54 protein-coding genes and 1 pseudogene (2 of these 55 running past the window's edge) are annotated in these 56,464 nt (G+C 60.6%); 31 read left to right on the top strand and 24 right to left on the bottom strand.

The window, feature by feature from the left end:
• On the top strand, window positions 1-138 hold the end of the coding sequence (locus tag AC5STB_RS15535) for a winged helix-turn-helix transcriptional regulator (protein ID WP_495443707.1). It extends 591 nt beyond the left edge of the window; 138 of the gene's 729 nt are visible here — the last part of the coding sequence; its start codon lies beyond the left edge, outside the window; its stop codon occupies window positions 136-138.
• Between the two features lie 667 nt (window positions 139-805).
• On the opposite strand, the pseudogene AC5STB_RS15530 reads toward AC5STB_RS15535, so the two are convergent.
• Window positions 806-1,090, bottom strand: a pseudogene (locus AC5STB_RS15530) (helix-turn-helix domain-containing protein); the annotation flags it as partial.
• A 201-nt stretch (window positions 1,091-1,291) separates the two neighbouring features.
• Window positions 1,292-1,546: a hypothetical protein gene (locus AC5STB_RS15525; RefSeq protein WP_495443706.1), complete on the bottom strand. Its 255-nt coding sequence runs from the start codon at window positions 1,544-1,546 to the stop codon at window positions 1,292-1,294.
• A 174-nt stretch (window positions 1,547-1,720) separates the two neighbouring features.
• Between AC5STB_RS15525 and AC5STB_RS15520 the strand changes: the two genes are divergently transcribed.
• Entirely contained in the window at window positions 1,721-2,776 is a 1,056-nt protein-coding gene (locus tag AC5STB_RS15520; RefSeq protein WP_495443705.1) for a GSU2403 family nucleotidyltransferase fold protein, read from the top strand.
• Window positions 2,777-2,939: 163 nt separating this feature from the next.
• On the top strand, window positions 2,940-3,296 hold the full coding sequence (locus AC5STB_RS15515) for a TA system antitoxin ParD family protein (RefSeq protein WP_495443704.1): 357 nt from the start codon (window positions 2,940-2,942) through the stop codon (window positions 3,294-3,296).
• A gap of 277 nt (window positions 3,297-3,573) precedes the next feature.
• Here AC5STB_RS15515 and AC5STB_RS15510 read toward each other — a convergent pair whose 3' ends face one another.
• The 3 genes from AC5STB_RS15510 to AC5STB_RS15500 form a co-directional block, all read right to left on the bottom strand.
• Window positions 3,574-3,915 (bottom strand): hypothetical protein, encoded by a 342-nt coding sequence (locus AC5STB_RS15510; protein ID WP_495443703.1) that lies wholly within the window; start codon window positions 3,913-3,915, stop codon window positions 3,574-3,576.
• Window positions 3,916-4,320: 405 nt separating this feature from the next.
• Entirely contained in the window at window positions 4,321-4,545 is a 225-nt protein-coding gene (locus AC5STB_RS15505) for a hypothetical protein (protein WP_495443702.1), read from the bottom strand.
• 180 nt (window positions 4,546-4,725) lie between these two features.
• Window positions 4,726-5,031, bottom strand: coding sequence for a hypothetical protein (locus AC5STB_RS15500; RefSeq protein ID WP_495443701.1), 306 nt, complete (start codon window positions 5,029-5,031; stop codon window positions 4,726-4,728).
• Window positions 5,032-5,146: 115 nt separating this feature from the next.
• On the opposite strand from AC5STB_RS15500, the gene AC5STB_RS15495 reads away from it, so the two are divergent.
• Window positions 5,147-5,401, top strand: a complete 255-nt coding sequence (locus AC5STB_RS15495; RefSeq protein ID WP_495443700.1) for a helix-turn-helix domain-containing protein — start codon at window positions 5,147-5,149, stop codon at window positions 5,399-5,401.
• Between the two features lie 267 nt (window positions 5,402-5,668).
• A complete protein-coding gene (locus tag AC5STB_RS15490) occupies window positions 5,669-6,751 on the top strand; it encodes an IS481 family transposase (protein WP_495443699.1) in 1,083 nt (360 codons plus the stop codon).
• 231 nt (window positions 6,752-6,982) lie between these two features.
• On the opposite strand, the gene AC5STB_RS15485 is transcribed toward AC5STB_RS15490, so the two are convergent.
• The 4 genes from AC5STB_RS15485 to AC5STB_RS15470 form a co-directional block, all read right to left on the bottom strand.
• Entirely contained in the window at window positions 6,983-7,393 is a 411-nt protein-coding gene (locus AC5STB_RS15485; protein ID WP_495443698.1) for a hypothetical protein, read from the bottom strand.
• A 37-nt stretch (window positions 7,394-7,430) separates the two neighbouring features.
• Entirely contained in the window at window positions 7,431-9,476 is a 2,046-nt protein-coding gene (locus tag AC5STB_RS15480; RefSeq protein ID WP_495443697.1) for a tyrosine-type recombinase/integrase, read from the bottom strand.
• On the bottom strand, window positions 9,477-11,540 hold the full coding sequence (locus tag AC5STB_RS15475; protein ID WP_495443696.1) for a hypothetical protein: 2,064 nt from the start codon (window positions 11,538-11,540) through the stop codon (window positions 9,477-9,479).
• A 2,295-nt stretch (window positions 11,541-13,835) separates the two neighbouring features.
• Complete coding sequence (locus tag AC5STB_RS15470; RefSeq protein ID WP_475051459.1) at window positions 13,836-14,102, bottom strand: DUF2312 domain-containing protein; 267 nt, start codon at window positions 14,100-14,102, stop codon at window positions 13,836-13,838.
• Between the two features lie 207 nt (window positions 14,103-14,309).
• Here AC5STB_RS15470 and AC5STB_RS15465 point away from each other — a divergent pair, with 207 nt between their 5' ends.
• On the top strand, window positions 14,310-14,528 hold the full coding sequence (locus AC5STB_RS15465) for a hypothetical protein (RefSeq protein WP_495443695.1): 219 nt from the start codon (window positions 14,310-14,312) through the stop codon (window positions 14,526-14,528).
• Between the two features lie 36 nt (window positions 14,529-14,564).
• Here the strand turns inward: AC5STB_RS15465 and AC5STB_RS15460 are convergent, their stop codons facing one another.
• A complete protein-coding gene (locus AC5STB_RS15460) occupies window positions 14,565-14,780 on the bottom strand; it encodes a hypothetical protein (RefSeq protein ID WP_495443694.1) in 216 nt (71 codons plus the stop codon).
• Between the two features lie 286 nt (window positions 14,781-15,066).
• Between AC5STB_RS15460 and AC5STB_RS15455 the strand changes: the two genes are divergently transcribed.
• The 4 genes from AC5STB_RS15455 to AC5STB_RS15440 are packed head-to-tail and all read left to right on the top strand — an operon-like array spanning window position 15,067 to window position 17,252.
• Complete coding sequence (locus tag AC5STB_RS15455) at window positions 15,067-15,930, top strand: MBL fold metallo-hydrolase (protein ID WP_495443693.1); 864 nt, start codon at window positions 15,067-15,069, stop codon at window positions 15,928-15,930.
• Between the two features lie 22 nt (window positions 15,931-15,952).
• Window positions 15,953-16,381, top strand: coding sequence for a YeeE/YedE family protein (locus AC5STB_RS15450; RefSeq protein ID WP_495443692.1), 429 nt, complete (start codon window positions 15,953-15,955; stop codon window positions 16,379-16,381).
• Window positions 16,381-16,815, top strand: coding sequence for a DUF6691 family protein (locus AC5STB_RS15445; RefSeq protein ID WP_495443691.1), 435 nt, complete (start codon window positions 16,381-16,383; stop codon window positions 16,813-16,815). The genes AC5STB_RS15450 and AC5STB_RS15445 overlap by 1 nt, the downstream gene beginning before the upstream one ends.
• A gap of 11 nt (window positions 16,816-16,826) precedes the next feature.
• Complete coding sequence (locus AC5STB_RS15440) at window positions 16,827-17,252, top strand: protein tyrosine phosphatase family protein (RefSeq protein WP_495443690.1); 426 nt, start codon at window positions 16,827-16,829, stop codon at window positions 17,250-17,252.
• Between the two features lie 81 nt (window positions 17,253-17,333).
• Here the strand turns inward: AC5STB_RS15440 and AC5STB_RS15435 are convergent, their stop codons facing one another.
• The 5 genes from AC5STB_RS15435 to AC5STB_RS15415 form a co-directional block, all read right to left on the bottom strand.
• Window positions 17,334-18,659 (bottom strand): FliM/FliN family flagellar motor C-terminal domain-containing protein, encoded by a 1,326-nt coding sequence (locus AC5STB_RS15435; protein WP_495443689.1) that lies wholly within the window; start codon window positions 18,657-18,659, stop codon window positions 17,334-17,336.
• Window positions 18,660-18,742: 83 nt separating this feature from the next.
• Window positions 18,743-21,421, bottom strand: coding sequence for an ATP-binding protein (locus AC5STB_RS15430; RefSeq protein ID WP_495443688.1), 2,679 nt, complete (start codon window positions 21,419-21,421; stop codon window positions 18,743-18,745).
• Window positions 21,421-21,753, bottom strand: a complete 333-nt coding sequence (locus tag AC5STB_RS15425) for a hypothetical protein (protein ID WP_495443687.1) — start codon at window positions 21,751-21,753, stop codon at window positions 21,421-21,423. Before AC5STB_RS15425 ends, AC5STB_RS15430 begins: the two co-directional genes overlap by 1 nt.
• Window positions 21,750-22,130: a response regulator transcription factor gene (locus AC5STB_RS15420; RefSeq protein WP_495443686.1), complete on the bottom strand. Its 381-nt coding sequence runs from the start codon at window positions 22,128-22,130 to the stop codon at window positions 21,750-21,752. The genes AC5STB_RS15425 and AC5STB_RS15420 overlap by 4 nt, the downstream gene beginning before the upstream one ends.
• A gap of 89 nt (window positions 22,131-22,219) precedes the next feature.
• A complete protein-coding gene (locus AC5STB_RS15415) occupies window positions 22,220-23,518 on the bottom strand; it encodes a helix-turn-helix domain-containing protein (protein WP_495443685.1) in 1,299 nt (432 codons plus the stop codon).
• 231 nt (window positions 23,519-23,749) lie between these two features.
• Between AC5STB_RS15415 and AC5STB_RS15410 the strand changes: the two genes are divergently transcribed.
• From AC5STB_RS15410 to AC5STB_RS15390, 5 genes are all read left to right on the top strand, one after another.
• The gene (locus AC5STB_RS15410) at window positions 23,750-25,096 is read left to right on the top strand and encodes a substrate-binding protein (protein WP_495443684.1); all 1,347 of its coding nucleotides are present in this window, start codon (window positions 23,750-23,752) and stop codon (window positions 25,094-25,096) included.
• Window positions 25,097-25,225: 129 nt separating this feature from the next.
• Window positions 25,226-26,248: a branched-chain amino acid ABC transporter permease gene (locus AC5STB_RS15405; RefSeq protein WP_495443683.1), complete on the top strand. Its 1,023-nt coding sequence runs from the start codon at window positions 25,226-25,228 to the stop codon at window positions 26,246-26,248.
• A gap of 3 nt (window positions 26,249-26,251) precedes the next feature.
• Window positions 26,252-27,457, top strand: a complete 1,206-nt coding sequence (locus AC5STB_RS15400; RefSeq protein WP_495443682.1) for a branched-chain amino acid ABC transporter permease — start codon at window positions 26,252-26,254, stop codon at window positions 27,455-27,457.
• A 12-nt stretch (window positions 27,458-27,469) separates the two neighbouring features.
• Complete coding sequence (locus tag AC5STB_RS15395; protein WP_495443681.1) at window positions 27,470-28,225, top strand: ABC transporter ATP-binding protein; 756 nt, start codon at window positions 27,470-27,472, stop codon at window positions 28,223-28,225.
• Window positions 28,226-28,295: 70 nt separating this feature from the next.
• On the top strand, window positions 28,296-29,051 hold the full coding sequence (locus AC5STB_RS15390; RefSeq protein ID WP_495443680.1) for an ABC transporter ATP-binding protein: 756 nt from the start codon (window positions 28,296-28,298) through the stop codon (window positions 29,049-29,051).
• A gap of 116 nt (window positions 29,052-29,167) precedes the next feature.
• Here AC5STB_RS15390 and AC5STB_RS15385 read toward each other — a convergent pair whose 3' ends face one another.
• The gene (locus tag AC5STB_RS15385; RefSeq protein ID WP_495443679.1) at window positions 29,168-30,670 is read right to left on the bottom strand and encodes a class I adenylate-forming enzyme family protein; all 1,503 of its coding nucleotides are present in this window, start codon (window positions 30,668-30,670) and stop codon (window positions 29,168-29,170) included.
• Window positions 30,671-30,765: 95 nt separating this feature from the next.
• On the opposite strand from AC5STB_RS15385, the gene AC5STB_RS15380 reads away from it, so the two are divergent.
• The 4 genes from AC5STB_RS15380 (at window position 30,766) to aat (ending at window position 34,027) form a co-directional block, all read left to right on the top strand.
• Complete coding sequence (locus AC5STB_RS15380; RefSeq protein WP_495443678.1) at window positions 30,766-31,302, top strand: PAS domain-containing protein; 537 nt, start codon at window positions 30,766-30,768, stop codon at window positions 31,300-31,302.
• Window positions 31,303-31,459: 157 nt separating this feature from the next.
• Entirely contained in the window at window positions 31,460-31,960 is a 501-nt protein-coding gene (gene accB / locus AC5STB_RS15375) for an acetyl-CoA carboxylase biotin carboxyl carrier protein (RefSeq protein ID WP_495443677.1), read from the top strand.
• Window positions 31,961-31,969: 9 nt separating this feature from the next.
• Window positions 31,970-33,319, top strand: a complete 1,350-nt coding sequence (accC, locus tag AC5STB_RS15370; RefSeq protein ID WP_495443676.1) for an acetyl-CoA carboxylase biotin carboxylase subunit — start codon at window positions 31,970-31,972, stop codon at window positions 33,317-33,319.
• Between the two features lie 75 nt (window positions 33,320-33,394).
• Complete coding sequence (gene aat, locus AC5STB_RS15365; RefSeq protein WP_495443675.1) at window positions 33,395-34,027, top strand: leucyl/phenylalanyl-tRNA--protein transferase; 633 nt, start codon at window positions 33,395-33,397, stop codon at window positions 34,025-34,027.
• On the opposite strand, the gene AC5STB_RS15360 is transcribed toward aat, so the two are convergent.
• The 6 genes from AC5STB_RS15360 to AC5STB_RS15335 form a co-directional block, all read right to left on the bottom strand.
• A complete protein-coding gene (locus AC5STB_RS15360) occupies window positions 33,991-34,353 on the bottom strand; it encodes a DUF2155 domain-containing protein (protein ID WP_495443674.1) in 363 nt (120 codons plus the stop codon). The two genes, aat and AC5STB_RS15360, sit on opposite strands and share 37 nt — an antisense overlap.
• Window positions 34,350-34,802: an outer membrane lipid asymmetry maintenance protein MlaD gene (gene mlaD / locus AC5STB_RS15355; RefSeq protein WP_495443673.1), complete on the bottom strand. Its 453-nt coding sequence runs from the start codon at window positions 34,800-34,802 to the stop codon at window positions 34,350-34,352. Before mlaD ends, AC5STB_RS15360 begins: the two co-directional genes overlap by 4 nt.
• A gap of 25 nt (window positions 34,803-34,827) precedes the next feature.
• Window positions 34,828-35,214, bottom strand: a complete 387-nt coding sequence (locus AC5STB_RS15350) for an NADH:ubiquinone oxidoreductase subunit NDUFA12 (RefSeq protein ID WP_027237966.1) — start codon at window positions 35,212-35,214, stop codon at window positions 34,828-34,830.
• A 133-nt stretch (window positions 35,215-35,347) separates the two neighbouring features.
• The gene (locus tag AC5STB_RS15345; protein WP_495443672.1) at window positions 35,348-35,713 is read right to left on the bottom strand and encodes a RidA family protein; all 366 of its coding nucleotides are present in this window, start codon (window positions 35,711-35,713) and stop codon (window positions 35,348-35,350) included.
• Between the two features lie 132 nt (window positions 35,714-35,845).
• Window positions 35,846-37,114, bottom strand: coding sequence for an ATP-dependent Clp protease ATP-binding subunit ClpX (clpX, locus tag AC5STB_RS15340; protein WP_495443671.1), 1,269 nt, complete (start codon window positions 37,112-37,114; stop codon window positions 35,846-35,848).
• 150 nt (window positions 37,115-37,264) lie between these two features.
• The gene (locus AC5STB_RS15335) at window positions 37,265-37,897 is read right to left on the bottom strand and encodes an ATP-dependent Clp protease proteolytic subunit (protein WP_495443670.1); all 633 of its coding nucleotides are present in this window, start codon (window positions 37,895-37,897) and stop codon (window positions 37,265-37,267) included.
• A gap of 253 nt (window positions 37,898-38,150) precedes the next feature.
• Here AC5STB_RS15335 and AC5STB_RS15330 point away from each other — a divergent pair, with 253 nt between their 5' ends.
• The 11 genes from AC5STB_RS15330 (at window position 38,151) to mdoH (ending at window position 52,003) form a co-directional block, all read left to right on the top strand.
• Window positions 38,151-39,158 (top strand): GlxA family transcriptional regulator, encoded by a 1,008-nt coding sequence (locus AC5STB_RS15330; RefSeq protein WP_495443669.1) that lies wholly within the window; start codon window positions 38,151-38,153, stop codon window positions 39,156-39,158.
• Window positions 39,149-39,457: a hypothetical protein gene (locus AC5STB_RS15325; RefSeq protein ID WP_495443668.1), complete on the top strand. Its 309-nt coding sequence runs from the start codon at window positions 39,149-39,151 to the stop codon at window positions 39,455-39,457. The genes AC5STB_RS15330 and AC5STB_RS15325 overlap by 10 nt, the downstream gene beginning before the upstream one ends.
• Window positions 39,458-39,774: 317 nt before the next feature.
• Window positions 39,775-40,113, top strand: a complete 339-nt coding sequence (locus AC5STB_RS15320; RefSeq protein WP_495443667.1) for an ArsR/SmtB family transcription factor — start codon at window positions 39,775-39,777, stop codon at window positions 40,111-40,113.
• 83 nt (window positions 40,114-40,196) lie between these two features.
• Entirely contained in the window at window positions 40,197-42,221 is a 2,025-nt protein-coding gene (locus AC5STB_RS15315; RefSeq protein WP_495443666.1) for a PhoX family protein, read from the top strand.
• 84 nt (window positions 42,222-42,305) lie between these two features.
• A complete protein-coding gene (locus AC5STB_RS15310) occupies window positions 42,306-42,776 on the top strand; it encodes a DUF302 domain-containing protein (protein WP_495443665.1) in 471 nt (156 codons plus the stop codon).
• 139 nt (window positions 42,777-42,915) lie between these two features.
• The gene (locus tag AC5STB_RS15305) at window positions 42,916-44,529 is read left to right on the top strand and encodes a thiamine pyrophosphate-binding protein (RefSeq protein WP_495443664.1); all 1,614 of its coding nucleotides are present in this window, start codon (window positions 42,916-42,918) and stop codon (window positions 44,527-44,529) included.
• Entirely contained in the window at window positions 44,516-45,715 is a 1,200-nt protein-coding gene (locus AC5STB_RS15300; protein WP_495443663.1) for a CaiB/BaiF CoA transferase family protein, read from the top strand. The genes AC5STB_RS15305 and AC5STB_RS15300 overlap by 14 nt, the downstream gene beginning before the upstream one ends.
• A gap of 261 nt (window positions 45,716-45,976) precedes the next feature.
• On the top strand, window positions 45,977-47,338 hold the full coding sequence (locus AC5STB_RS15295) for a tetratricopeptide repeat protein (protein WP_495443662.1): 1,362 nt from the start codon (window positions 45,977-45,979) through the stop codon (window positions 47,336-47,338).
• 23 nt (window positions 47,339-47,361) lie between these two features.
• A complete protein-coding gene (locus AC5STB_RS15290; RefSeq protein WP_495443661.1) occupies window positions 47,362-48,624 on the top strand; it encodes an OpgC family protein in 1,263 nt (420 codons plus the stop codon).
• Window positions 48,621-50,129 carry an OpgD/OpgG family glucan biosynthesis protein gene (locus AC5STB_RS15285; RefSeq protein WP_495443660.1) on the top strand — a complete coding sequence of 503 codons (1,509 nt, stop codon included), beginning with the start codon at window positions 48,621-48,623 and terminating at the stop codon, window positions 50,127-50,129. The genes AC5STB_RS15290 and AC5STB_RS15285 overlap by 4 nt, the downstream gene beginning before the upstream one ends.
• Window positions 50,126-52,003, top strand: a complete 1,878-nt coding sequence (gene mdoH / locus AC5STB_RS15280; RefSeq protein WP_495443659.1) for a glucans biosynthesis glucosyltransferase MdoH — start codon at window positions 50,126-50,128, stop codon at window positions 52,001-52,003. Before AC5STB_RS15285 ends, mdoH begins: the two co-directional genes overlap by 4 nt.
• 228 nt (window positions 52,004-52,231) lie before the next feature.
• Here the strand turns inward: mdoH and AC5STB_RS15275 are convergent, their stop codons facing one another.
• Both AC5STB_RS15275 and AC5STB_RS15270 read right to left on the bottom strand, forming a co-directional pair.
• Window positions 52,232-53,077, bottom strand: coding sequence for a CE1 family esterase (locus tag AC5STB_RS15275; protein ID WP_495443658.1), 846 nt, complete (start codon window positions 53,075-53,077; stop codon window positions 52,232-52,234).
• A 13-nt stretch (window positions 53,078-53,090) separates the two neighbouring features.
• Window positions 53,091-53,564, bottom strand: coding sequence for a rhodanese-like domain-containing protein (locus AC5STB_RS15270; RefSeq protein WP_495443657.1), 474 nt, complete (start codon window positions 53,562-53,564; stop codon window positions 53,091-53,093).
• A gap of 281 nt (window positions 53,565-53,845) precedes the next feature.
• On the opposite strand from AC5STB_RS15270, the gene AC5STB_RS15265 reads away from it, so the two are divergent.
• A protein-coding gene (locus tag AC5STB_RS15265) for a monovalent cation/H+ antiporter subunit A (protein ID WP_495443656.1) crosses the window boundary here: on the top strand, window positions 53,846-56,464 show its 5' portion. 243 nt of this gene lie beyond the right edge of the window; 2,619 of the gene's 2,862 nt are visible here — the first part of the coding sequence; the start codon lies at window positions 53,846-53,848; its stop codon lies beyond the right edge, outside the window.

The raw sequence follows: 56,464 nt of genomic DNA, 5'->3' as shown, positions 1-56,464 counted from the left end.
CGGCTGACAGTCGATGGCAAACCGAAACTCTCACGGCGACTTGGGCGCTGGTTCAATTTCGACACTATGGCGAAGACACCTTTGGCAGCGGGCGGCCCGGCCCGGCGCTTGATATCTATGTCTTCTGAACCCCAATGAGCCGAGAATGCAGGATCGTGAAATCCTCGGAAAGACCGGCGCCAAGTTTTTTTGGTTTCCCTGGTGCCGCGTGCCATACCGACCAGACATTGGATCCGTGGACACGAGCGGCAGCAAAGTACGGCACTATGTGAACTCACCGGTTCCAAAACCTCGCAGTCGCAGCGAATGGCCGGAACGGCGGGCTGCGCCGTAGCAGAAACCCTCGGCTGGTTGCGTCAAACGGCCGAGTTTGCAAAGGGCAGCTCCCTGCGCGAAGCTGACGCTGACCAATACCCAGGTTGCGGCTGCAGCGGACGGTAGCAGCGTCTCGCTCAACAGCCTTTAGGCAGCCGGGCCTCGAACGCTTGCATTGCATCGATGCTCCCCTGCTGCACCTGCGAGGGATGCTTGGCAACGGAGTACCGTTAGCGCCTCTTAGAAGGCAGCAATCAACCATGCGGAACCGCGAGGCAAATGATTTCAAATGGGTGGAACGAATGGCGCGAAATGCGCCGCCATCACGCCCAAATGAGGCCATTGGAGGATCTTTCTGGTGGTGTTGGAACTGCTCAGTACAGTCGGCTTCCCTCTCATGCCGACGGCAATCTTAGCACAATTGTCACGCTATCGGTCAAACCGAACATCCGTGCAAAGTGCAGCATCAGGTAGAGAGGGCTCGCAGTTAGCCGCCCTCGAAGCCATGCTCGTCGCGAAGCCGCTCGAAAATCCGCTTGGCCGTATGCCTCTGCTTGCGTGGTCTCTCCCGGTCTTCTGAAAGCCATTGATCGATGATTCCGGTGAACCCATCCAGTTTGGGCCGCCAGATCGGCGCTGAGCGCCGATAGCCAGGCGAAACCGAATACGCCAAAATCTTCCGAACGCCGTCACGAGATATCCCGAAATGCTGCGCCGCTTCACGCTGGCTCATGCCCTCTGCGCACGCCAGACGAACCTTGCGAAATAATTCCACGGTGAAGATCCTCCGGCCGTTAAAAGAAGGGCAAAGGTGGACAACTTTTGCGCCGCCCGCAGCAGGATCATCCCGCCGCTACCGTGGTCGACTTTCTCACCGCCGTTCTTACATTTCACCAATCAAGCAAGGGAAAGTGCTTCTAAGGCCTTCTTACACGATCAATCAAACCGCGCCCGTCAGATCGTCCCCAGCACACAGTCAATCATCACAACTGACATTCGTCATTGCACGCATCAATCTATCAACAGCATCGTCTGCGCCTTGATAACCAACTTTTAACCCATCCAGGCCAACGGAGACGTGAAGGATTGCTGGCGCAGGAACTGTCTTCTCCTCCAGCGCAAACCAACTCTCAAAATCTTTGACGGCGCGATCAGATCCGTGTGCAATCAGCGCTGCCAGGATGCAATCATGCAGTTTTTGCCAAGACTGCAGAACCGTTTCGTCACTCATATCACTTCCCCGGTTCAAACGCCGTAGCACTTCAACTGGGGTAATGAGGATTCGTCGGTGCCGCAAGATGGTTGCGCTCCGTTTGGTGCTTACATTCGAAACTCGTAGAAATATGTGTTACAGACACTTTCTAATTTTTGTCTGGAACCTTTTGTCGCTTAAGGGAGCAAGACCTTGGTCGAATGGCTGCCCGTGTCACTTCAGACGCTCTATGCTGAAATGGTCGACCGAAGTTGGGGCGGCTCGTACGCAGAGTTGCTCGAAGCTGGCGGCACGCCTTACAAGCGGTCCCTGAAAGGTCGCGATTACTGGTATTTCAAGACTTCTCCCGTTGGAACTGGTTCACGTAAGGACCTCTATCTTGGCCCCGACACCGGCGCTGTGCGTCAGCGAGTGGATGAGTTGCGCGACCTCAAGCGCATCCGCAAGGACCGCATCTCGATGATCCGCGCGCTGAGAGCGGCAGGGCTGCCGGCGCCAGATGCCATGAGCAGCAAAGTTCTTTCGGTTCTCTGTGAAGCGGGCGTATCCCGTCTGCAGGCCGTCGTCGCTGGCACCCTCGCGTTCCAGGCCTACGGTCCGATGCTGGGCGTTCGTTTCAACAAGAGGATTGCCCAAACTTTCGATTCAGCCGAACCCCGATCAATCTCTATCTACGTCGATGATCCGATTGAGGATGATCTGCTGCCCCACCTGCACATTGTTGACGATAGGTTTCGAGTTGCGCCTTCAGCGTGCGACAGCACGAGGTCCCTGAAGTATGTGCTCGGCTCTGAAACTCAGGAAGAGTTCTCTGTCTGTATCCTGCGCCCTCTTGCGGGCTCTGAGCGCAGCGGCCGTGTAGCAGAGCGAAAATCGATCCAGGATAATGGCGAGATCAACCTTTGTCATGGTTTCCTCATCAAAGGGGCAATCAACGCAGTTGCCCTTCACGGCATCGGTGTTCCGATCAATGTGCCTGCGCCAGAGCGCTACGCCGTGCATAAGCTTATCGTGTCTCGCCTGCACAAGGGCTTAGCCCAGAGCCAGGCCAAGACCCGCAAAGACTTGGCTCAAGCCCAAGTGCTCATCGAAGTGCTGCTCGAAGATCGGCCATATGAACTTCAGCGTGTTTGGAACGAGGCTTTTCAACAGGGACCGATGTGGTCAGAGGCGTTACACCAAGCTACCAACATGATTGAAGGTGGCATCAAAGAGCGCCTGCTGGCCCTCACCGAGGTGGAAATCTGACCAGGGTCTCCCGATTAGGTGCAAGCAGATCAAGTCGGGTGTTCTACATCTACACTCCTGCTTCCCGCCCGCCGCCCCAGCCGAGTTTAACCAAAGTGACGACGACCAAATTTTGGGGCTAAGATGACCTGTCGCTGCCCATTAATCAGTTCAGGTGTCGAATATGGCTCAATCCGTAAAACTTGCCGATGACATCATGGAATTGGTCCGCCGTGAAGCACAACTGAGTGGCCGCTCATTGGCTGGTCAGATTACCCACTGGCTGAAAATTGGCCGGGCCATCGAGCGCTCCGGCAGTTTCGACTACGCCCGCATCTCCACCGTGCTCGAAGGCAATCATGCCTCCACACGACCGCATGATGAAGAGGAGGATGCGTGGCTGCATACATTCACCGAAAAGATGGGGCGTCCGACGGAAGCTGAAGAAGATTTCTTTGGCCGACGCCAATCACTCGGCCGCGGAGTTGGCCTTGATGCTAGGGGCAATCTCGTCTACGCCAAGCACGACACCGCCGGTTGAGCCCGTGCCTTACCTTGCATGGGGGCGCTTGTCGGCCTGGACTGATTGCCTCTTGGGACTCGAACCCATCCTAGCCCATAGCAGCGGTACAGTTCACATCTTCCAAGCTTCGTGTTTCAAGTCTCGAATGTAACGAGCTACGCGAAACACCTCACCACAGTTACAGAAGTCAATTGGCCGTCTACCGTTGAATGCGTCGTGCTTCTTTATCAGCCAGCTTCGGGCGTACTTGGGGCTTTCGGACCATGCCACGAGCATCTTGATGATTACACGCTCCTCAGCCGTCATCACGCCCACTCCCAGAAGCACTACGCTTTGGAGGAGACATTGATTTTTCGATGTAATTCACGCGGTCACGCAGCAAGGAGGTCGCGTCATCGACGCCAAATGGGCGATCTGCATTTAACGAGCGATGAAGCAGGGCCAGCTCAGCTTCGAACCAATCTGTCGCTGCTTCCACCAGCTTGCGGTGCTCCTGGTTGGACGGCTCATACTGAATGTCCGGGAACAATCTTGACCAGATGAAGCCGGCAGGATCTGAGTGTGTTTCCCTCAAACGGGAACTGATCTCCTGCAAGAGCTCTCGAGCGGTCGCGCTTCTCAATTCGTCTCGTGACATACCTCTTTCCTCCAATGAATCTTGGTGGAAACGCCGGGATTTGCACCCGGGGGTACACTCTGATCTGGAGCTACTGGGGGTATAAGACCCGTCCCGCACTACGCCGCTTCCGCTTTCCGATCTCAGATCAGGCGGATATTCGTTGCAGCGTATAGAAGGCGTAAGTCATGCTTCGCATCGTACGCAAAGTCGGGTGGTTCGGTCAATCGATACAGTTGTTCACGCAAGCCAATCTGAAAGCCACCGTGCTGATGACTTGCTAGTCGGGGCACCGCTCACCAGTTCCGTTGGAGCGATGCTTCCGGAACATTGTTCCACACCATTTGGACAGCAGCCCTCAATAGCCTTGCAGGCTCTTTGTGATGCCATTTTGGCTGAAGCACAGTTCCGCATCGAGGATGAATCTTACTCTTTCCGCTCTAGCTGCTCTATCTCGGCACGCAAACGCATAATTTTCTGAGTTTTCTGATATTCGTCAATCAGATCTAGAAACATTTTCGTTTTACCGCCATGCTTCAATCCGTACTGATTGAGCACCAGCTGGTTGAATTCCTCAGCCCGCGACGCCGCCACACGGAATTGAATGTGCACCATCTCATCTTCAGCAGGATGATCTTGTTTGTTTCTCATCATTCCTATCCTTTGCCCAAGGATAGCTGCGGTTATCAAGCAATCAAGAGGCCGAACCCGCGTGCTACTGAGCCTGAGACAGAGTCTGCTTCGACCAGCCCGGCCGCAGCGTTGCCACGTCCGGGCGAACAACCGCATGGACTAGTTCCCAAGTCGCAAACCTTCTTTTAATAGACGTCGTCAAGACTGCTCGTGCTTTTCATGAAGAGCACGAAGGTGGGAAAACAGTTTTCCATTCTGCACTTCATAGGCCTGGGCGGTTTCCATGAACCATTTTTTGTCTTCTTCCAGAACTTGCAGGTGAAGCTGAACCTGATACTTGGATCTAGGTCTGCCCCTCTTGTTTTCCCTTTCAGCAATGGTTGGCCTCTCCGTCAAGGGAGGCAGAAGGCTGTGCCTGTGCGCAAGCCTATCAAGAACCCGAGCTTCAATCTTCTCAGCAAGTTGATCCAACTGGCTATCTAGCGACCTTTGGTCCTCTCCCATGTGATCTCTCTCGTCCTCCTAAGTCCCGGATATACCTCCGCAGGGTACAAAAAAAATTCGGAGATTCATAGAGTACTTCGTGGACGAACACCTAGGTTGAGTGAATGTTCGCCGCATGGCAAAACTAAATAAAGAACGCCTTCTGTGGGCCTTTGCCAAGGCGTTGCTAAACGAAAGAACTGCCCAGGAACTGTCTCAGGAAGAGCTGGCTCGCCGAAGCAAGGTGAGTGCCAGGTACATTTCGTATTTGGAGACAAGTCGCTACCAGCCAAAGCTGGAGACAATTGGCCTGATCTGTGACGGCTTAGGGCTGAGCCTTGCAGAGTTTGCGCTAAAGATCGAACAGGCTTATCGGTCTAGGTCGAAGTGAGGCTTTCGACACCCGTCGCATGCTGAGTTCTTTGAGACCAGGGACATGGGGGCTTCTTGACCTATAACCTGCGCTAAGCGCTCCTTGAGTTTAGAGTAAAGACCGATCAGGAGCAGCTGCCCTCACCAATAACCCTTCTGTCAGGCTTCACTTTATGTATTTTCACAGACAAGAGACCGAGCCGGACACCTTCTGCTTCAGGTGTAGAACACGGGACTTGAACTGACATTTCTGCTCTTCTGGAGCGCAAGCATGCAGTGTCGATCAATGACGAGCATTCAGGACAAGATCATCAAACCGAAGCTGGGGCTGCTGGAGCTTGCCAAGCAGCTCGGCAGCGTTTCGCAGGCCTGCAAGGTAATGGGATACAGCCGGGACAGATTCTACCGCTTCAAGGAGCTCTACGAACAGGGCGGCGAGCAGGCGCTGATGGATCTCAGCCGCCGCAAGCCGATCCTGAAGAACCGGGTGCCGGAGCATGTCGAACGGGCGGTGATCGAACTGGCGATTGAAAACCCGGCGCTAGGGCAGAAGCGCGCCTCCTGGGAACTTCAGAAGCAGGGCATCATAGTGTCGTCTTCCGGCGTCCGCTCGATCTGGCTCCGGAACGATCTGGAGACCATGAAGAAGCGGTTGAAGGCCTTGGAGGCCCGTGCCGTCCAGGACGGCATCCTGCTCACCGAGGCGCAGATGGCCGCGCTGGAAAATGCCCAGCAGAAAAAGGAGGCGCACGGCGAGATCGAGAGCCACCATCCGGGCTACCTCGGCAGCCAAGACACCTATTACGTGGGCACGATGAAGGGCGTGGGCCGCATCTACCAGCAGACCTTCATCGACACCTATGCGCGGGTGGCGGCCTGCAAGCTCTATACCGAGAAGGCGGCGATCACTGCCGCCGACCTGCTGAATGACAGGGTTATTCCTTTCTTTGCCGAACACGACATCAGCCTGCTGCGCATCCTGACGGACCGCGGCATCGAATATTGCGGCAAGGTCGAGAACCATGCCTATCAGCTTTACCTGGCCGTCGAGGACGTGGATCACACCAGGACCAAGGCGAACAGCCCGCAGACCAACGGCATCTACGAACGCTTCCACCGGACCATCAAGGACGAGTTCTACGACATCGCCTTTCGCAAGAAGCTCTACCGCTCGGTGGAGGAGTTGCAGGTGGACCTGGACGCCTGGCTGGCCAAATACAACGAGCAGCGGCCGCATTCGGGAAGATACTGCTATGGCAAGACGCCTATGCAGACCTTCCGCGAAACGCTACATATTGCCAGGGACAAGACAATCAGAGCTTCCGAGACATCGGACAGCCAGCAAGCCATTCTCAGCACAGAAAGCTGAGGTGTCCGTCAGATCAAGTCTGAAGTTTTACACTTCTGCACCACAGCGATCAGTTCAACTGTGTAGCAGACCAATGCCCCAGGCCAATACGAAGGATCGCCTTGAAGAACTGCCCCCTAAGACTACGGAAATAGAGTCAGCGCAATTAACAACGAATGCTCCCCCGTCGCAGCAGGCAAGTTGCCAGCGTGGAGAACGTATCAACAGCTGGACAACGGCAAAGATCATCCGTCACCTTTCTGCAAAGCGTGACAAATTCTCTCGTCTCATTCTTTCACATTCTGCCAATAAGGCTTCCTTCTCGGCAAGAATTTTCAGCACCTCCACACTCATCATTTCCACCTTATTCTCAAGGTCCTTAACCCTCTGCGTCGCCACTTTCTTGGGATCCTCCACTTTCTCGGAAGAAGCCTTACGGACTTTTGAAAGCCAGTCCTTTAGTGCGTCGCGCGTATCTTTATGATGCTGGTTGCGAAGGGTCGTATCCCCGACCCCCGCCCTGCGACACACCTCTCGTATTGTAAGCCTCCCTCTGTTTTCTGGATAGACTCCATGAGCCTTCAGCTCAGATTCAATTACTTTAACTGCGGCTTTGATGCGGTTTCTCGTTTCAATCTTCCGGGCAACCTTGGCCTCAACCATTTTCTTGAAGTTTTCATTCAAAAGACGCCCCTCCCCCCTACAGTTCTCTTATGAAAGTAGCGACCTTAGTTCCCAAATCCTCCCACAAAGCGGCATCTGCGCCTTTCAAAACATCAATCGCCCAAGCATCTCTTTTCACCAACCCTAACAAATCTGCACTAGCCGCCATATTAACAATGAACTGCCGAATATAGAAACGCCTCTCCAAATCGTTCAGCTGCCCTCCCTTCAGAATATCGGAGAAGTATTTGTGCTTTTCTTTTCTTCTCTTCCTTGCTGCAGCTAATTCAAGCCTGTGAATACACTTGGGCGAACAGCTTCCAACATCTCGCAGACCAAGTTGGGTCGAACACGCTCCTCGCTCAAAATCTTGAGCAGTGCATACTACGCCCGGATCCACCATTTCAAAATCGCCTAAAAGAGGTACAAGTTCACTAAGATCATCGCTTCCCAAGTCATTTCTGCCCAGCCTAGTCTTCATCTCAGACTTTCGCAGACGCAACATTGCACCGCTCTTCCCTCCCAACTCATCAATTTGGGTTACTATTTCCCCTTCTCTGACCGCCCTCACCTCTCTCTTAATACGCTCTATATCCTCAAAAAACTCGCTATCACGGTGAGCATACCCAAGAGTTGTTTCCTGATCTTCATGCCCAAGTAAATCGAAGAGAACCTGACTATAATTCATAATGGAAAGTGCTATCAATCGCGCAACTGTATAGCGAAACCTGTGCGGCGTTATTCTGCCGTTAATTTCTTCCAGTTTGCGACCGTTGATCGATCCGACCCTCGCACCGAACAAAGTCAGCTGCACATCCAACTTCGGAAGCTCTTCCCCAGTTTCTCTACTCTTCAAAGAAACCCACAAACTATCGCCGGATCCGAAGGCACGAGCAAAGGCCTGCTGGCGCTCAACTGCTCGACTTGCCAGATTAGAAAGGGGCCAATTTCTCCACTGACCAAGAACCGAATCCGAAGACTTGAACTCCCTTCCCTCGAGAAAACACCCTCCCTCCGAGTTTTTTAAGCACTCCAGCTTTAGAGAAATTAGCTCCTGATATCGCATTCCCGTCATCAGAAGGACTACTGCATTTGCTGTCTGGCAAAGACTTAGCAAAGCGAAAATTCCATGAAGCGTATCTAAAGGCCAGCGCGTGAATTTTTTCACTCTCTTACCCGCGCCACTAATGTATATACTAGCTGGAAACGGGTCACCCACAACTAATCGATCAGACTCCCAAGTTCCAACCAAGCGACTTATAAATTTATTGAGAAAATTCTTGCCATACCGCCCCTTCTCATCACACTTGACCTGACTGATTGACCGGTAAGCCTTCATAACATCAGGTTGAATACTCGACAACCAAAGAGAGGCACGAACAATTTCTGTGACCGCCTCATCGGAGAACGGGTCTCCCGATTTTTTTCCTTTCTTTTTCTTGAACTCAGGCTTTGCAACATCGGAGGCAGGCCAGTCATCAAACAGGTTGTTGTCAAAAAAGGCATTCAGGTAGAAGACACTGTTCCACATCCATGATGTGTGTTTCTCCCGAAGAGTTTGTATTTGGGAAGGAGACAAGCTTGCAAAAACTGTCGGACCATCAGGACAGGCGGACTTTCTTTGACCGGGTGAAAAATTTTCCAGAGAAAATCGAGCCGCTAACAACAAAAGCTTGGTTTGATGAACCCACGTTGAAACAGCACCTGGTTGTCGAACTCTGCCATTCAACCTAACAGTTTGAGTTTTATTTAAAATCGCCAACCGCTTAAGCCGCCGTTTCAATCCTTCTGCTTGTTTGGACGAGAATCCTTTAGGAACAGCATTCTGGAAATCAATTACCTGAAGGTTCCTCTGTCGTTTTCCAGGGGGCAACAAGTGCTTCGGAACAGCCCAAACGTCGTCTTCTGCAATCGTTGAAAACTCATCACTGATTTGCCCATCTGCATCAACGGATACTGGTGATATCTCGTACTTCTTCAGTTCTTTCCACGGCAGAGACCACGCATTACACAGCTCGGGTGCCCCTCGCCTATTTTGAAGGATTGCTCGGTTTCTGCTAAATGGACTGGACGATTTTCTCACTCAGAACCCTCCTAGGGAAGGATCATCAAACAGAACGGCCTTTCCAGACGTCAAGTTTGAAAGGTGTTCCAAAGATCTCTCTTCAAAGGCCTCGGCTACGTCTTGAAAATACCTCGATTTGAGCAAATCGATAGCCTCTAGCTCCCAATTGAACGAAGAGATTAACCATCTGTTGGGAGCAGTATTGCTTCGGATATGAAGCAGTTCGGCGTGACGGATTGCCAAGCCTTCCCAGGCTCCCTTGAACACAATTCCATGTTTACAAAGCACGCATCTCTGCACCAAACAGAGCTGGTCTTCCGGATGATCCGGCCAAAGTCTCTCGTCTGGCTTTCGGGGGTTCCGGCACCCCATGCCCAGGCGGGATCGAAATTCAAATAAGCGCTTTCGGTCTTCTTCTCCAAAGTCTTCATAGTTAGCAGACAAAAACAAAACGGTGGGATCAACAGAGTTGCCACTCTCAACCTCTTCTAATGCAAAAGAAATAACTTTGCGCGCTATTTCGTAATGCTCTCGAATTACGTTGTTTTGATTAAGATACCCTCTAGTTGTCTGAACAGAGCTATGGCCCAACCCCTTCTTCACAACGTACAAATTCCTATCACTTTTTTTGAACAGGTGCTCTGCAAAGGCATTGCGGCAATCCTTCCATCGAACTGACAGAATTTTTTCTTCTAGTTGATCGGCATCCTTGTGGGCATGCATAGTCCTGATTGCCCTTTTTTTGATCAAGTGCAAATTGTCGTTCATTATTTGCGGAATAGGTTGCCAACCGACACTATTCACGCCCACTCCTTGGTTGTGAACGAAATATATCCAAGGTGAAGACAATCGAGCCTCAATCTTCGCAAGTTCCTCTTGAACCAATCTTGTTGCAGGTACTCCTTCCAGCAATGACTGACGCTCCCGCAACATCTGCCTCATGGGCTCCGATCTAGAAACCAGTTCACTAATCGTTCGAAAGCTTCGAAACTTCGGTCCAGCCTTCCCTGTTGCATACACGCGCTTTGACGTTTTAGGGCGGGTAGAAAAGAGAAAAACGGTGCTCAACTTATCTCCGGACGAATTTTCACTTCCGTTTTTGAACTCATACCACTTTTCCTGAAGGTTAATACCAGAAACCGCATCAATCCATCCCGTTTCCATGCTCACAATCAGAATTGCCGCACAGACCTCAATTGATGATGGAGAATATAGGCAAAGGCGATCAGAAAATGTCGCCCCAACAAACCCATTGGGCCGAGTACAGTTCACCTTGGCGAAATAACGGAGAAGCCTTCTCTTTTCGTCATCACTATAGCTCCCCCCACCCACTATTTTGCTACGCATATATTCCACATACGATCTCGCGTAATAAGGCCTCAATTCAAAATCTTGTTGATTAATCGCAACACACCCAAACTCTTCAAACTTCCCTTTCGCCTTCTCAAGATCTTCCGCCTGTGTCCTATGTGACCGATCTGCTTCGTCCAGTATTCTTTTGCAGGCTTCATATATCTTTTTGAATGCCAGTGAGTTGAGCTCGGGCCTAGCACCTTTTCCCTTTACCCGAGCCACGGTTGGCCAATGCAAGGACGTAGACTCCGCATTTCGAGCTTGTGAAATCAATTTGTGCGCGCAGTTAAGTATGTTCACGGCCTCTGATATCTCATTGCGAAGGAGGTACTCCTTGAACAACTGCCCATCTTCGCTCGAAAATTCCTCTACAGACGAGGAAACATGTTTACCGCTAGCTCTTTCTTCAGAAAGCCACTTGAACAGATAATCAAAGTGTCTGATACGCCAGGTCTTAATGGCTTCTTTTGTGCGCTGATCGCTCCTGAGATATTCGAGGAAGTATGGAAGAAGCTCCAATATTAATTCAGGAAACCCTACCAAACCGGTATCCAAGCAACCATTTCCGTATTTTGTTAGGTCCACCAAATAGTTGTCACCGCGCTGAACGCTATAGTAGAACCTGAGAGGGTTCCTGTTCCGGTCAAACGGGATGACCCTGGCTCCAGCCTTTAAATCCAACTTCTCATCATCACTACGAGATAATGATTTAGAAAACTTCCTAACCATTTAAATATCCCACCCAATCATTGATAGCCGGATGAACTTCCACTGCACCTACAATCCAGTTTAAGTATGACTCGGTGGTCGCCTCACTCATGTGGCCAAGTTGAGGCTGGATATACATCTGAATCAACGTTCCATGCATTTCGCGCGCAACGTTTCCCAGAGGCCCAGTCAGCCCAACTGAAAGCTCAAGATGTTCCCTGAGTTTTTCCTGCAAAGTAAAGCAGGCCCAAATATGACGAGCAAGATGAGGACTAAACCCCCTGTACGGCAATGGTCGGGAACGGACCAAATTCGATAGAACCAGTCATAACTAAAGGCTCGCCCCCTTGTTTCCGTCAAGAAGAGCTGCTTTGGCAAGTTTTCCAAAGGGCTTTGCATGCGAAAACGCCTTAAAGCCAAACGGCGCCGTAATCTTGAGTACGAGTGCAAATCGCAAAGAAGATCGACTGGAACACGCACTATCCTGTGCTTTCCTTCTAGGTTGGAATCTCCGCGTCTTCGGTGGCCCTTGGTTCCATATTTAAGTCTAAGTCTGGCTGTTAACCTCCCTGGCTCCCTTGGGATCGCTGGTAGTTGGCTCATTTGTAGAGAGACTACTTCTGAAGGTCTCAGGCCAACACTTATTGCAGTTCTCACCATTAGCGCAGCGGTTTGCCCGTATTTCTCGTAAACTCCACGGCTCCAAGCCTGAAGCTCTTCAACGGTAGGGAGTCTCAACTCTTCAGGATGGGCACGTAGCGTTCCAATCCTCGCTCTATACCTTCGTCCTTCGCGATCGCGGGCATTCGACTTAGTAGTCGGAGTTTCAAATTTTTTTCTCAGCCCCAAGGCGGAAGCGAAGCACAAAAAATCACAAACCGTATTCATGCGGGAGTTGATCGTGCTTGCAGCTAGAGGAACACCCTTTATCTTCATATTCCACTTTCCGTCTTGCATCTGCCCCTGATAACTATCGAGAAGATGCTGATAGCATAGTACCCTCCAATCCACATGCCGGCTTTCACACCAATCCAAGAAGTTAATGAGCGCGCTTCCTATCGAACGAATTGTGTTTTTTGACAGCGGGTGTCCTGCAGCAAAAGGAGAGCGCGCTCCTTTGGACCAACGCCCATTCGCCTTCCATCTCAAGTAATTGGTTGCTTCTTCTTCGAGTTTCCAATCACGTGACCAAACCACACCAACGCTTGATCCGACGAACTCATACAATCCAGCTTCGGTAAGATCTTCGTCTTTCGGTCGTACAAGGTGTGCCATTTGAACTTGCCCGGTATCACTTTCCTTCAGCATTACGTATGCCCAAAGAAGTCAGGAGCCTGTGCTCTTGGGCGATACCTGCTACTGCAAGGTTGGAGAATGGTTCGGTCAAGTACGCTGATCTTTCGAGTAGCCATGGCCGCGTAGTTGACGGAACCTTCTCACAAATTCTCTGCGCCAGTTGCAGATCAGCAACACGATCTACACGCCGACCGCGAAGCCATGATCCAGCTCTGCATACCAGTCGAATCTCCTACCTAAACATGGCAGGATTATTCAACCTGCCACAGCGGCCAACCTACGAGCGGCTTTCGGACCCCGAAATCTGCAACGGGAATTCGGCTTGAGCCTTAGTACCCCCCCCAGCACTTGCGACTTGCAAGCCACTGTCTTGGCCCAATTTCTGGGACGGACATGGGAAGTTAGCAGAAAGGCACCAAATCAGCCTAAGTTCAGGTTGGATCAGCCAAGGGACTGAGTGTCAGGGTGTGAAGGAAACCCAGGAAGCTCTCTAGAGCCCTACCGCAGCGGTGTACGGCGTTCTTTTGTCTATTTTTCGATCATACTTCTAAATCTGCAGTGTTAGCGCTCCATGCTGACACGCATTTAACAACACCTTCGAATAGGCATAACAGACAGACTCCTATTTCAGTCGTAGGAATGCTGCCCGCGCCATCCAGTCCCAACTCTTTACTAAAGAAGCCGTACCAACCAGCAAAGACCACATCACAACCAAAATTGACGCAATGATCTATCTAGAGCAGACCTTACTTCTTCCGGCGTTGAAGGCGCCAAAACAAAAGTGCTGGCCTTAAGGAGAGGATCTGCCTTTTTGCTTCTACAAGCTCGTCAGACATTCCTCGGTGGTACTCGCTTAGTCGCGAGTTGCAGGCAGGGTGAATCCTTCAATACATAACTTGAGTGTTCGTTGCCCGCTGGCCCGGAAAAGCTGCGCTATTTGAGGGCTACGCTATTCCGGGCCAGCTGTCGACATGAGCCCTCTTACCGAGAACTTGTCCTTAAAAGCACGTGTAAGCGCTTTTATTTCATGTCCAAGGCTTCCTTGTACATTTCCAGCACCGCCTCTTCTTCGGCGATGTCGTTCTCGTCGCGCTTGCGCAGGGCGATGATCTTGCGCATCACCTTGGTGTCGTAGCCGCGTCCCTTGGCTTCGGCCATCACTTCCTTTTGCTGCTCGGCGATGGTTTTCTTCTCTTCGTCCAGACGCTCGAACCGCTCGATGAACTGGCGCAGCTCGCCAGCGGTCACGCGGTAGTTTTCGCTTTTTTCGTCTTCGGTGATATCCATCTGCGGCTCCGTCGGCACATGCTGTCAATTGCTGTCGGAGCAAGGGGATAGCGCCCTGCCCGCCGCGCCGCAAGACGGGAAAGCGGCGAAGCGGCGCTGAGCGGCAAAAACCGGCACCATGAACACCATGATCAGGGGCGCAAAGCTTGCACGTGCGGAACGGATCGGTTAGGCGCGGCGCAGCACGAACCCCGCAGGAGCACGCATATGTTCGATCTCATCGTCTGGGCCGGAGCCGCCGTGTCCGTAGCCGGCCTTCTGGGGCTGGTCTGGTGCATTGTCCGGGTCGCGCGCGCCCGCCGCCGGAACCTCGATGACGAAGCCCTGCGTGCAGTGGTGCAATCGGTGCTGCCCTACAACCTGGGCGCCCTGCTGCTGTCGGTGCTGGGGCTGATGCTGGTAATGGCGGGCATCTTTCTGGGCTGACGCCAGGCCGCTTCTGTCTTGTCTGGCCGTTTGGACTTAGACCGGCACGTTGTCGAACATCTCCTCGACCGCTTCCTCGCACAGCGCTGCTTCCAGCCGGCGCAGGCGGCCGGGAACCTCTGCCCCGTTCCGGCGCATGTAGTCCAATAGCCGGATAAACTCAGGCCGCATGGCCAGGCGGGCTGAGCCTGTTTCCGTGCGGATCCGTGTTTCCAGGTTCTCGACAGTGTGCAGCAGATCTTCCCTTGTCATAAGCAGTCCTCCCTAAGCCCGGCGATTATGCCAGCATTTTGCAACAGGAATACGAAAGCCCGCAAAAGGCGAGCGCTCCGGCGGTTTTTTGCGCATCTTTTCCGCTCTCCTTCCGGTATTGCCAAGAAAATACGCGGCCACAGCATAGTCCGGAGCCCCGGCGGCCCGCCTTGACACAAATCAGACGGCTGCGATGATTTCACCGGGCAGCAGTTTCCGGGCCGTCCTGCTTGAAACATATTCTTAAATCTATATATGATTTCTCAGATCCAAGGGAGAGCAAGAAATGACCCCCGCCGTCAAAGCCTTCTTCGACGAAGCGACCAACACAGTGTCCTATGTGGTGCGCGAACCCGAAGGCTCAGCCTGCGCCATTATCGACTCGGTTCTGGACTACGACCAGGCAGCCGGGCGCACCTGTACTGCATCGGCAGATGCGATCACTGCGTGGATACAGGAAGCAGGCCTCCGGGTTGAGTGGATCCTGGAAAGCCATGTCCACGCCGACCACCTGTCCGCGGCGCCCTACCTGCAGAACCAGATGGGCGGCAAAATCGGCATCGGCGCGCAGATTACCGTGGTTCAGGACACGTTCGGCAAGGTGTTCAATGAAGGCACAGAGTTCCAGCGCGACGGCAGCCAGTTCGACCGGCTGTTCCGCGAAGGCGACAGTTTCATGATCGGCCAGATGCGCGGCGAGGTGCTGCACACGCCGGGCCATACACCTGCCTGCCTCACCTATGTGATCGGCGATGCGGCCTTTGTCGGCGATACGCTGTTCATGCCCGACTTTGGCACCGCGCGCTGCGATTTTCCGGGCGGCTCCTCTGCGGATCTGTTCAACTCGATCCATAAAATCCTGTCGCTGCCGGATGAAACCCGCGTGTTTGTCGGCCACGACTACAAGGCGCCGGGGCGCGACGAGTTTGCATGGGAAACCACCGTTGGCGAACAGAAGGCGCTGAACGTGCATGTCGGCGCCGGCCGCAGCATCGAGGATTTTGTTGAAATGCGCGACGCCCGGGACGCGACGCTGGGGATGCCGCGGCTGATCCTGCCGTCGCTGCAAGTCAACATGCGCGCCGGCCAAATGCCGGAGCCGGACGAACAGGGCGACGTGTTTCTGAAAATTCCGGTCAACAAGCTCTGACCGGGCAAGGAGACAGGCAGACATGGAAGCGGATTGGATCTGGGGATTGGGCGGCGGGCTTCTGATCGGCCTCGGCGGCGCGGTCTATCTATTGGGCAACGGCCGCATCATGGGGGCCAGCGGCATCCTCGGCGGTCTGCTGGATGGCAGCGGCAGGTCCACCGCGGCGGAGCGGATTGCCTTCATCGCCGGGGTGGTTCTGGTGCCGCTGCTGATCACCCTGCTTTCCGGGCACGCACCCGACACACATGTCACCGGTAATGCCGCAGTGCTGATAAGCGCAGGCCTGCTGGTGGGGATCGGCACGCGGGTGGCCAACGGCTGCACCTCCGGCCACGGGGTTTGCGGCATCTCCCGGCTGTCCCTGCGCGGCCTTACGGCCACTGCCGTCTTCATGCTGGCCGGGATACTGACACTGGCGGTTCTGCGCCAGCTTCTGGGGGTGATCTGATGCTGCGTATCGTTCTGGCGTTGTTTGCAGGCGGGCTGTTTGGCACCGGACTGATGCTGTCGGGAATGACTGACACGGCGAAGGTGCAGGGCTGGCTGGATATCTTTGGCAACTGGGATCCGGCGCTGGCCTTTGTGATGGGCGGCGCGCTGCTGCCGATGGCGCTGGCCTGGCGGCTGGCGGAGGGGCGCAGGCCCGTGGCCGGCGGCGGCTTTCCTGCGGCGCCGAAAGCGGATGTGAACCGGCGATTGATCTTGGGTTCTATCCTGTTTGGCGCCGGATGGGCGCTGGCGGGCCTGTGTCCCGGCCCTGCCATCGCCTCGCTCAGCTACAACGGCTGGCCGGGGGTCTTGTTCTTTGCCGCGATGGCCTGCGGCATGTTGGCCGCCCCAAGGCTCAGCCGGCATCTGGACCGGACCACGGCAAACGCGTAAAGACTTAGCCCATGGATGCACGCGTAATTACCCCCCGCTATTCGGTCTCGCCGCAGATCTCTGCCGAGGACCTGCCCGCCATTGCCGATGCCGGCTACAAGACGGTGATCTGCAACCGCCCGGACGAGGAAGTTCCCCCCAGCCACCAGGCCGAAGCCATCCGCGCCGCCGCAGAGGCCGCGGGACTTCGGTTCGAGCTTCTGCCGCTCACGCATCAGACGATGACACCGGACAATGTGGCGCGGCAGCGAGAGCTGTACGAGGGCTGTGAGGGGCCGGTTCTAGCCTACTGCGCCTCTGGCACGCGCTGCTCTGTAGTTTGGGCGCTGAGCCAGGCCGGTGATTTGGCGGCCGATGATATTTTGAAAAAAACCGGGGCGGCGGGATACCAGCTGGATGGATTGCGCCCGGCGCTGGAGTCTCTGGCGGGCGGCTGAACGGCTGAAGGAGCCGGGGCGTCTGCAGTTCCGGCCGCATCTGCCAGGCCTGGCGCGGTGTCTTTCAAAGAGCTGAAGGACTCAGCTTTCGGGCAGCCCGCCGTCCAGCCCCGCCAGCTGCGAAATATCAAGCGCATCCCCGGCCGGGAGATCACCCAGGTCATCCGCTGGCAGATCGGCGAGTTCAGGCAGGTCGGACAGATCGGGCAGCCCGCCTCCGAGACTGTCCATGCTCATTGCATCCCCGTCTTCGAGCGCGGGCATGCCCATGGGGTCCATTTCGCCACCAAGCCCGTCACCGCCGAGCGCGGGCAGGCCGCTGTCAGCGCCCAGGTCCAGGGCAGCCGCATCCAGCCCCGCCTGCCCATCCAGCGCGGGCAGGCCCATGTCATCCATCGGGTCCTGCAGCCCCTGTGCCGCAATCCCCATATCAAGCGGCGGCGGGCTGCCTGGCAGCGCCTCCATTCCGCCGCTTTCAGAAAAGGCCATAGCGTCTGTCTCATTGCTGCTGCGATGGCCGGGATTGGAGACATTCAGGCGCACGGCGCGGGAGCCGTTCATCTGGCCAAGGCGCCCCTTGGCAACCGATTTTCCGCCAATTGTCAGAAGGTCCGTTTCATACAAAAAAGCCGAATCCAGCGCCAGCGTATCACCGACCTTGAGGCCTGCGAATTTGCGCAGCGGCACCGGCATCTTGCATAAGACCGCAGACAGCTCTGCCCGGATTGAATCGAGGTTTGCGCCCAGCGAAGGCCCCGGGGCACCGCTTTGCCCGCCGGTCATCTCCTCTACTGTGGGTTCCGGCAGAATCAGCTTCATCACCCCCTGCATGGCGCCGCATGCCAGGTCGATGTTCAGTTCGATGACACGGTAATCATCAGCCTCCATCCCCAGCACCAGGCTGCGCACGGTCTCGACCTGCGCACCGAAACGGTAGCCGGAAAACAGTGCCTGGTCCGCCTGGCCGTCCAGCATCGCAACAACCTTGGCAAAGGTGCGTTCCAGGAATTCCGCGGTCATCGCGGCGTCAGTGGGGGTGTAATGGCGCTCACCCGGCGCCTTGCCGATCACCGCGCCGATAGTTTGCTTTTGAATGAGAGCGGTGACAGTGGCCGCATCCATACAGGCAGCACCCATGCGGCCATGCGGGCAATCCAGCACCACCATTAGATCCTTGTCGGACAGCTGCGCAGCCAGATCATCCGACAAACGGTTGGACTGGCGCGCGGCCAGTACCGCCATCGGCAGATCGCACAGATCCGCGGCCGCGCGTGCGACCGAACGGCGCAATGCCTTCAGGGTCAGGGAACTGGTCAGCCCCCCGGCGCCTTCCTTGGTCGCCGCCAGCTTGCGTGCAAGCACACTCTGCCCGCTGCTGCCTGCCTCTGCTGCTTCTGTTTCAGACATAGGCTGTTTAACCTGCCCCTTGCGCGTCCCGTTTGCCCTGTTTTACCCGGAAGGGGGTTAACAACTCCTGTATAGGGCCGGGTTTACGCCGCCTTTTCGCCCGCTGCCGGCAGGGAAACCCGGAACGCGCCGCCGCTGCGTCCCGGCAGATAAAACACATCACCGCCAAGCCGTTGCATGACCTCGCGGCAGATTGCCAAGCCCAGTCCCGCGCCGCCAGCCCGTTCAGGGCTGACGCGCGCGAATTTCTCAAAAATCATCTGCTGGGAATCCGCCGGAACACCGCCGCCGTTGTCGGTAAAATCAATTTGCAGCCGCCCGGCCACCGCGCTGGCTGATATCGTCAGCTCCGGATCTTCTGCGTCGCAGTATTTCTGGGCATTGGCAATCAGGTTGATAAACACCTGCGCCAACCGGTCGAGGTCGGAAGAAATACGGAAGCCCTCGCTCTCGGGGTCGCGCCGGACCCTGAGCGGCCGCTCTGAGCCCGCGAGTGCCGCGGCTATCGCGTGATCCAGCACTTCGGTCAGGGTGCCTGCTGACATGTTAAGGCTGACCTGCCCGCTTTCCAGCACGCTAAGATCCAGCAGGTCATTCAGCAGCCGGGTCAGCCGCAGCGTTTCATCGTGAATGATACCGGCATAGTGGCGCTGTTCCTGCGGACCAAGCTGCCCGTCGTCGCGCAGGATCTCCGAAAATGCCCGGATTGAGGTCATCGGCGTCCGCAGCTCATGGCTGACCTGGCTGAGGAAGGCATCTTTCTGCGCCGAAATCTGGGTGAGCTTTTCGTTTGTTTCCCTCAGCTTGCGCGCAGTTGCCGACAGCTCCGCCGATTGCGCTTCCAGGCGGCTGGAATACTCCAGCATCTGCGCCGTCTCATCCGCAACCGCCAGCAGATCCGCCACAGACACCGACGATCCGCCGGCGATCTGGCCGATCATCGCATGCGCCGCCGCGGCCCCGATCGACGCGCTCAATTCGCGTTCCAGCCGTTCCAGAAAGGCGGGTGTCGGCTCCGGCAGCGGCCCGCGGCCGCCCTGGCGCAGCCGCTCGCGCTCAAAGAATGCCTGCGCCTCCGCAGCACCCAGGATCCGCTGCGACATGATCATCAGATCCTCGCACTGCGCCACCGATCCGGTCCAGCCGCGCGGGCCTGCGGAATGGTCAAACACGTTGACGAATTGGGCGCCCTGCAGCCGTTCCAGCGGGCTGGGAAACGTCATCAGCGACACCAGGCAGAACGCCAGCGCATTGAGGCTCATCGACCACATCACCGCATGCACCGTCGGGTCCATCCCTTCAATCCCGAACAGCGCCTCAGGGCGCAGCCAGCTGAGACCAAAGAGGCCATGGCGCAGGATATGCTCCGGCAGCAGCCCGCCGCCCAGGGCGGGCAGCAGCATGGTATAAAGCCAGATGCCGAACCCCACGGTCAGCCCGGCCAGGGCGCCGCTGCGGGTGGCGCCGCGCCAGAACAGCCCGCCGACCAGCGCCGGCAGGATCTGCGCCACCCCGGCAAAGGAGATCAGGCCGATCACGGCCAGCGCCGCCGCGCCGCCAGAGAGGTGGTAGTAGAAATATCCCAGCGCCATGATCACCGCGATCGACACCCGGCGCGACAGCAGCACCACGTCGCGCACATCGCCGGAGACCGACGCCTGACGGCTTTGCAGCCGCAGCCAGACCGGCATCACAATGTGGTTCGACACCATCGTCGACAACGCCATGGCTGCCACGATCACCATCGAGGTGGCGGAGGAGAACCCGCCCAGGAAGGACAGCATCGCAAGCCCCTGCTGCCCCTGCTGCAGGGGCACCGTCAGCACGAACATGTCGGGGTTTGCCCCCGCAGGCATCAGATCCAGGCCCACCGCGGCAATCGGCACCACGAACATCGAGATCAGCAGCAGGTACAGCGGAAACGCCCAGGACGCGATCCTCAGGTGGCGTTCGTCTTCATTTTCCACCACCATCACCTGAAACATCCGCGGCAGGCAGACAAACGCCGCTGCTGCCAGAAAGGTGACCGCAGCCCAGCGGCTGCCATCAACATTCCATTGGCCGATCTGCGAGGCATCTATGCGGGCCAGTGTCTCACCGACCCCGCCAGCCACGCCCCAAACCACAAACACCCCGACGGCCAGCAGTGCTGCCAGCTTGACAACCGCCTCCAGGGCCACAGCGGTGACAACGCCATGGTGGCGCTCATTGGCGTTCAGGTTGCGGGTTCCGAACAGAATGGCGAACACCGCCAGCCCGGAAGCGACCCAGAACACCGTCGAGGTTTCGTTATAGCCGCGCAGCGGATCGGCCTCGGCAAAGATCGCAAAGGACAGCGTAACAGATTGCAGTTGCAGGGAAATATACGGAGTAACGCCAATCACCGCGAGAATGGTGACGCCGGCCGCAAGCAGGTTCGATTTGCCATAGCGCGACGACAACAGGTCGGCAATGGAGGTGATCCGCTGGCTGCGCCCGATCCGCACCAGCTTGCGCAGGCCCCACCACCAGCCGATCATCACCAGCGACGGACCCAGGTAGATCGTCACGAACTCCAGCCCTGAGCGTGCCGCATATCCAACGGCGCCATAGAACGTCCAGGCAGTGCAATAGACCGACAGTGACAAGGTGTAGATCAGCGGCGACCGCATCCAGGCGGCACTGCGTCCGCGGGTGGCCAGCCGGTCGGCCCAGAAGGCAATAAAAAACAGAAAGGCCACATAGGCCAGGCAGACAAAGGCGAGCAGGTTCAGCGAGGCCATCAATCGCCCGCTCCGCTGTCCGGCGGCGGCCCCTCGTCCGGCCCGCCGCCGGTCCAATGGTCCGCCCATCGCTGCACGGCAAGACTGAACACGAAACAGGCCGCGATCAAGCCGGCCCAAACCGCAAAGACATAGATGATCGCCGCCGACATGCTGACGCCGCCGCGCCCGGCAGGATGGGACGCGGCCTCGGGCCACAACAGCGGCAGCGCCAGCAGCAGCGCCCCCAGCACCGGCAGCAGCCGGGCGATGTCCATCAGGCGGCGGCGGCGGTAGGTCTGGCGCTCTGAGCGGGAGCCGGTCTGCGCCTTGTGGCCGCCGTCCCGGGTCATCCCTGCCCGGCCTGGGCGTGCAGATCGCGCACGGCTGTCAGCACTTCGGCGTTGGAGAACGGCTTGGTCATGAACCGGGTGACACCCGCCTTCTCAGCCATTTCGCGGTCCCGCATCTGGCCGCGGGCGGTCAGCATCAGCACCGGCAGGGTCTTCATCCCCTCGCCGCCGCGCAGTTCGCGCACAATTTCCAGCCCGCTTTTGCCCGGCAGCATCAGATCCAGAATCACCAGGTCGGGATCGGCATCCCGGATCACCTCCACCGCAGTGGCGCCATCGGTATGCACATCCACGCTCCAGCCGTCGCGGGTCAGAAGAAAGCGGATCGCCTCGGTGATATTCGGCTCATCCTCGATCAGAACAACATGCCTGCCCATCAGCAGAATTTCCTCCAAGCGCGGTCCCTGGCCTCCCGCCGGGCCGCGCATTCATTTTTGCGCAGGTTAGCCGCCGGCCTGCACCAGTGTCAAAACTCTTCCTTCAGGATCGATGGCTCACGGCGCGCGTTACAGCCCCGGCGCGGGCAGATCCGGCAGCTGGCGCCCACCGGCTGCGGATCTTGCGCATCCTTGGCACCAGGCAGGATCAGCATCACTGCGCGGTACAGGGGGTCTTCGCCGAAATCCGGCTGGGTCTGCGGCCAGGCCACGGCCAGGCAGTCAAAGGCAGCTGTATTGCGCCCCTGCTGCACCACGTTGCGCCGCACCGGCACATGCGGATTGACCAGAGCGGTATAGAGCGGCCACAGCGGGCAGGAGGCGCCAAAGCGCGGCATGGCAAACCCGGTGACGGGCTTGCGGAACAGCAGGGTGCCTGAGGCATCGCAGATCACCAGCCCGGCTTCGTGGCCCAGAACCTCCTCCGGCAGTGCGGCCAGGCGGCGCAGCACCGCAGGCAGCCCGCAGCCGAACCGGCGCGCCAGCGCCGCAGGTGCAATCCCAGCGGACTGCAGTTCACGCTCCAGCGCGTTCAACGGCATCACCCGGGCATCGGCCTGGTACTGTTCCAGCGCCGCCCGGGCCAGGCTGCGTGCCGCCTCGCTTGCCAGCGCCGGTGCGTTCCCCAGCAGCTCCTCAGGCTCTGCTGAACCATCCTCCAATGCCGGAAAATGGAACCCGTTGTCTTGAAAGAAGGCTTCTGCCTCTTCCTGCGGCATTCCGCGGCGGTCCTCACCAGCATCCCCTTCGTCCAGAAAACTGACGAGGGCGCGGCTGCTTTCCGACAGCCGCAGCGAATCCTCGTTCAGGTTTTTGTGAAACCGGTCCCGCCACTCGGGTTCCAATTCACCGGTTTCCGCCAGGATCGACGCTGTGGAGCGGATCGCGGCGGCGGTCGACAGCACCTCATGCACCGAGGCCGCCAGGTTGGGGTCATGCGCCAGCCGGTCCGAGAGCGTCTCGACCGTGCGTTCCAGCGTGGCGATGCGGCGGTGGCCTGCCGCCAGAACCTCAGCCCAGCCCGGAAAACGGCCCGCAAATTCATCGGCCCGGTCCAGCTCCGCCACCGGCACGCCACTGTCCGCCGCGGCCTCACGCAGGGTGGAGATCAGCGCCGCCTCCGCACCCTCGCTCAGCATCGAGGGCTCCACCCCCAGCACACCGGCGATATCAACCAGCAATTTGCCGCCGATTCTGCGCCGGTTGTGTTCAATCAGGTTGAGATAAGAGGCCGATATCCCCGCCTCCCGCGCTAATTCGGCCTGGCGCACCCCGAGGATGAGCCTGCGCTCGCGGATCCGGCTTCCGGTGAGTGTGTCGCGTGCCATGCGGACGGGCCTTCCAAAACACTTCCTTTTCAACGGCTTTCTGCAACGCAAAATAACTTTGTTTACAGAAACACGTAACCAGTTGTTCATTTCTTTACAGAATTTTCAAGCCCCAAAAGGGTTTTATTGCCTGAGTTTACATGACGCTCTCATACTGATTTTGCACGCAAAGTGCTGGTACCGCGCAGAAGTGAGGAGCTGCAAGGCACCGATCATATCAGGGAGGAATACATGTCCAAATTTGACGCATCACGCCGCAGAGTCCTTAAGACCGGCGCAATTGCAGGTGCCGGTGTGGCACTGCCAACCATCTTTACCGCCTCTTCCGCCGCGGCCTTTACCAATGAACCGACCGGCGGCACCGTCACCCTGGGCTTCAACGTGCCCCAGACCGGCCCCTACGCCGACGAAGGCGCAGACGAACTGCGCGCCTATGAGCTGGCCGTTGAGCATCTGAACGGCGGCGGCGACGGCGGCATGATGAACACCTTCAGCTCCAAGGCGCTGCAGGGGAACGGCATCCTCGGCAAAAAAGTCGAGTATGTGACCGGCGACACCCAGACCAAATCGGACGCCGCCCGTGCCTCCGCCAAGTCGATGATCGAGAAGGACGGCGCGGTGATGATCACCGGCGGATCGTCCTCAGGCGTTGCCATCGCGGTGCAGGGCCTCTGCCAGGAGGCAGGTGTTATCTTCATGGCCGGCCTCACCCACTCCAACGACACCACCGGCAAAGACAAGAAGGCCAACGGATTCCGACACTTCTTTAACGGCTACATGTCGGGCGCAGCACTGGCGCCGGTGCTGAAGAACCTCTACGGCACTGACCGGATCGCCTATCACCTGACCGCTGACTATACTTGGGGCTGGACCCAGGAAGAATCGATCGCCGCCGCCACCGAGGCGCTGGGCTGGCAGACCGTGAACAAGGTCCGCACCCCGCTGGCGGCCACCGACTTCTCCTCTTACATCGCGCCGGTCCTGAACTCTGGCGCCGACGTGCTGGTGCTGAACCACTATGGCGGCAACATGGTGAACTCGCTGACCAACGCGGTGCAGTTCGGCCTGCGCGAAAAAGTGGTCAACGGCAAGAACTTCGAGATCGTGGTGCCGCTTTATTCCCGCCTGATGGCCAAGGGTGCAGGCGAGAACGTCAAGGGCATCCATGGCTCCACCAACTGGCATTGGACGCTGCAGGATGAAGGCTCCAAGGCCTTTGTGAAATCCTTCGGCACCAAATACGGTTTCCCGCCGAGCCAGGCCGCACACACCTGCTATGTGCAGACCCTGCTTTATGCAGACGCGGTGGAGCGTGCCGGCAGCTTCAACCCCTGCGCCGTCGCGAAAGCGCTGGAAGGGTTTGAGTTCGACGGCATGGGCAACGGCCCGACCCTCTACCGCGCTGAAGACCATCAGTGTTTCAAGGACGTTCTGGTGGTGCGCGGCAAAGAGAACCCGACCTCGGAATTCGACCTTCTGGAAGTGGTTGAGGTTACCCCGCGGGCCCAGGTGGAATACGCACCGGACCACCCGATGTTCGCCGGCGGCAACCTCGGCGCCTGCAACCCGGGTGCATAAGCCAGTCGCAGGGCGCCGGAATTTTTAAAAATTCCGGGCCGGAGTCCGCACCGGACTCCGGCTGCCCCAACCGGCCCGTCCGCTCCCCCGCCGGGCGGGCCATCCCCAACCTGACGCACGGTGGGACCCATGGACGCCATTCTCTTGCAAATCCTGAACGGGCTGGACAAAGGCTCGGCCTATGCGCTGATCGCGCTGGGTTTGACACTCATCTTCGGCACGCTGGGCGTGGTGAACTTTGCCCATGGGGCACTGTTCATGATCGGCGCCTTCTGCGCAGTCACCCTGCAGCGCATCCTGAACCTCAGCTTTGAGCTTGTGGACGAAACCCAGAAGGATTTTCTGGGCAACCCGCTCAAGGTGAAAACCCCCTATGTAGAGGCCTGGTTCGGTCCCGACATCGGCGGCAGCATTATCGACTGGGCGGTGCCGCTGGCGATCCTGTTTGCGATCCCGATCATGATCGGCGTCGGCTACGTGATGGAGCGCGGGCTGATCAAGCACTTCTACAAACGCCCGCACGCCGACCAGATCCTTGTGACCTTCGGCCTCGCCATCGTGCTGCAGGAGGTGGTCAAATACTTCTACGGCGCCAACCCGATCCAAACGCCCGCGCCCGACGCGCTGAACGGCGTGGTGAACCTGGGTGCGGCCATCGGCATGGATATCGTCTATCCGGTCTGGCGCGTCGTCTATTTCTTCTTTGCGGTGCTGATCATCGGCGGCATATTCAGCTTCCTGCAGTTCACAACCTTCGGCATGGTGGTGCGGGCCGGCATGGCCGACCGCGAAACCGTGGGCCTTCTGGGCATCAATATTGATCGCCGCTTCACCATTATGTTCGGTATCGCCGCCGCCGTCGCGGGCCTCGCGGGTGTGATGTACACCCCGATCAACTCTCCCAACTACCACATGGGCATGGACTTCCTGGTCCTCAGCTTCGTTGTGGTGGTTGTCGGCGGCATGGGGTCGCTTCCCGGCGCGGTGCTGGCGGGCTTCCTGCTGGGCGTGCTCGAAAGCTTTGCCTCTATGAACGAGATCAAGTCGCTGCTGCCCGGCATCGACCAGATCATCATCTACGTGGTCGCAATCATCATTCTGCTGACCCGGCCGCGGGGCCTGATGGGCCGCAAAGGCGTGATGGAGGAATAAGACATGTTCGGACTAGACAAAAAAGACACTTCAAAGCTGATCATCGTCGCCTGCCTCGCACTGCTTGCGCCCTTCATCCTGAACCCATTCCCAACGGACAGCGCGCTGGCGCAGTTCAACGCGGGCTATCCGGATTTGATGCAGCGTTTCGTGATCTTCGGGATCTTTGCTATCGGCTTCAACATCCTCTTCGGCCTCACCGGCTACCTGTCCTTTGGCCATGCAGCCTTCCTTGGCGCAGGCTCCTACTCTGCCGTCTGGATGTTCAAGCTGATCGGCATGAACGTGATCCCGGCCATCCTGCTGTCGGTGATCGTCGCGGGCCTGTTTGCGCTTCTCATCGGCTTTGTCAGCTTACGCCGCTCCGGCATCTACTTCTCGATCCTGACACTGGCGTTCGCGCAGATGTCCTTCAATCTGGCCTATTCGGTGCTGACCCCGATCACCAACGGTGAAACCGGCCTGCAGCTGACGCTGGATGATCCCCGCATTCTGGGCGTCTCCGCCACCGCGGACGGCTCAATCCCCGTGACCAACCTGTTCGGGCTTGAGATGCGTTCCACCTTCGAGATGGCCGTCGGCCCCTGGGCCTTCCAGTTCAACGCCGGCTATTACCTGTGCGCGCTGATCATGCTGGTCGCCTTCTACCTGTCGATCCGCATCTTCCGATCGCCCTTTGGCATGATGCTGCGGGCCGTGAAGTCCAACCAGCAGCGGATGAACTACACCGGGCTCAACACCCGTCCCTATACTCTGGCGGCTTTTGTAATTTCAGGCATGTATGCAGGACTTGCAGGCGGGCTGATGGCCTCAATGGACCCGCTGGCAGGCGCTGAACGGATGCAATGGACTGCCTCCGGCGAGGTGGTGCTGATGACCATCCTCGGCGGTGCCGGCACGCTGATCGGTCCGGTGCTGGGCGCCGGCTTCATCAAGTACTTCGAGAACATCTTCTCCAAGATTAACGACAACGTTCTGCACACCTGGTTCAGTTTCCTGCCGGACGGGATGGAGGACGCGGTGGTCTTCATCATCCACCCCTTTATCGGCAAAGGCTGGCACCTGACCCTGGGCCTCTTGTTCATGCTGGTGGTGATCTTCCTGCCCGGCGGCCTGGTTGAAGGCGGCCAGCGGATCAAGGGCTGGCTCAGCGGCCGCAAGGCCAAGAACGGCAGCTCTGCTGCCCAAGAAACCAACCCCGCGGAATAAGGAGACAGAACAATGGGTATCCTTGAAGTCAAAGACGTGGGGAAACGGTTCGGCGGGCTGCAAGCGCTGTCCGACGTCAATCTCAGCGTCAAGGAAAACACAGTCCACGCCATCATCGGGCCGAATGGCGCAGGCAAGTCCACCCTTCTGAACTGCCTGGTGGGCAAGCTGATCCCCGACACCGGCTCCGTCATGTTCGACGGCCAGTCGGTTCTGGGACGCGCGCCTTACGAGATCAATCAGATGGGCATCAGCCGCGTGTTCCAGACGCCGGAAATTTTCGGCGACCTGACGGTGCTTGAAAATATGATGATCCCCTGTTTTGCCAAACGCGACGGCGCGTTCGAGCTGAACGCCCTGTCTGCCGTGCTCAAGCAAAAGGACATTCTGGAGCGAGCCGAAAACATGCTGGAAGAAATGAACATGGCGGACAAGCGGCACATGCATGCCGCCGCCATGTCCCGCGGCGACAAGCGGCGGCTGGAGATCGGCATGTGCCTGAGCCAGGAACCGCGCCTGCTGCTGCTGGACGAGCCCACTGCCGGCATGGCGCGGGCCGATACAAACAACACCATCGACCTGCTGAAGCAGATCAGCGACGAGCGCGACATCACCATCGCCATCATTGAGCACGACATGCATGTTGTGTTCAGCCTCGCCAACCGGATCACTGTTCTGGCGCAAGGCACCCCGCTGGTCGAGGACGATCCGCAAAACATCCGCGGCAACCCGAAGGTGCGCGAAGCGTATCTGGGCGAGTCGGCATAAGGAGGAACGTCACTCATCCCGAAAAGCGGGAACCGGTTCTCGGACAAGATGAGTGAGAAAGGATAAAGTCATGAATGTGAAACCCGATTTCTCCAAAAATGCCAACGCGGCCACCACCGCGCCAGCCTTCCTGTCAGTCTGGGATGTGCACGCCTATTACGGCGAAAGCTACATTGTGCAGGGCATCAGCTTTAACGTCCACGAGGGCGAGATCCTGGCCCTATTGGGCCGCAACGGCGCTGGCAAAACGTCCACTCTGCGCTCAATCGCACGCACGGGCTCCCCCATGGTGACCCGCGGCGAGATCTGGCTGGACCACAAACCGCTGCACAAGATGGAATCGCATGAGGCCGCCGCAGCCGGTCTGGGCCTGGTGCCCGAGGACCGCCGTATCATCCCCGGCCTGACGGTTGAGGAAAACCTGCAACTGGCCCAGATCGCCCCGCCCGTCGGCTGGTCGCTGGAGCGCCTGTACGACCTGTTCCCGCGCCTTGGCGAGCGCCGCAAGCAGGAGGGGGTGACGCTGTCGGGCGGCGAGCAGCAGATGCTGGCGATTGCCCGGGCCTTGGCCCGCGACATCAAGGTGCTCTTGCTGGACGAACCCTACGAAGGCCTCGCCCCGGTGATCGTCGACGAGATCGAAAAGACCCTCATCCACATCAAGGAACAGGGCATGACAACCATCATTGTCGAGCAGAACGCGGTCCGCGCCCTGGAACTGGCGGACCGTGCGGTGATCCTCGATACCGGCGGTATCGTCTTTGACGGCACCGCCGCCGAGGTGCTGGAAAACGAGGAGCTGCGTGCCGAATACCTGGCAATCTGAGTCCGCGCCGGGCAGGCGCGCTGCCCGCGTCTGCCCCGCGGCCCAGAACCTGTTCTTCTGGCCGGAACCTGTTCTTCTGGCCGGAAATATCCCGGGGTTTGGGGCAGCGCCCCAAGTCACCCATTCAAGCGTTCACGCAGCTTGGTCTTCAGAACCTTGCCATAGTTGTTCTTGGGCAAAGCATCGATGCGGATATAAGCCTTGGGGCGTTTGAACCGGGCAATCCGGCTGTTGCACAGCGCGTCCAGCTCCGCTTCCGTCGCATCGCCGACGACAAAGGCCACCACTTCCTCGCCCCAGTCCGCATGCACACGCCCCACCACGGAAACCTCGCGCACCTGCGGGTGCAGCAGCAGCACCTCCTCCACCTCGCGCGGATAGACGTTGGAGCCGCCGGTGATGATCATATCTTTGGACCGGTCCTGCAGGGTCAGGTAGCCATCCTCGTCCATGACACCCATGTCTCCGGTCATCAGCCAGCCATTGACCAGCGTCTTGGCCGTGGCTTCGGAGTTCTCCCAGTACCCGGGCATCACCGCATCGCCGCGCACCATGATTTCTCCATGGCTCCCGGCAGGCAGGAACTCACCCTCCGGCGTGCCAATGCGCACTTCTGCCACGCTCTGCGCCCGGCCGACGCTGGCCAGACGCTCTTTCCAGCGGGGATGCGCGCGGTCCTGCACGTCCTGGCGCGGCAGCGCGGTGATCGCCATCGGGCATTCGCCCTGACCGTAGACCTGGACGAAGACCGGGCCGAAATGCGCTACCGCCTCCATGATGTCGGCGACATACATCGGCCCGCCGGCATAAACCACGGTGCGCAGCCCTTCACCGGTGCGGCCAAGCCGCTTGGCCTCAGAGGTCATTCTTGTGACCATGGTAGGGGCTGCAAACATGTGCACGCGCCCGAAATGCGCTGCCAGATCAAAGATCTCCGCCTCATCAAACCCGCCAGATGCGGGGCAGACATGCCGCGCGCCAGCCAGCACATGCTGAATGGCATAGATCCCGGCCCCATGGCTCATCGGCGCGGCATACAGCGCGTGGTCCCCGTCGCTCACCTGATCCACATCCGCGAAGTAGGCAATCGCCATGGTCATCAGCATCCTGTGGGTGATCATCACCCCCTTGGGCCGCCCGGTGGTGCCGGAGGTGTAGAACAGCCAGGCCAGATCCCCCGGCAGGCGCGCCGCAGGTTCCGCCACCGGATCAGCCTGCAAGGCATCCGCATACTCCGCGCCGGTTATGTCCACGCAACGCACCTCTGCCGCCGTCCCCTCCACCGCTTCCGTCAGGCCGGGCGAGGTGAAGACCAGCCCAGTGCCGGAGTTTTGCAGAATGAACTCCGCCTCCTTGCCGTGCAGCTTGGCATTGATGGGCACAGCCACCGCGCCGGCGTACCAGATGCCGTAAAGCGCGATCAGGTAGTCCGGGCAATTCTTCATGAAGATACCGACCCGGTCGCCAGGCGTGATGCCCTGCGTCTGCAGCCAGCCCGCCACAGAGGCTGCGCGCGCATGGAACTGCGCATAATCCGCAATCAGCGCCTGCCCCAAATACAGCGCCGGCCGCGCGCCCTGTGCCGCGGCAATCCGTGCCAGCCATACTGCTATGTTCATCCGCTGCCCCTCCCCGGCTTGCCGTTGCGGCCGGAAACTGGCACGCAAGGGCAAAGCCCTTCAATTCCGCAAAAATACCTGCGTAAGAATACCATATGAGCGATCTTGCCTTTGACCATGCCCCAGTGGGCCTCGCGGTTCTGGAACGCCGCGTCATCACCCGGTGCAACCTGCAATTCGCGGCGACATTCGGGGGCGCGCCCGGCGATTTTACCGGCATGCCGATTGCTGAGCTTTATCCCAGCCAAGAGGATTTCCACCGCATTGGCGCCCTGCTGCAGCAGCCCGAAGCGCAAAGCGGCAGCTACAGCGACGAGCGCATCATGCGGCGGCGCGCCGGCGCCTTGTTCTGGTGCCGGGTACGGGGTCGGTCGGTAACGCCAGAGGCACCGTTTCAGACCGGTATCTGGTCCTTTGCCGATATCTCCGAAGACCGCCCTGTCGTCTCGCTTACTCCGCGCGAGCGCGAGGTGGCGATCCTAACCTGCAAGGGGCTGTCGGCCAAGGAAATCGGCAAGCAGCTGGACCTGTCCTACCGCACGGTGGAAAGCCACCGGGCGCATCTGTTGCAGAAATTCGGGGCCCGCAAATTGCCGGAACTGGTGGCAAAACTGACTGGAATGCCGCTGTGATAAGGAATTTCACGCCGGCAATTGCGAATCCGCGTCATAGACCTCATGTTACCGCCCAGTTCAGGAGTGCTTTCCTTGCGGTAATCCTTGCCCTATAAGCGCCCTAATTTCCTGCCTGCCCTATTCGGCGGGCCTGTCGGAATTGGCTGAGGACAAAATGACAAACAAATCTCACGAAGCTGACGTGGCATTCATCAAGGCGCTGGCGGAGCTGCTGCGCGAAAACGATCTGACCGAGCTGCAGGTCAAACGCGACTATGGCGATGATGACAGCCTGAACGTGCGCGTGTCGCGCCAGACTGTGATGGCGGCCGCCCCGATGCAGGTACAGGTTCCTACCGCTGCTGCCCCCGCGCCGGTTGCCGCCGCAGCCGCGCCCGCCGCTGCCGCCCCCGCAGCCGCAAACGACGATCCGGCCAGCCACCCCGGCGCCGTGACCTCGCCGATGGTCGGCACCGTCTACCTGCAGCCGGAGCCCGGCGCGCCCTCCTTCATCTCTGTTGGCGCACAGGTCAGCGAAGGCGACACCCTGCTGATCGTCGAAGCCATGAAGACCATGAACCACATCCCGGCACCGAAATCCGGCACCGTGAAGCGCATCCTGGTCGAAGACGGCGCCGCCGTCGAATTCGGAACCCCCCTGGCCATCATCGAGTAAGGATCTGCCATGTTTGACAAGATCCTGATTGCCAACCGCGGCGAAATCGCCCTGCGCGTGATCCGTGCCTGCCGCGAAATGGGCATCAAGTCCGTCGCGGTGCACTCCACCGCTGATGCCGACGCGATGCACGTCCGCATGGCCGATGAATCGGTCTGCATCGGACCCCCGTCCGGCGCACAAAGCTACCTGTCGATCCCGGCCATTATCTCTGCCTGCGAGATCAGCGGCGCCCAGGCAATCCACCCGGGCTACGGCTTCCTGTCGGAAAACGCCAACTTCGTGCAGATCATCGAAGACCACGGCCTGACCTTCATCGGCCCCTCTGCGGCACATATCCGCATCATGGGGGATAAGATCACCGCCAAGGAAACCGCCAAGAACCTCGGCATTCCGGTTGTTCCCGGCTCCGAAGGCGGCGTTCCTGACATTGCGGCAGCCAAGAAGGCCGCCAAGGACATGGGCTACCCGGTGATCATCAAGGCCACCGCCGGCGGCGGCGGCCGCGGCATGAAAGTGGCCAAGGACGAGAAAGAGCTGGTTTCGGCCTTCTCCACCGCCCGTTCCGAGGCCAAAGCCGCGTTCGGCAATGACGAAGTGTATATGGAGAAATACCTCCAGAAACCGCGTCACATCGAAGTTCAGGTCTTTGGCGACGGCAAAGGCACCGGCATCCACCTGGCAGAACGCGACTGCTCGCTGCAGCGCCGCCACCAGAAAGTGTTCGAGGAAGCCCCCGGCCCTTGCATCACCCCGGAAGAGCGCGCCCGCATCGGCAAGATTTGCGCCGACGCCATTGGCAAGATGGGCTATTCCGGCGCCGGCACCGTCGAGTTTCTCTATGAGGACGGCGAGTTCTATTTCATCGAGATGAACACCCGCCTGCAGGTGGAGCACCCCGTGACCGAGGCCATCTTTGGCGTCGACCTGGTGCGCGAGCAGATCCGGGTGGCCGAAGGCCTGCCGATGTCGTTCACCCAGGACGATCTGGAAATCAACGGCCACGCTATCGAGGTGCGGATCAACGCCGAGAAACTGCCGAACTTCTCGCCCTGCCCGGGCAAGATCACCCAGTACCACGCCCCCGGCGGCCTGGGGGTGCGGATGGATTCGGCACTCTATGACGGCTATTCGATCCCGCCTTATTACGACTCGCTGATCGGCAAGCTGATCGTGCACGGCCGCGACCGGACCGAGGCGCTGGCGCGCCTGAACCGGGCCTTGGGCGAACTGATCATCGACGGCATCGACACCACCGTGCCGCTGTTCCACGCGCTGTTGCAGGAGCAGGACATTCACACCGGCGATTACGGCATTCACTGGCTGGAACGCTGGCTGGAAGAAAACACACCGGGCTAAAATCCTGCGGGGCGCACCATCCGGTTGCGCCCCGTTTTACTTTTCCTTGCCTTTCCTCTTTATACTGGCGGCATCATGAGCCTGACTGCCGATCTCTTGCTGCACGCCTATTCCGCCGGTGTTTTTCCGATGGCCGAACACCGCGACGATCCCGAAGTGTTCTGGGTCGACCCCAAGCGGCGCGGGATTCTTCCGCTGGACGGTTTCCGCATCTCCCGCTCCCTTGCCAAGCGCATCCGCAACGGCGGTTATAAGATCACCGTGAACCGCGACTTTGCAGGCGTGGTGGACGGCTGTGCCGACCGGGCAGAAACCTGGATCAACAGCGAAATCCGCGACCGGTACCTCGATCTGCATATGATGGGAAACGCCCACTCGCTGGAGGTCTGGCAGCAGGGCGCATTGGCGGGTGGCACCTACGGCGTCTCGCTGGGCGGGGCGTTCTTTGGCGAAAGCATGTTCTCCCGGCGCCGCGATGCCTCCAAGGTGGCGCTGGCCTATCTGACCGACCGGCTGGTGCAGGCGGGCTTCACCTTATGCGACACCCAGTTCCTGACCCCGCATCTGGCGTCTCTCGGCGGGGTCGAGGTCACACGCGCGCGTTACCGCTCGCTGCTGCGTGAGGCCCTCGACAAGGACGCGGATTTTTCAGCGCCTGCGGTGCCGCAGCCTCAACTGCTTTTGCAGCGGATGACCCAGACGTCGTAACGATTGTGGTCCAGCGCATTCAGCGCCGGGCTGGAGGCAATCATCCAGCCGCTGAAATGCTCGGCGCCGTTTTTGGGGTCCTGCACCGACAAATAGGCAAATGCGTCGCCAGTCGGGTTCTCCGCCGGGTAGCGGCAATCCCGGACGGTAACCAGCAGGCCGAACATCTCGGCGCTGGCGCCAATGGCCACCTCGGCATCCAGGGAATGCCCGTTGACCTTGTCCAGCGCCCGCAGCACAGCAGCGCTGCCTTGCGCAGCCTGCTCCTGCGCCGCGGCGGGGACCGCCAGCAACGCGGCCATCAGTGCTGCCGCCAGGCGCTTCACGACTCTTCCCCGCCGCCGGCCACGAATTTCACCAGCAGCGAAATCAGGCTAACCGCGCCCTGGGTGTCCTCGATCTCATCCCCTGCTTCAAAGGCAAAGGGGGACCCGCCTGGCATGATCTCGACGAAGTTACCGCCCAGCAGGCCCTCGGAGGAAATCACCACGGCGCTGTCGTCAGGGACTTCAATCCCGTCCTTCACCGAAAACACAGTGTCGGCACGGAAGGTTTCCGGGTTCAGATCGACGCCGGTCACAGTGCCGATCTTGACTCCGGCCAGCCGCACATCGGTGCCGATGCTGACGCCCTCCAAAGACCGGAAAGAGGCAGTGAGATCATAGGTTGCGCCGCCGCGCGACAGGCCGGCCGCCTGCCCTGCGTAGACCGCAAAACCGATTGCCGCGGCCAGCACGACGCCGCCGGCAAAAACTTCAGTGGGATTGTGGGACATGAAATCAGCCTTTTGGCAGATGTGTTTATTCGGGCACCCAGGCCTCGTAGTCGCGGCGCTCTTTCGGCTCGCCGCCTGCACGGATCGACCCGGCCGGCGCATAGGCCATCATGGTGCCGGTCAGGTTTTCCTGATGCGGCTTTTCCCAGGCTTTGTGCTTCAGCGGCTTCTCGCTCGGCACCTCGTCAAAGGTGCGGTGCAGCCAGCCGTGCCAATCAGGGCTGACGCGGGAGGCTTCCACTTCTCCGTTGAACATCACCCAGCGCTTGCTGTCGTCCGCATTGCGGTAGAACACGTTGCCCTGGTCATCTTCCCCCACCTTGATACCCTTGCGGGCGGTGAAGATCCGGGTGTTCAAGGTGGAGCCGTTCCACCAAGTCACAGCGCGCAGAAGAGTGTTCAGGATTCCCATGGGTGCCTCCGGAGTTTTCCGACTTCGATATGGCCCAATTTCCCGCCAAGGTCCAGTGGCTTGCGCCCCGGGCTGGATGAGCAGAGCGGGAATTGGCAGTTTTGCCTCAGCGGCTTGGGCGCCGCCTGCCCTGTCAGCCGTCAGCTGGTGCCAGCGCGGTAACTTCAATCTCGATCCGGAACTTGGGATCAATCAGATTGCACTCAATCATCGTAGCCGCCGGCGGGTTTGCGCCAAAGGTTTCCGCCAGTACGGGCCAGCAAGGCTCGAACTCCGCCGCATCCGGCAAGTAATAATTGACCCGCACCGCATCGGCAAAGCTGGCGCCCGCCTTCTCCAGCGCCGCCGCGATGGTGTCCAGTGCCGACTTGCACTGGGCAACAACGTCATCGCCCTGGCCGACGGTGCCCGCCACATGCACGAAACCGCCCGCAACCACGGCGCGGCAATACCCCACCTTGGCCTCGAACTCACCTCCGGAAGAAATCCGCTTGATCATAGAATTCAACCTTCTTCTGGCTAAAATATCCCGGGGGAGCAGCGGCTTGCCGCTGCGGGGGCAGCGCCCCCAGCCCCCTAAAACCGGAAACGGCGCGGAAGAACCGCGCCGTTGGTGTGAATATTAATCCGCTCAGCCTGCCGACGCCGGCTCCTTTTCGGCATCCGCGTGGATCATCAGCGGCTGCGCGTCAGAGGTCACTGCCTCCTCATTCACAACCACCTTGGTGACGCTCTCCATGCCGGGCAGATCGAACATGGTATCCAAGAGGATATCCTCCATGATCGAGCGCAGGCCGCGGGCGCCGGTCTTGCGCTCGATCGCCTTCTTGGCAATCGCGCTCAGCGCTTCCTCGGTAAAGTCCAGCTCGGTGTCTTCCAGCTCGAACAGGCGCTGGTACTGCTTGACCAGGGCATTCTTGGGCAGGGTCAGAATGGTGACCAGCGCATCCTCGTCCAGATCCTCCAGCGTTGCCAGAACCGGCAGACGGCCGACAAATTCCGGGATAAGACCGAATTTCAGCAGGTCTTCCGGCTCCAGATCTTTGAAGATCTCGCCGACACCGCGCTCATCATTGTCACGGACATCGGCGCCAAAGCCCATCGCTGAGCCCTTGCCGCGCTGCGCGATGATCTTGTCGAGGCCGGCAAAGGCACCGCCGCAGATGAACAGGATGTTGGTGGTGTCCACCTGCAGGAATTCCTGCTGCGGATGCTTGCGCCCGCCCTGCGGCGGCACCGAGGCCACGGTGCCTTCCATCAGCTTCAGCAGCGCCTGCTGCACACCCTCGCCCGACACGTCGCGGGTGATCGAGGGGTTTTCCGACTTGCGGGTGATCTTGTCGACCTCGTCAATATAGACGATGCCGCGCTGCGCGCGCTCGACGTTGTATTCCGACGCCTGCAGCAGCTTCAGGATGATGTTTTCAACATCCTCACCGACATAACCGGCCTCAGTGAGGGTGGTCGCATCCGCCATGGTGAAGGGCACATCCAGGATCCGCGCCAGCGTCTGCGCCAGCAGCGTCTTGCCGCAGCCGGTGGGGCCGATCAGCAGGATGTTGGATTTCGCCAGTTCAATGTCCGAACCCGCCTTCTGGGCGTGGTTCAGACGCTTGTAGTGATTGTGCACCGCAACCGACAGCACCCGCTTGGCGGTGGCCTGGCCGATCACGTAATCATCCAGGACCTGGCAAATATCCTTGGGCGTCGGAACGCCATCGGTGGCCTTCAGGCCAGAGGCCTTGGTCTCTTCACGGATGATATCCATGCACAGTTCAACGCATTCATCGCAAATGAATACGGTGGGGCCTGCGATCAGCTTACGCACTTCATGCTGGCTCTTGCCGCAGAAGCTGCAATAGAGGGTGTTCTTGCTGTCGCCGCCTGAATTCGTCGCCATGGTCTACCTTTCAGTCCGCCCGGTCCGCTGCACCCGCACCGCGGGGCGTTTCAACTTTTGGCCAGCTTAAGACAGTGCTTAGGCGGCCACAATGTGAAAGTGCGCCCCATCTTAACCGCTGGGGCACACGGCTGCTCACAAGCTCAGGCGTCAGGCCTGCTCAACATCACCCTTGGCGCGGTTTTCAACGATCTCGTCGATCAGGCCGAATTCCTTGGCCTCTTCCGGCGACATGAAATTGTCACGCTCCAGCGCGTCGACAATGGTGTCGTAGTCCTGGCCGGTGTGCCTGACGTAAATCTCGTTCAGGCGCTTCTTCAGCTTCAGGGTTTCCTCGGCATGGATCATGATGTCGGTGGCCTGGCCCTGGAAGCCGCCGGAGGGCTGGTGCACCATCACGCGGGAGTTCGGCAAGCTGAAGCGCATGCCCGGCTCACCGGCAGTCAGCAGCAGCGACCCCATTGAGGCCGCCTGGCCGATCACCAGGGTCGAAACCTTGGGCTTGATGTACTGCATGGTGTCGTAGATCGACAGACCGGAGGTCACAACGCCGCCGGGGCTGTTGATGTACATAGAGATTTCCTTGGACGGGTTTTCCGCCTCAAGGTGCAAAAGCTGTGCCACGATCAAAGAGCTCATCCCGTCGTGCACCGGGCCGTTCAGGAAGATGATCCGCTCCTTCAGCAGGCGGGAAAAAATGTCATAGGCCCGCTCGCCCCGGCTGGTCTGCTCAACCACCATCGGGACCAGGGTGTTCATGTATGTTTCTCTGGGATCAATCATTGCGACCTGCCTGCGTTGTTTATGTCCGGCACCATACCCGACAGTGTGTTACCCGAGTCTTAGTATCGCCCCTTTTGACCTGCAAGGGGCGGCGGGCATTTTCACGATGACGCAAACCTGCATGTGGTGTCGCAATCCGCTGGAACGCTGTCGCTATTCTCCGGCTGCATCGGGCGGCAGCGCCTTAGGAAGCAAAATAAAGTCCGATATCCGCCCGGTGCACTGACCCGGGCGCTGCGCCTGGGGTTCCGCCATGTCCGATGACAGTTTCGTTCAGAAAGGCGCTGCCGCCAATCTCGCCATTCCGTTCGAGGGCGAGCCGCAGGATTTCTATTTCCTGCTCCTGCCCAAGGCGACAATGCTGCCGGTGGCCGCCGCCATCGAACCCCTGCGCATTGCCAACCAGGTGACCGGCACCCGGCTCTACCGCTGGTACATCATGACAGAGGACGGCCAGCCGGTGCGCTGCTCCAACGGCATGGTGGTGACGCCGGACACCAAGCTGCAGCCGCTGCCGTCGGATTCGCTGGGGTTTGTCTGCGCCGGGGTGGAACCGCATGCGGCTGCCAGCGAAGTCACCCTGAACTGGCTGCGCCGCGAAAGCCGCTTTGGCCGGTCCATCGGCGGCATCTGCACCGGGGCCTTTGCGCTGGCCCAGGCCGGGCTGATCAAGAATCACAAGTTCACCCTGCACTGGGAGAACCAGCCGGGCTTCCTGGAAAGCTATCCAAGCCTGGAGCCCTCCCCCAATATCTTCGAAATCTCCGGCCCGCTGATGACCTGCGGCGGCGGCAATGCCGCAACCGACATGATGCTGCACCTGATCGAGGAGCGCCACGGCAAGCAGCTGGCGATCATCGTGGCGGACATGTGCCTGCATGTGCGCTCCGGCGGCCAGGCGGCACCGCAGAAATCGAATTACGCGGTGGCCATCGGCAGCCGCAACCAGCGCCTGCTGAACGCGCTGCAGCTGATGCAGGAATCGATTGAGGAACCGCTGTCGATCGGCGAGCTGTGCGACCGGCTTGACATCTCCCGCCGCCAGCTGGAGCGGCTGTTCTCGCGCTATCTGAACCAGAGTCCGATGCACGTCTATTTCGACATGCGCCTCAGCCATGCCTTTGCGCTGATGAACGAGACCTCGATGAGCGTCACCGAAATCGCGCTGGCCTCAGGCTTCAACTCCGCCACCCATTTCTCGCGCCAGTTCAAGCGCAAGTTCGGCGCGTCCCCGCATTTCTTCCGCAAGGGATGGAGCTGACCCGGCCGGACATCGCCGATCCGGCAGTGGGTCAGTATGCCAAGGGCCGGACGCCGGAAATCCCGCTGCATGTCTCCACCCAGGCCAATAGCTGCCGCTGGACCTACGGCGTGCGGATGCGGCTCAAGAACGGCACCCTGCAGGAGCTGGACAGCAACAAAAACGCGTCAAGACCAACCGCGTCGGCACTGCGGGCTGCTGCGGCAAGGGATGCAGCGGCTGCCTCCTCTTCTGGCAGGACCCGCGATACGAATTGGCACGCGCGGCACTGCAGAAATGCAAGCGGGGCGAAATGCTGAACCGGGCGGAAACGGCGGAGCTGAAGCGGGCGGCAGGTGAGTCTGCCTGAGCGGCGCGCACTCCCAGCCCCAACTTGTTTCGCCGCGTACAACTCACGGCCTGACCGCGCCCCATCACAATAAAATCTGCGTGTCCGCCGGTGATCCCCAGGGTTCTCAGCCGCGGCCCCGCACAAGTTTCCTTTGGCCCCGGCTTGCAGATTTGCTAAGCGCTCATACAAGATATGATGACTATACGCACATCCCGGGCAGCAGCGGACAGCTGGCACCGGTGACAAACAGAGGCGCGGCGCCCCGGCAGCGCCTGGGAGACTACAATGGCCCTACCGCAGAGTCCCGCCGATATGGACCCGGACGAAATTGAAAAGATGGTTGAAAACGCAACCAAGGCCGCCAACTTCCTTAAGGCGATCAGCCACCAGGGCCGGTTGATGATCCTGTGCCATCTGGTGTCCGGAGAAAAATCGGTGACCGAACTGGAAGCACTGCTGTCGGCCCGCCAGGCCGCCGTGTCCCAGCAGCTGTCGCGGCTGCGTCAAGAGGGGCTGGTCCTGCCGCGACGTGAGGGAAAAGCCATCTACTACCGCCTGGCAGATGACAAGCCGCGCCGCATACTGGAAGTTGTCTACGAGCTGTTTTGCAACGACGGCGCCTGACGCCGGCAGCACAGGTTCGACCGGTCCCGCAGCGGGTCACCGGACGGACCTCACCTTAAACGTAGACAATCCGGAGGCCGGCAATGGACCGCAAGCAGATCACCGGCGCGCCGCAACCCGGAAACAAAGCGGAAGCCTTTGAGGCCGCAGACGACATTCCAGCCAATCCGAACCTTTCGCGCACCATTGGCAGTGTCCTCGCTGCCCGCTATGGCCGCCGGGGAATTCTGCAAGGAGTGCTTGGCGTCTCTGCCGCCGCTGCCCTGTTCGGCGCCCCAGCCCTTACCGCTGCACGCCAGGCCGGCGCGGCCCCGCGCAGCCGCTACGCCTTTGACGAACTGGCGGCCGGTGTTGACGGGACCCACCACGTGGCCGCCGGGTATGACGCGGACATCCTGCTGCGCTGGGGCGACCCCATCACTGCTGATGCGCCCGCGTTCGACGTGAGAAACCAAAGCGCCAAAGCCCAGCTGCAGCAATTCGGATACAACAACGACTACACCGGCTTCCTGCCGCTCAACACGGATGGCACCCGTGGCCTGCTGTGCGTCAACCATGAATACACCAACGAAGAGATGATGTTCCCCGGCCTTGGACGTCAGGACAAAGTGAAGTTTGCCGCCATGACACGGGAGCTGGTGGAGATCGAGATGGCCGCCCACGGCGGCTCTGTCGTGGAAATCGCCCGCAACACGGACGGCAAGTGGACGGTGGTGCGGAACGGCAGGTACAACCGCCGCATCTCGCCGCTCAACACGGTGATGGCCATTGATGGCCCCGCTGCCGGCCATCCGCGGATGCAGACCGGTGCAGACCCCGCGGGACGCACAGTCATCGGCACGCTGAACAATTGCGCCGGCGGCATGACCCCCTGGGGCACCTGGCTGATGGCAGAGGAGAACTTTCACGGCTACTTTTGGACCGATCAACTGGACGCCGGAGGCAAGCCGGATCTCTCAGGCCAGCCCGAGGCCGCGCAGATGGCCCGCTACAACCTGCCGGCCATGTGGTACGCCTGGGGCAAATTCCACGACCGCTTCAACATCACCAAGGAACCCAATGAAGTGAACCGCTTCGGCTGGGTTGTTGAGGTGGATCCGCAGGACCCGCACTCAACACCGGTAAAGCACACGGCACTTGGACGCTTTGCGCATGAGGGTGCGGAAACCACCCTATCCGCTGACGGCCGCCTGGTGATCTACATGGGCGACGATGCGCGGTTTGAATACGTCTACAAATATGTCTCCGATGGCACCGCGTCAGACGACCGCACCGCCAATTCCCGGCTGCTAAGCGACGGCACGCTCTACGCCGCCCGCTTTGACCCGGATGGCACGCTGCACTGGCTGCCGCTGGTGCATGGCCACGGGCCGCTGACCTCTGAAAACGGCTTTGCCAGTCAGGCGGATGTGCTGATTGACGCACGCCTGGCTGCGGATGCGCTGGGGGCAACGCCGATGGACCGCCCCGAAGACGTCTCCCCCCGCGGTGACGGCACCGCCTTTGTCATGCTCACCAACAACTCCAGACGCAAGCCCGGCCAGACCGACGCCGCCAACCCGCGCCCGGAGTCGGATTTCGGCCACATCATCGAGATCAAGGAGGACAGCGGCGACCACGCTGCAACCCGCGGCAGCTGGTCGATACTGGTGCAATGCGGCGATCCCGGCATTGCACCGGTGGGCGCCCAGTGGAACCCGGAAACGTCGGAACACGGCTGGTTCGCCTCTCCTGACAACAGCGCCATTGACGCCGCTGGACGGCTTTGGGTTGCGACCGACCAGGGCCGCAAATGGGCCAAGACCGGCAAGTCCGACGGGCTTTACGGAGTAGAAACCGAAGGAGAGTTGCGCGGCCACTCCAAGCTGTTCTTTCGCTGCCCGGTTGGGGCAGAGCTCTGCGGCCCATACTTCAGCCCGGACAATGAAACCATGTTCCTGGCAGTGCAGCACCCCGGCACCGACGGCACCAAAAGCCTGAAAGGCTTCGAACGCGAATCCAACTTCGAGGACCCGGCCACCCGCTGGCCGGATTTCGATCCGGCCATGCCGCCGCGCCCCTCGGTGATGGTGGTGACCAGAAAGGGAGGCGGCAAGATCGCAACCTGACCCGGCTTACCCGCCGCACGCAATTGTGAGCCTCAAAACCGCTGCTATGCCCTATGTGTGGGCAACGCCGCCTTGGAGAGTCCCATGTTTTTCAAATGCCTGACCGCCGCATTGATCCTGACTGCCGCATCAGCCTCTGCAGGCAGCATAGCCCCGCGCGACGGCTGGGCCGTGCATGAAACGTCCAAACCCTTTGACCAGCTGGTCGCGGACGTCAAAGCCGCCGCCAGGGCCCAGGGTCTGGGCGTTGTCACCCAGGCCGGCCCGACCCAAGCCGCCGCCGCCCGCGGCATCACCATCCCCGGCAACCGCGTGATCGGCCTGTTCAACAACGACTTCGCGGTCAAGATCCTCGCCGTCTCCACCGCTGCGATGATCGAGGCCCCCGTGCGCATGTATGTGACCGAGGAAGAGGACGGCAGCGCCACCCTTTCCTATAAGCTGCCGACGCATGTCTTTGCCCCTTACGCGGATGAGGGCGGCGCAGGGTTGGCGGCCCTGGCCGGCCAGCTTGACCGGCGTTTTGCCCTGATCGCTGAGCAGGCGCAGAAATAGCCCTCTGCGTCTTTCTGCGCTCACATACCCCTATTTGCGCCAAAAACCGCCGCAGCATTTCTCACACTGGCGTGAGAGGACTTGCGCAGAGGCGCAGCCTCGGCAATCTGACGGCAATTCAACGGATTGGACGGACAAGATGACAGAAACCCTGCGTGCCGCCGATGTTCTGGCCCGGCGGCTTCACGAGGCGGGCTGCCGCCACGCCTTCGGGATGCCGGGCGGCGAGGTGCTGACGCTGGTCGATGCGCTGACCAAGGCTGGCATCACCTTTCACCTGGCCAAACACGAAAACTGCGCCGGTTTCATGGGCGAAGGCGTCCACCACGCCGACGGCGCGCCGGTCATTCTGGTCGCCACGCTCGGCCCCGGCGCATTGAACGGCATCAACGTAGTGGCCAACGCCCATCAGGACCGGGTGCCGATGCTGGTGCTGACCGGCTGCGTCGATGCGGCAGAGGAGCAGAGCTATACCCATCAGGTGCTCGACCACCGCGCAGTATTCACGCCGATCACCAAGGCTACGTTCCGGCTGGATGCGGACTCGGCAGACCTGGTCGCAGACAAGGCGGTTGCCATCGCAACCGAGCCCCGCAACGGTCCGGTGCATATCGACGTGCCGATCTCGGTGGCCGATGCGCCGGCAAGGGACCGCGGCATCCGCCGCGCGCCTGCAAGTGCCAGCGTGCCAAGCGGCGAGGCACTGGCGCAGGCGCGTTCCTGGCTGGCAGCGGCGGAGCGCCCGGTGGCGGTGATCGGCCTCGACGCGCTGCAGGAAAATGCAGGTCCGGCAATCCGCGCCTTTCTTGAAAAACATCAGATCCCTTTCATCACCAGCTACAAGGCCAAGGGCATCCTGCCCGAAGCCCATCCGCTTGCCTTAGGCGGTGCCGGCCTGTCTCCTTTGGCAGACAAGCACCTGCTGCCCCTGGTGCGCGAGGCCGACCTGGTCCTCTCCATCGGCTACGACCCGATCGAGATGCGCCCCGGCTGGCGCAATGTCTGGGATGTAGAGAGCCAGAACGTCATCGACATCGCGCCAGAGGCCAACACCCATTACATGCATCAGGCCGGCCTGAATTTTCTGACCGCGATTGCCCCCACGCTGGAAACCCTCTCAGAAGACACCATCCCGCGGGAGACCTGGAGCAATGGCCGCCTGGCGCAGGTGAAGTCAGCGCTGGCGGAGGCCTTCCCGCAGGATGAAGACTGGGGCCCGGCCGGCGTCATCGCCGAATGCCGCGCCGCGCTGCCCCCTGAAACCCTCGCCACCGCCGACAGCGGCGCCCACCGCATTCTGCTCAGCCAGATGTGGGCGTGCGCTGAGCCGCGCGGGCTGATCCAGTCCTCCGCGCTTTGCACCATGGGCTGCGCCCTGCCGATGGCCATCGGACGCAAACTGGCGCAGCCGGAGCGTCCCGTGGTCAGCTTTTCCGGCGATGCAGGATTTCTGATGGTCGCGGGCGAACTTGCCACTGCCGCGGAAATGGGCGTGGCGCCCATCTTCGTGGTCTTCGCCGACGCCAGCCTCGCCCTGATCGAACTGAAACAGCGCCAGCGCCAGCTTGCCAACGGCGGCGTGGATTTCGCCGAACACGACTTTGCCGCGATGGGCCGGGCGTTCGGCGGCAACGGCGTGACCGTCACCAACCGCAGCGAACTGCGCGCCGCCTTGCGGGACGCGCTGACAGCAGACACATTCACCGTAATCTCAGCAGTAATCGAACGCGGAGGCTACGATGGCCGCATCTGACATGCTCCCCCATGGCGCGCTCCAGGGCGTCAAGGTTCTCGATCTCTCCCGCATCCTGGCAGGCCCGACCTGCACCCAGCTGCTGGGCGACCTCGGCGCCACGGTGATCAAGGTGGAAAACCCCAAGACCGGCGGCGACGACACCCGCCAGTGGGGGCCGCCCTATGTGACGGACGCGGACGGGCAGCAATCCGACCTCTCCGCCTATTTCATGGCCGCCAACCGCAACAAACGCTCGGTTGCCATTGATATTGCAACAGAAGAAGGCCAGCAGGCCATCCGCCGCCTGGCGGCAGAGGCCGACATCCTGATTGAGAACTTCAAACCCGGCGGGCTGGCAAAATACGGGCTGGATTATGCCAGCCTCAAGGACGCGCTGCCCGGCCTGATCTACTGCTCGATCTCCGGCTACGGCCAGACCGGCCCCAACAGCCACAAGCCCGGCTATGACATCATGGCGCAGGGCTTCGGCGGCATCATGTCGCTGACCGGCGAACCTGAGGGCCAGCCGATGAAGGCCGGCGTCGGCATCGCCGATGTGATGTGCGGCATGTACGCTTGCATCGGCATCCTCTCGGCGCTGCACCACCGTGAAAAGACCGGTGAAGGCCAGCAGATCGACCTGGCGCTGGTGGATGCCCAAATCGCCTGGCTGATCAACGAAGGCGTTGCCTATCTGAACACCGGCCAGATCCCCAGGCGCCGGGGCAATGAACACCCCAGCATCATGCCCTATGGCGTTTATAAAACTGCGGACGGCCATGTGATCCTGGCGGTGGGCAACGACAGCCAGTTCCGCCGCTTCATGGAGTTCCTGAAGCTTGAAGGCCTGGCCGAGGATGCCCGCTTTGCCACCAATCCCGCCCGGCTGCAGAACCGCGATGCGCTGAACGCGATCCTGATCCCGGCGGTGCAGCGCTTCACCACAGACGCAGTGCTGGCAGCCATGGAAACCCGCAAGGTCCCGGCCGGCCCGGTGCAAAACCTGGAAACCCTGTTTGCCACCGGTCAGGTCGATGCGCGGCGGATGGCGATCGGGATGGAAACCGCTGCCGGCCCGGTCAGGCTTCTGGGCAATCCGCTGAATTTCTCCCGCACGCCGGTCACCTACCGGCACGCCCCGCCCAGATGCGGCGAGGGTACAGAGGAGATTCTGGCCTCCCGCACCCCCTTCGGGCAGTCCTGAGCGCATAAATCCGCGGCGGCATTTCGCCAAGTGTTACAGTTTCCGGCAAAACACCGCCAAACCGGCGGTGTTTTCGCCTCTTTATCCCCCTGCCTCTTGCGGAATTTTCTACGGAAATCCTACACATCCGGCAGATTTTACAGCCGGATGCACACAGGCCATCACCAAACCGCGAGCGGGGTTCGCCCGGACCAATCCGATGAACTAATGTTCAGCAGGACATCGAAACAGCGCTCAATTCGGAACATAGATTGGATTCATATGACGCAGGATATCTTCGGCCAGGACAGCAGCCTGACGGATGCAGCAGCGCTGCAGGATTGGAATGCCGCGCAGGTGGGGATTCTGTCCCACGCCGCGTCCACCGCAGATCTCTTGGGCGGGGTTCTGAAAGCCGCACCTGAATTTGCACTGGCTCATGCAATCAAGGGGCTGTCGCTTCTGATGCTGGGACGCTCTGAACTGCTGCCCGCCGCCCGTCAGGCGCTGCACGATGCCAAGACCTGTTACCAGGGTGCCCTCCCGCGCGAGCGCAAATATGTCGACGCGCTGGAGACCTGGCTGGCCGGCAGCCCCAGCCAGGCGATTGAGCGGATGGAGGAAGTGCTGATAGCCTTTCCGCAGGACTCCCTGGCCATGAAGCTCAGCCACGGCATCCGCTTTATCATGGGCGACCCCGCGGGCATGCGTGCCTCAATCGAACGGGTGCTGCCGTCCTATGCGCCGGATCATGCCGGCCGCGGCTATCTGCTGGGCTGCCATTCCTTTGCGCTGGAGGAAACCGGCGAATTCGAACGCGCTGCCAACACCGGGCGCCAGGCCCTGTGGATGGCGCCGGATGACGCCTGGGGCCTGCACGCGGTGGCCCATGTCCATGACATGACCGGCAACGCCCAAGCAGGCCTGGAGTGGCTGGAGGGGCGCGAAAGCGCCTGGGCCCACTGCAACAACTTCCGCTATCACGTCTGGTGGCACAAGGCGCTGATGTATCTGGACCTCGGCCGCATGGATGAGGCCCTCGCGCTTTATGACACTGAGGTCCGCAAGGACAAGACCGACGATTACCGCGACATCTCCAACGCCACCTCGCTGCTGATGCGGCTGGAGCTGGAGGGCTTCAACGTAGGCAACCGCTGGGAGGAGCTGGCGAATCTCTGTGCCGCCCGCGCCGAGGACGGCAGCCTGATTTTCGCCGATCTGCACTATCTTCTGGCTCTGACCGGCCACCGCAAGGAAGACGCGCACCGGCTGGTTCAGCGAATTCACGCCGATGCCGGCACCGGCGGATCCGAAGCCAAGGCGCGGATGGCGGTTCCCGGCTGCGCCGCCGCCGACGGGCTGGAGGCCTTCGGGGACGGTAATTACAAGGCCGCATTCGAGAATTTATCCACAGCCCGCAGCAGCCTGGTACTGGCCGGCGGCAGCCACGCGCAACGCGATGTTTTCGAACGGATAACCATCGACGCCGGCCTGCGTGCAGGACGGCTTGACGAAGCCGAAGCAATCTTGGATGACCGCCGCGTCAAGCGCGGCGGCACCGAGGACAATTACGCCCTCGCCCGGCGTTCCCTGATCGCCGAAGGGCGGAACCCTTCCGGCGCCGAAAGTGTTCCCGCCGAATAAGACCTTCAAGGACCAAACAACCAATGTCCAGCGTTGCGCCCTTCCCCGGGCCTCAGAAAGACCCCGGTGCTGCCAATCGTGCAGCACCTCCGCCGCTCGCAGCCCAGCCGCGCGTCCGCGACCCGCGGCTCGACTTCTATCGCGGTATCGCGATGTTCATCATCCTCGTGGCGCATGTCCCCGGCAACCGCTGGGCCAGCTGGATTCCGGCCCGGTTCGGCTTCTCGGACGCAACTGAAATCTTCGTCTTCTGCTCCGGCATGGCTTCGGCCATTGCCTTCGGCAGCTCCTATGCCCGCCAGGGCTGGATGCTCGGCACCGCCCGCGTCGTTTTCCGCTGCTGGCAGGTCTACTGGGCTCACATCGGCCTGTTCTTCTTTCTCGCCGCATCGATGGCCGCGCTCGACCTCTATGGCAGCTTCAGCAAAAGCTACATCGGCTCTTTGAACCTGCACTGGTTCTTTACCAACACCGTGCAGCAGCTTACCGGCCTGTTCACGCTCACCTATGTGCCGAACTACTTTGACATTCTGCCGATGTATCTGGTGGTGCTGCTGATGATGCCGCTGATGATGGGGCTGGAAAAGGTTGGCCTGTGGACCGTGGCCGCCGCCTCGGTTGCAATTTGGCTCATCGCCAACCCCTATATGATCGGTCTTGGCCCTAACGGCGTCTCCTTTTCGGCAGAGCCCTGGTCGGACCGCGAATGGTTCTTCAACCCGCTCGGCTGGCAGCTGCTGTTCTTCACCGGCTTTGCCTTCATGAAGGGCTGGCTGCCGGCGCCGCCGGTGTCCAAGGCACTGGTTATTCTGGCGGCAGCATTTGTGATCCTGTCCGCCCCCTTCGGCTCCTGGAAAGTGTTTCTTTGGGTGGAAGCCGCGAACAAGGATCTGGCCAGTCTGATCCGCCCCACCTGGGAGATCACCGCGGAATGGCGCGAGAAGACCGACTTCGGCCTGCTGCGCTATACCCATTTCCTGTCGCTGGCCTATCTCGGCTGGGTGGCTGCCGGCACCGGCGGCAAGCGCTTGATCGCCACAGGCCACTCGCTGGGCGCACGCGTGTGGGCGGTTCTGCTGCAACTCGTTACCAAAGTCGGCCAGCAATCGCTTGCGGTGTTTGTTTTTTCCATGGCGCTGGCCCGTTTCATCGGCTTTGCGCTTGACCAGACCGACCGCGCGGTTATGACCACGGCATTCGCCAACTTGGTTGGCTTTTTTCTAATCATTGTCTGCGCTTACATCGCAGCCTGGTTTAAGTCACAGCCTTGGAGAGCCAAAAAATGAGCTCTTTTACCCGACGTTCTTTTATTGCCGCAGCGCTAAGCAGCACCGCACTGGCTGCCCTGCCCGGCCAGGCAAGCGAAGCCATTCCTTTCACCCGCGATGCCGTGGTCGCCAAGGCACGCGCCCTGGCCGCCTCAGACTTTGCCGAGCGCCCGGCGGTGCCGCAGGATTGGCTGGACCAGTCCTATGACGACTACAAGGCCCGCTGGTTCCGCTCCAAGGACGCGCTGTGGGCCCGGACAGAACGCAGCTACAACGTCGATTTCTTTCTGCCGGGCCTCTATTTCCCCCGCGCCGTCCAGATCAACACGGTGTCAAACGGGCTGTCCAGCCGGGTGCCCTTTGACCTGTCACTGTTCGACAAGTCCGACAAGGCGCCGGATCTGACCACCGAGGGCGACCTCGGTTTCTCCGGCCTGCGGCTGCGCACCGAGCAATCCGAACCCGGCAAGAAGACCGAGTTCTGTGTGTTCCAGGGCGCCAGCTACTTCCGCGCCATCGGCACCGGCAACACATATGGCCAGTCCGCTCGCGGCCTGGCGCTCAAGACCGCCGACCCCGAGGGGGAGGAATTCCCCGAGTTCATCGAATTCTGGCTGGAGGCCCCCGCCCCCGGACAGCGCCACATGGTGGTGCATGCGCTGATGGATTCGCCCTCTGTCACCGGTGCCTACCGCTTCACCATCACCCCCGGCAGCAGCGCCGTGATGGATGTGGAGGCGACGCTCTTTGCCCGCGAGGAACTGACCCACACGGGCCTGGCACCGCTCACGTCGATGTTCTTGTTCGACGCCAAGAACCGCCACGACTTCGACGACTTCCGCCCTGCGGTGCATGATACCGACGGCCTCCTGGTGGTGAATGGCAATGGCGAGACCCTTTGGCGACCGCTGTCCAATCCGAAGCGCCTGCAGATTTCTTCTTTCGTCGACGTTAACCCGCGCGGCTTCGGGCTGATGCAGCGCGCCCGCAAGCTGTCGGATTTCAACGATCTCGAAGCCTTCTATCACAAGCGCCCGTGCCTCTGGGTCGAACCCAAGGAGGACTGGGGCAAGGGCGCCGTCACCCTGGTGGAAATCCCGGCGGACAAGGAAATCTACGACAACATCGTAGCCTACTGGCGTCCGCGCGAACCCTATGCCGCCGGAAGCGAGATCAACCTCGCCTACCGGCTTACCTGGGGTGAAGAGCCGCCGCTGCCGCTGCCGCGGGTGCTGTCCACAGCCGAGGGCGCCCGCATCTTTGGCGGGACCGGCCGGATCATCACCATCGACTTTGATTCGCATCCGCTGCTCGATGGCGACCCGGACACCCTTGACGTCCACATCCACTCTCCCCATGGGGCGCCCAGCGAAGGCGTGCTGCAGCGCAACCCGGAAACCGGCGGCCTGCGTCTCGCCTTCACCTTCGACCCCGGTGACCGGGATCACATCGAATTTCGCGCCCAGCTCAGGAAGGACGGCAGCCCCGCCTCCGAGGTCTGGCTTTACAGGTGGACCGCATGACTACGTGTGATCTGATGCCTCCGGAACAGCCCTTGGCAATGCCGGAACAGGACTTCAGCAAGGATTTTCGCGACGCAGCCGCCCCCGGCGGCGCGGCGCCCCGACAGGTGGCACTGTGGCGCCTGCTGGCGTTTTCGCCTGCAATGGCGGCGACCGGCGTCCTGACTTGGGTCATGGGCGGCTGGTTCACCGACGGCGGTTTTTCGGTGCTGGAAGTGATCCTGCTGGCGCTGATCGCCTTCAACTTCTTCTGGATCGCCTTCACCGTCTCTACCGTGCTGCTCGGCCTTTACGGCCTGTCACGCCGCGAGCGCACCACGGCCCGCGGCGCTGCCCGCCCGATGAAGGTCGCGCTCCTGATGCCGGTCTACAATGAGGTGCCCTGGTATGTGCTGGGCAACGCCCAGACCATGCTGCAGGAGCTGCACGGCCGCGGCGGCCTGCATGAATACGCGATGTTCATCCTGTCGGACACCCGTGACGATGCGATTGCCGCGCAGGAGCGCGCCAGCGTCGAGGCGCTGCGCACCATGCTGCCCGAGGGCACTGAGCTCTACTACCGCCGCCGCGCCGACAATGAGGGCCGCAAGGTCGGCAATATCTCCGATTGGGTGCGCCGCTGGGGCGCGGGGTACGAGGCGATGCTGGTGCTGGACGCCGACAGCCTGATGACCGGCCGCGCCATTGCCCGCCTGGCTGACGCGCTGGCCCGCGATCCCGGCGCCGGCCTGATCCAGAGCTACCCGCAGCTGATCGGCGCGCAGTCGGTCTTTGGCCGGATGCAGCAGTTTGCCAATGGCGTCTACGGCCTCGCCCTGGCCGAGGGCCTCGCCCGCTGGGCCGGCCACGAGGGCAACTATTGGGGCCACAACGCCATCATCCGCACCCGCGCCTTTGCCGCCTGCGCCGGCCTGCCGCTGTTGCGCTCGCCCTTCGGCGGCAGCGAAAAACTGATCATGAGCCACGATTTCGTCGAGGCCGGCCTGTTGCGCCGGGCCGGCTGGTCTGTGCGCTTCCTGCCCCGCATCCGCGGCTCGTATGAGGAAACCCCCGCCACCCTGATCGACCACATCCTGCGCGACCGCCGCTGGTGCCAGGGCAATCTGCAGCACCTCAATCTGCTGCACGCCAAGGGTTTCCGCTCGATCTCCCGCTTTCACCTGTTTGCCGGCGCAATCGGCTATCTGATGGCACCGGTCTGGTTTGCGCTGCTGGTGCTCTGGGCTGTGATCGGCCGCAGCGAAGAGGCGTCAGTCATCAGCTACTTCAGCGAGGCCAACCCCTTCCGCCCCAGCTGGCCTGACATGTCCGAACCCAAGCACGTTCTGGTGATCATCCTGATCTACGCCATGCTGCTGGCGCCCAAGATGCTGGCCGCAATGGCGCTGCCGCTGACGGGCAGCCGCTTTTCGGAATACGGCGGACCGGTTCATTTCGCGCTGTCCTTCGTGTCCGAGGTGGTGCTGGCCATCCTCTATGCGCCGATCCTGATGGTGCAGCAGATGATTGCCGTGTTCCGCACCGCCCTTGGCCTGCAGCGCGGCTGGGAGCCGCAGGCGCGCGACGGCGGCAGCTACTCCTTGCGCACGCTGATCACCTGCCACGCGCTGGAAACCGTCAGCGGCGTGGCGCTCTGGGCCGGCATCCTGACCGGTACCGTGTCACTGTGGCTTGTGCCCATCGCCCTGTCGCTGGTACTGGCGGTGCCGCTGTCGGCGCTCTCTGGTGTCAAGACGGTGAACCGCATCCGCAACTGGATGGCCACGCGGGAGGAGTTCACCGAACCGCAAATCACCCGCGCCGCCCGTGCCGCCCGCGCTGACCTTAAGGCGCTGCTGGACGGCAGCCCCGCCCGCGGCACCCCGGCAGAGTAAATTCAGTAAACAGGGGCTCCCGCGCCCGCAGGATGCCCCGGCTGCCGCCGGGGCATCCTTGGCAGCCTTGGGCCCGGCGCCGCGCTGCCGCACGGCGCGGCCTGCGGCGAACGCAACCGCAGCACGCCCGAAAGGGCGCGCTGCCTGGCCCAACGCTTTGCCGGAAATCTATGATTTACAGGCCAAAGGGGCGGGAGACCTCCGCCGCAGCCTGACGCCCGTCCTGCCTCAGCGAAGCGCGGGCTGATCCTCAAACCAATCCGCCATCAGGGCGGCCCAGCCCTTGGGCACCATATGGCCGCCGTCAAACAGCACCAGTTCGATCTCCGCACCCGGCCCGCAGTCCCAGCGGCGGCGCATCAGGCCCTCGGCGCTCCACGCCCTGTCCGGCGCGTGGGAGGCACAGTTATTGGCTTCCCGCCAGACCTCCAGCGCAGCAAAGACATCGCCCTGCTCGAACCGTCCGCCACCCAGGACACGGCCTTCCAGCGGCACCACCTCGTCACGCCAGCCATGCACCTGCAACAGCCGCACCGGCCCCTTGCAGTGCTCCGGCTGCGGCCGCCAGAACGCGCCCGAAACCGGCGCATAGCCCGCAAAGGCAGACGGATCGCGGCAAGCCAGGTAATGCACCATGAAAGCACCTGCTGAAAACCCGGCCAGAACCGTCTGCGACCTGGAGGTGCCGAACCGCTCCGCCGCATCCGCCAGCACCGCGGCAAAGAACGCGCCTTCGTCGCGGCCCTCATCAAACGGGCCGAACCCCCAGGACTGGGGACCGCTGCCGTCCCGCTTCAGCCCCTCGGGCGCGATCACCGCATAGCCGCGCTGCGTGAGCCCTTCAATCAGCCCGCTGTTGCGAAAAACGCTGCTGCCGCTGCCGCCATAGCCGTGCAGGAACATCACCACAGGAACAGCGCCTTCCGCAGCGTCCCGTTGCGGCAGAACAATATGATACTGCCCGGCCTCCACACTGCAGGCTGTCTGCTGCGCACCGCAGCCCGCCAACGCGGCGCTGCCCCAGACCGCTGCCAGCACAGCCGCTGCCGCCGCTGTGGTTTTAAGCGCGTTCATCGCCCCTCCCGCCTTATTCCGCCCACCGGGACACCGGCAGATTGCCCGCGATCCAGCCTGGTCCTGCGCCAGACCCCAGCATGCCCTCCGGCACGTCGATCACACTTGTATAGCCCGCACTGGCCAGCGCCAGCGTCATCCGCGCGGAACGCACACCGCGGGCGCAGATCAGCGCGACCGGTGCCGACCGGTCCGGCCCGGCCGCAGCCTGCAAGGCCTCAATGAAATCCGGACGCCGCATGTCGATCTGATGGCTGCCCGCAGGCACCCCGGAGGCGCGCCATTCCCGCGGGGTGCGGATGTCCACCAGGGTGACTTCCCCCGCCTGCGCCAGCGCAAAGGCCTGTGCCGCCGTCAGCCGCGGCTGGCCGTGTACCGGCGGCTGGCGGCGGTGCCACCAATAGCCATATCCCGCAGCCGCCGCAGCGCCGCCCAGCAGCATCAGCCGCCGCGTTGGCTTCGGGGCCTGCACCTTTGTTTCCGACATCCTTCCTCCGCTGATTGTTGCGCGCACCGGCCCGCTCGCCGGGCCTGCCCTCAGATCTAGCAGCACAGGCGCCGCCTATCACCAGAAACAGACCGAATCCGCCGGTCAAGTTCTTGTTATTGCGCGCCCGTTGACCAATTATGCCCGTAACAAGCGTATTCACTCCGCCTCTGGCTGCGGCATTAAGCCTGGATCAGGGGCGGCGGGGTGGCTGCGGGCAAAAAAATTGCTTAGCACTGGCCCAATAAAAACGACGCGCCAACCCGACAGGAGACTTGCACGTGTCCCTTTTCCTGATTGCGGCCCTGCCCTTTATCGGAGCCGTCTTTCCCGCGCTATTGATCCGCGCCGGGCGCAATGCTGCGGCTTCTGCCGCCGGGCTGACCACGCTGCTCGCCTTCATCGGGCTGATGCTGCATATCCCCGCCGTGTTCCGCGGCGAGACGGTGTTTGCCGCGGTGGACTGGCTGCCCGCGCTTGGCCTCAACGCGCATTTCTTCCTCGACGGCCTGGGCTTCCTGTTTGCCGCGATGATCCTCGGCATCGGCCTCTTGATCATCCTCTATGCCCGCTACTACCTGTCGCGCGAAGATCCGATGGGCCAGTTTTACAGCTACCTTCTGCTGTTCCAGGGTGCGATGGTCGGTATCGTTCTGTCCGATAACATCCTGCTGCTGCTGGTGTTCTGGGAACTCACCTCACTCAGTTCCTTCCTGCTGATCGGCTACTGGAGGCACCTGCCCGAAGGCCGCCAGGGCGCACGCATGGCACTGACCGTTACCGGCTCCGGCGGGCTGGCTATGATCGCGGGCATGCTGCTTTTGGGCCATATTGCGGGCTCCTACGACCTCAGCGTGATCCTGCAAAACAAAGAAGCAATCCAATCCTCGGACCTTTACCTGCCCGCGCTGATCCTGATCCTGCTGGGCGCCTTCACCAAGTCCGCGCAGTTCCCGTTCCATTTCTGGCTGCCGCACGCGATGGCCGCCCCGACGCCGGTCTCGGCCTATCTGCACTCTGCAACCATGGTGAAGGCCGGGCTGTTCCTGATGGCACGCCTCTGGCCGGTGCTGGCCGGCACGCCGGAATGGTTCTACATCGTCGCCACCACAGGGCTTGTCACCATGCTGGTCGGCGCGGTGATTGCCCTCTTTAAGGATGACCTCAAGGCGCTGTTGGCGTTCTCCACCGTCAGCCACCTTGGCCTGATCACCATGCTGCTGGGCTTTGGCACCAAGATCGCGGCGGTGGCGGCTGTCTTTCACATCATCAACCATGCCACCTTCAAGGCGGCGCTGTTTATGACCGCAGGCATCGTCGACCACGAGGCCGGCACCCGCGACATCAAGCGTCTTGGGGGCTTGCGCCACCTGATGCCGGTCACCTTCACCATCGGCGCGGTGGCCGCTCTGTCGATGGCGGGCATCCCGCCCCTCAACGGCTTCCTGTCCAAGGAAATGATGCTGGAGGAAACCGCCCACACCATCTGGAACGGGTCGCATCTGATCGTGCCCGCCCTCGCCACGGTGGCGGCGCTGTTCTCCGCCGCCTATTCCTTCCGCTTCATCGCCCATGTCTTCTTTGGCCCCAAACGCGACGATTACCCCGGCCACCCGCATGATCCGGGCACCGGCATGTGGATCGGTCCGGCGTTTCTGGTGCTTCTGGTGGTGCTGATCGGCCTCGCCTCGGCCAAGATTGCCGGGCCGATGGTCGCCACCGCCGCAGGCGCGGTGATCGGCGGTGAAAAACTGCCCTATTACTCGCTCAAGCTTTGGCACGGGCTGACGCCGGCGCTGTACATGTCGGCGGCGGCCACCATCGGCGGCCTGATCCTGCTGGCGCTGCACCGGCCGTTGCAGCGGGCGTGGAACGCAATGCCCCGGCCAGAGGCCAAGACCATTTTCGAGGCCCTGATCGGCGCGGCCACCCGGCTCAGCCAGTTCGTGACAGAGGGGCTGCACAACGGCGTCCTGACCCGCTACGCGGCAATTATGGTCACCTTCACTGTGGCGGTCGGCTATTTCGCCTATCGCGGCGGCACTCTGGGCGCTGAAACCCGCATGGTGCAGGACCCGGGCATCCTGCCGGTTACCGGCTGGTTCGCATTGGTGGTGGCAACCCTGTTCATCGTCGCCAAGCACCGGAACCGCCTGCTGGCGCTGGTGCTGATCGGTGTGGTGGGGCTGGTTGTCTCCCTGTCCTTCAACTACCTTTCGGCCCCCGACCTGGCGCTGACCCAGATCTCGGTGGAAGTGGTCACCATCATCCTGATGCTGCTGGCCCTGAATTTCATGCCCAAGGAAACGCCGGTGGAAACCCCCGTGCTCACCCGCCTGCGCGACGGTGCAATCTCGGTGGTGGCGGGCCTGGGTGCCGGCGGGCTGATCTATGCGCTCCTGATGCGCGACTTCGCCTTCCCCACCATCTCGGACTTCCACCTCGCCAATTCCTACAAGGGCGGCGGCGGCACCAATGTGGTGAACGTGATTCTGGTCGACTTCCGCGGCTATGACACCTTTGGCGAGATCATCGTGCTGGGCATCGCCGCCATGGTGATCTTTGCCCTGACCGAAACCGTCCTGAACAGCCGTGTGCGCGCCTATCTCCTGAACCGCAAACCCGACCTGCCGCAGGCGGGCGACGCCCACCCGCTGATGATGGTCGTTGCAACCCGGGTGATGATGCCGCTGGCGCTGATGGTGGCTGCCTACATTTTCTTCCGCGGCCACAACCTGCCGGGCGGCGGCTTCATCGCCGGGCTGGTCGCGGCGATCGCTATCATCATGCAATACATGGCCTCAGGCTTTGCCTGGGCGACCGAGCGGCAGCGCTACCCCTATCACGCCATCATCGGTTCCGGCGTGCTGATCGCCGCCGCCACCGGCATGGGCGCCTGG

The sequence above is a fragment of the Leisingera sp. CC-HEC093 genome (genome assembly GCF_059429195.1).
Note: the sequence above shows the minus strand (reverse complement) of the source record. Positions and strands in the feature narration are given on the sequence as shown.

Coding starts and splice junctions, on each gene's coding strand:
- AC5STB_RS15525 (WP_495443706.1), bottom strand. CDS start 1,546: ATGAGTGACGAAACGGTTCTGCAGTCTTGGCAAAAACTGCATGATTGC.
- AC5STB_RS15515 (WP_495443704.1), top strand. CDS start 2,940: ATGGCTCAATCCGTAAAACTTGCCGATGACATCATGGAATTGGTCCGC.
- AC5STB_RS15510 (WP_495443703.1), bottom strand. CDS start 3,915: ATGTCACGAGACGAATTGAGAAGCGCGACCGCTCGAGAGCTCTTGCAG.
- AC5STB_RS15505 (WP_495443702.1), bottom strand. CDS start 4,545: ATGAGAAACAAACAAGATCATCCTGCTGAAGATGAGATGGTGCACATT.
- AC5STB_RS15500 (WP_495443701.1), bottom strand. CDS start 5,031: ATGGGAGAGGACCAAAGGTCGCTAGATAGCCAGTTGGATCAACTTGCT.
- AC5STB_RS15495 (WP_495443700.1), top strand. CDS start 5,147: ATGGCAAAACTAAATAAAGAACGCCTTCTGTGGGCCTTTGCCAAGGCG.
- AC5STB_RS15490 (WP_495443699.1), top strand. CDS start 5,669: ATGACGAGCATTCAGGACAAGATCATCAAACCGAAGCTGGGGCTGCTG.
- AC5STB_RS15485 (WP_495443698.1), bottom strand. CDS start 7,393: ATGGTTGAGGCCAAGGTTGCCCGGAAGATTGAAACGAGAAACCGCATC.
- AC5STB_RS15475 (WP_495443696.1), bottom strand. CDS start 11,540: ATGGTTAGGAAGTTTTCTAAATCATTATCTCGTAGTGATGATGAGAAG.
- AC5STB_RS15470 (WP_475051459.1), bottom strand. CDS start 14,102: ATGGATATCACCGAAGACGAAAAAAGCGAAAACTACCGCGTGACCGCT.
- AC5STB_RS15465 (WP_495443695.1), top strand. CDS start 14,310: ATGTTCGATCTCATCGTCTGGGCCGGAGCCGCCGTGTCCGTAGCCGGC.
- AC5STB_RS15460 (WP_495443694.1), bottom strand. CDS start 14,780: ATGACAAGGGAAGATCTGCTGCACACTGTCGAGAACCTGGAAACACGG.
- AC5STB_RS15455 (WP_495443693.1), top strand. CDS start 15,067: ATGACCCCCGCCGTCAAAGCCTTCTTCGACGAAGCGACCAACACAGTG.
- AC5STB_RS15450 (WP_495443692.1), top strand. CDS start 15,953: ATGGAAGCGGATTGGATCTGGGGATTGGGCGGCGGGCTTCTGATCGGC.
- AC5STB_RS15445 (WP_495443691.1), top strand. CDS start 16,381: ATGCTGCGTATCGTTCTGGCGTTGTTTGCAGGCGGGCTGTTTGGCACC.
- AC5STB_RS15440 (WP_495443690.1), top strand. CDS start 16,827: ATGGATGCACGCGTAATTACCCCCCGCTATTCGGTCTCGCCGCAGATC.
- AC5STB_RS15435 (WP_495443689.1), bottom strand. CDS start 18,659: ATGTCTGAAACAGAAGCAGCAGAGGCAGGCAGCAGCGGGCAGAGTGTG.
- AC5STB_RS15430 (WP_495443688.1), bottom strand. CDS start 21,421: ATGGCCTCGCTGAACCTGCTCGCCTTTGTCTGCCTGGCCTATGTGGCC.
- AC5STB_RS15425 (WP_495443687.1), bottom strand. CDS start 21,753: ATGACCCGGGACGGCGGCCACAAGGCGCAGACCGGCTCCCGCTCAGAG.
- AC5STB_RS15420 (WP_495443686.1), bottom strand. CDS start 22,130: ATGGGCAGGCATGTTGTTCTGATCGAGGATGAGCCGAATATCACCGAG.
- AC5STB_RS15415 (WP_495443685.1), bottom strand. CDS start 23,518: ATGGCACGCGACACACTCACCGGAAGCCGGATCCGCGAGCGCAGGCTC.
- AC5STB_RS15410 (WP_495443684.1), top strand. CDS start 23,750: ATGTCCAAATTTGACGCATCACGCCGCAGAGTCCTTAAGACCGGCGCA.
- AC5STB_RS15405 (WP_495443683.1), top strand. CDS start 25,226: ATGGACGCCATTCTCTTGCAAATCCTGAACGGGCTGGACAAAGGCTCG.
- AC5STB_RS15400 (WP_495443682.1), top strand. CDS start 26,252: ATGTTCGGACTAGACAAAAAAGACACTTCAAAGCTGATCATCGTCGCC.
- AC5STB_RS15395 (WP_495443681.1), top strand. CDS start 27,470: ATGGGTATCCTTGAAGTCAAAGACGTGGGGAAACGGTTCGGCGGGCTG.
- AC5STB_RS15390 (WP_495443680.1), top strand. CDS start 28,296: ATGAATGTGAAACCCGATTTCTCCAAAAATGCCAACGCGGCCACCACC.
- AC5STB_RS15385 (WP_495443679.1), bottom strand. CDS start 30,670: ATGAACATAGCAGTATGGCTGGCACGGATTGCCGCGGCACAGGGCGCG.
- AC5STB_RS15380 (WP_495443678.1), top strand. CDS start 30,766: ATGAGCGATCTTGCCTTTGACCATGCCCCAGTGGGCCTCGCGGTTCTG.
- accB (WP_495443677.1), top strand. CDS start 31,460: ATGACAAACAAATCTCACGAAGCTGACGTGGCATTCATCAAGGCGCTG.
- accC (WP_495443676.1), top strand. CDS start 31,970: ATGTTTGACAAGATCCTGATTGCCAACCGCGGCGAAATCGCCCTGCGC.
- aat (WP_495443675.1), top strand. CDS start 33,395: ATGAGCCTGACTGCCGATCTCTTGCTGCACGCCTATTCCGCCGGTGTT.
- mlaD (WP_495443673.1), bottom strand. CDS start 34,802: ATGTCCCACAATCCCACTGAAGTTTTTGCCGGCGGCGTCGTGCTGGCC.
- AC5STB_RS15350 (WP_027237966.1), bottom strand. CDS start 35,214: ATGGGAATCCTGAACACTCTTCTGCGCGCTGTGACTTGGTGGAACGGC.
- AC5STB_RS15345 (WP_495443672.1), bottom strand. CDS start 35,713: ATGATCAAGCGGATTTCTTCCGGAGGTGAGTTCGAGGCCAAGGTGGGG.
- clpX (WP_495443671.1), bottom strand. CDS start 37,114: ATGGCGACGAATTCAGGCGGCGACAGCAAGAACACCCTCTATTGCAGC.
- AC5STB_RS15335 (WP_495443670.1), bottom strand. CDS start 37,897: ATGATTGATCCCAGAGAAACATACATGAACACCCTGGTCCCGATGGTG.
- AC5STB_RS15330 (WP_495443669.1), top strand. CDS start 38,151: ATGTCCGATGACAGTTTCGTTCAGAAAGGCGCTGCCGCCAATCTCGCC.
- AC5STB_RS15325 (WP_495443668.1), top strand. CDS start 39,149: ATGGAGCTGACCCGGCCGGACATCGCCGATCCGGCAGTGGGTCAGTAT.
- AC5STB_RS15320 (WP_495443667.1), top strand. CDS start 39,775: ATGGCCCTACCGCAGAGTCCCGCCGATATGGACCCGGACGAAATTGAA.
- AC5STB_RS15315 (WP_495443666.1), top strand. CDS start 40,197: ATGGACCGCAAGCAGATCACCGGCGCGCCGCAACCCGGAAACAAAGCG.
- AC5STB_RS15310 (WP_495443665.1), top strand. CDS start 42,306: ATGTTTTTCAAATGCCTGACCGCCGCATTGATCCTGACTGCCGCATCA.
- AC5STB_RS15305 (WP_495443664.1), top strand. CDS start 42,916: ATGACAGAAACCCTGCGTGCCGCCGATGTTCTGGCCCGGCGGCTTCAC.
- AC5STB_RS15300 (WP_495443663.1), top strand. CDS start 44,516: ATGGCCGCATCTGACATGCTCCCCCATGGCGCGCTCCAGGGCGTCAAG.
- AC5STB_RS15295 (WP_495443662.1), top strand. CDS start 45,977: ATGACGCAGGATATCTTCGGCCAGGACAGCAGCCTGACGGATGCAGCA.
- AC5STB_RS15290 (WP_495443661.1), top strand. CDS start 47,362: ATGTCCAGCGTTGCGCCCTTCCCCGGGCCTCAGAAAGACCCCGGTGCT.
- AC5STB_RS15285 (WP_495443660.1), top strand. CDS start 48,621: ATGAGCTCTTTTACCCGACGTTCTTTTATTGCCGCAGCGCTAAGCAGC.
- mdoH (WP_495443659.1), top strand. CDS start 50,126: ATGACTACGTGTGATCTGATGCCTCCGGAACAGCCCTTGGCAATGCCG.
- AC5STB_RS15275 (WP_495443658.1), bottom strand. CDS start 53,077: ATGAACGCGCTTAAAACCACAGCGGCGGCAGCGGCTGTGCTGGCAGCG.
- AC5STB_RS15270 (WP_495443657.1), bottom strand. CDS start 53,564: ATGTCGGAAACAAAGGTGCAGGCCCCGAAGCCAACGCGGCGGCTGATG.